The following is a 57,671-nucleotide window of genomic DNA, read 5'->3' as shown; positions in this document are numbered from 1 at the left end:
GATGTTGACCAGCGTCGGGACGATCGCCACCTGGCGCTCGGCGAACTGCGGGATCAACTCCTCGGTCAGGCCGGTGGCGTGCTCGACGCAGTCGATCCCGGCCGCCAGCAGGTCGGGCAGCGACTCGGCCGCGAAGCAGTGCGCCGTCACCCGCGCGCCCTCGGCGTGCGCCGCGGCGATCGCCTCCTTCAGCGCGTCCCCGGGCCAGCAGGCCGCCAGGTCACCGCGGTCGCGGTCGATCCAGTCGCCGACCAGCTTCACCCAGCCGTCACCGCGCCGGGCCTCCCGGCGGACGTACGCGGTCAGGTCGCCGGGCTCGATCTCGTGCGCGTAGTTGCGGATGTAGCGGCGGGTGCGGGCGATGTGCCGGCCGGCCCGGATGATCCGGGGCAGGTCCTCGCGGTCGTCGATCCAGCGGGTGTCGGCGGCCGAACCGGCGTCCCGGATCAGCAGGGTGCCGGCGTCACGGTCGGTGAGCGCCTGCTTCTCGCTGGTCGCGGCGTCCACGGCGCCGTGCGCGTCCAGGCCGACGTGGCAGTGCGCGTCCACCAGGCCGGGCAGCACCCAGCCGGTCACCGTCCGGACGTCGGCCGCGTGCGCGGGCCGGTCGAAGGTCACCCGCCCGTCGACCACCCACAGCTCGTCCCGGACCTCCTCGGGGCCGACCAGCACCCGGCCCCCGATGTGCAGCACCACGCCGTCGCTCATGGGCCGCACTCTACCGAGGCCGCTCCGCCCGCCGGCAGACCGCGATGCGGCGGACTTGCCCCCGCATCCGTCCGGGTTCACACCACTACAGCAGGTGAGCGATGGTGCATGCCCCGGCGTCGCGCCCGACCTGCTCGCCGCCTGGCGCAGCCCGCCTCCGGCACCCGGAGGGTTATCGCGCGCACGGTCCGCTGTTCGCTCGCCGGACATCTGCTGGACGGGTCGCCATCACCGTGCTTCGGCAGGGTCGGGGTGCAGAAAAGTTGTCTGTACAACTGACGCACCGTGAGGAGTCGAGAGACGATGACCCTGTCCCCGTACTGGCTGCGCGACAACTGCCCGTGCACCGAGTGCCGTGACCCGCGCAACGGGCAGAAGCTGTTCCAGATCGGCGAGTTGCCCGACGGTCTGGCCGCCGTCGAGGAGGTCGAGCGGGACGGGCGGCTGGAGGTGCGCTGGTCCGACGGCCACCGCTCCGCGTACCCGCTCGGCTGGCTGGACGAGGCGGGTGAGGTCGACGGGCGCACCGAACAGGGCAAGCGGCTGTGGGCGGCGGCGGACTTCACCCGCGGCCTGCCGGAGGCGGACTGGACGGCGTACCTGGCCGATCCGGCCGAGCGGGCGGCGGTGCTGGGCGCCGTCCGGCACCTGGGCTTCGCGGTGCTGCGCGGGGTGCCGGGCGAGGACCGGCAGGTGCTGGAGGTGGCCCGCACCTTCGGGTACGTCCGGAGGACCAACTACGGGGAGCTGTTCGACGTCCGGATCGAGCCGGACCCCAACAACCTGGCCTTCACCAGCGCCGCCATCGCCCCGCACACCGACAACCCGTACCGCGACCCGGTGCCGACCCTCCAGCTGCTGCACTGCCTGCGCAACGACGCGACCGGCGGCGACTCCGGCCTGGTGGACGGCTTCCGCGCGGCCGACCTGCTGCGCACCGAGCACCCGGCGGACTTCGCGGTCCTCACCGCGACTCCCGTCCCGTTCGTCTTCCGGGACCGCCGCACCGAGCTGTCCGCGGAGCAGCCGCTGATCGGCACCGACCCGCGCGGGCGGATCCGCGAGGTCCGGTTCAACAACCGTTCGATCGGCACCCTGCGGCTGCCCGCCGCCGAGCTGGACGCCTTCTACGCCGCGTACCGCCGGTTCGCCGCGATCACCCTGCGCCCGGAGCTCCGGCTGACCTTCCGGCTCGGGCCCGGCGACTGCCTGATCTTCGACAACACCCGGCTGCTGCACGCCCGGACGGCCTTCGAGCAGGACGGCCACCGCCACCTGCAGGGCTGCTACGCCGACCTGGACTCGCTGGCGAGCACCCTGGCCGTGCTGCACCGGAGGTCGGCCGCGCTGGACACCCTTGAGCAGCTGTTCGAGGGCGAGGGCGCCGCCGAGTACCTGGGCGAGGAGGTGACCATGGCCCAGCACATGCTGCAGGCCGGCGCACTGGCCGAGGCGGCCGGCGCGCCGCCGCACCTGGTCGCGGCCGCACTGCTGCACGACGTCGGCCACTTCAACGGCTCGGGGCTGGAGTTGATGCAGGGCCGGGACAACCGGCACAGCCACACCGGCGCCGACTGGCTGGGCCGGTGGTTCGGCCCCGAGGTGACGGAGCCGGTCCGGCTGCACGTGGCCGCCAAGCGCTATCTCTGCGCGGTGGAGCCGGGGTACCGGGAGCGACTGTCGGAGGCCTCGGAGTACACCCTGCGGGTGCAGGGCGGGCCGATGGACGAGCGCGAGGCGGCCGGGTTCGCCGCGCTGCCGGGGGCCGCGGACGCGGTGGCCGTCCGCCGCTGGGACGAGCAGGCCAAGGACGCCGGCGCCCGGATCCCGGGCTTCGCGCACTTCCGGCCGCTGCTCGCCGCGCTGATGTGCTGAGGCGCTGAGGCGGCTCGCCGTCGGGCCGCGCACCGCCGCGGTGCGGGCCCGACGGTCCGCAGGCCTACTTCTTGCGGGCGACGGCGCCCCAGTAGTACGCGGCGGTCGGGTCCGCCGGCGGTTCGCCGTCGGGGCGCCAGGCCATCACCGGGGAGACGCCGGGCTCCAGCAGCTCCCAGCCGTCGAAGAACCGGGTGACCTCGTCCCGGGTGCGCGGCACCAGCGTCATCCCGCCCTGCTGCGCGGCGGCGGCGACGGTGGCCACGGTCTCGGGGTCGAAGTCCTGGGTGGGATGGGTCAGCGCGATGCAGCTGCCGGACGGGAGCGCGTCGCGCAGTTCGGCGACCTTGCCCCACGGGTCGTCCTCGTCGGCGATCAGCATCAGGACGGCGATCAGCAGCAGGCCCACCGGCCGGTCGAGGTCCAGGGTGGCGGTGAGCTCGGGGTCGGCCAGCAGCTCGGCGGGCTTGCGCAGGTCCGCGTGGAGGTAGGTGGTGCGGGCGCCCGCAGTGCTCACCATCAGCGCACGGGCGTGGGCCAGCACGATCGGATCGTTGTCGACGTAGACCACCCGGGTGCCGGGGCTGACGGCCTCGGCGATGTCGTGGGTGTTGGGGGAGGTCGGGATGCCGGTGCCGAGGTCGAGGAACTGGCGGATGCCGTGCTCCCGGGCCAGGTGGCGGACGGCCCGGCCCTGGAAGGCGCGGTTCTCCTTGGCCATCGCGCGGATGCTGGGGATGGCCTCCTCGAAGGCCTGGCCCATCGCGCGGTCGGGGGCGAAGTTGGTCTTGCCGCCGAGCCAGTAGTCGTAGACCCGCGCCGAGTGCGGCGCGCTGGTGTCGACTCCCAGGCGTTCCCATTCCCCCTGCTCGGCGGGGTCGGGCTCGGGCAGGGTCGAGATTTCCTGACGTGACGTCACAGCACCATCCCCTAAAGGCAGATCATCACACTGGCCGTCAGGGTAGCGCCCTGAGGGTCCCATCCTCCTGGGATGCGCACGGATACCCCGCACGACCGGCCGCCCGCGCACCCCCGTCCACCCGAAGGGCCGCCGGGCGCACCGGGCGCGGTCAGTCGTCGGCGCGGGTGTGGCGCGAGAGCGCCGAGGCCGCCAGGGAGTTGTGGACGCTGAAGGCCACCGTGCCGGGCAGGTAACGGTCCTGGGACCACTCGACCGGGGTTCCCGTGGGGTCGGTGGTGCGGCGGCGCTCCCGCAGCAGCGGGCTGCCCCGGCGGCAGCCGAGCAGCCGGGCGTCGTCGGCGTTGGCCGCGACCACGTCGATGGTGTGGTCGGCGTCGGTGAACAGGATGCCGTGCTCGCGCAGGGGCTCGGTGTGCGAGACCACGTCGGCGGGCAGTCTGGCGACCACCTCGCCGACCCGGGGCGGATAGACGGTGCGCTCGACCATCACCGGGGTACCGGACAGGGTGCGCAGCCGCAGGGTCACGTAGACCTCGGTGCCGGGTTCGAGCCGCAGGTGCTCGCGTTCGGCGGCGTCCGCGGGGCGGCGGATCAGGGACTCCAGCCGGCCGCCGGGCTCCTCCCCCATGGAGCGGGCCCAGTGGGTGAAGCTGAGGAGTTCGGAGAAGCTCTGCACCCGGGCGGTGCCGAGGACGACCCGGCGGGTGCCGCGACGCGAGGTGACCAGTCCGTCGGCCCTGAGCATCGCGAGGGCCTGCCGCACGGTGCCCCGGGACACCCCGTACTGCTCGGCGAGCGCGCCTTCGGCGGGGAGCCGGCCGGCCTCGCCGTAGCTGCCTGAGGTGATCGCTTCGCGCAGGTCGGCGGCCACCCGGCGGTAGAGCGAGCCGGCGGCGCGGTCCTGGTCGAGTGCCACGTCGGTCAAGGGTCCCTCCTGGGGTGGCGGCCCGGGCAGTGGTGTCGCGCGGGACGCCACCGACTGTAGCCGCTGCGGATGTCCGTGAACGGACGGGATTCGACCGTTCCGGCAGCCGACCCCTGTTCCGGGTCGGCCGTTCACCTTCCCGTCACCGGACTCGGGCGTACTTACCCCCGTCAGCACAAGTTGGCCAGCCAACTTGGCTCAGCGTCAGCTGACCCACCTTCGCGAACTCTCCCCGCCTGTTCACCTCATTCAGGAGAACCACCCGTGACCGTGTACCGCCCTCGTGCCGCCGCCCTCGCGGCCGTGCTGACCGCCGCCGCGCTCTCCCTCTCCGCCTGCGGCTCGGCGGGGACCTCCGCCAAGTCCGGTGACACCGCCGTCGGCGCGAAGAAGGAGGCCAAGGACGCCACCTCGGCCGCCGACTTCGGCGGGATGGACGCCCTGGTCGCCGCCGCCAAGAAGGAGGGCAAGCTGCACGTCATCACGCTGCCCAAGGACTGGGCGAACTACGGCAAGATCATGGACTCGTTCAAGGCCAAGTACGGCATCGAGATCGAGGACGAGAACCCGGACGGCTCCAGCCAGGACGAGATCAACGCGATCACCTCCCGCAAGGGCCAGGACCGCGCCCCCGACGTCGTCGACCTGGGCAGCGCCTTCGCCGTCTCGGCCGCCAAGGACGGCCTGCTCGCCCCCTACAAGGTGGCGAACTTCGACAAGGTCCCGGCCACCATGAAGGAGGCCACCGGCCTCACCGTCAACGACTACGGCGGCTACATCTCGATCGGCTGCGACGCCAAGGCCATCCCGGTCTGCCCGAAGACCTTCGCGGACCTGCTGAAGCCCGAGTACAAGGGCAAGGTCGCCCTGAACGGCAACCCGACCAAGTCCGGCTCGGCCTTCGGCGGCGTGTACGCGGCGGCCCTCGCCAACGGCGGCTCGCTGGACAACATCCAGCCCGGCATCGACTTCTTCGCCAAGCTCAAGCAGAGCGGCAACTTCGTGCCGGTCGAGTCCACCCCGGCCACCGTCGAGAAGGGTGAGACCCCGATCTCGATCGACTGGTCCTACCTGAACGCCGGCTACACCGACGAGTTCAAGGGCAAGGGCATCGACTGGCAGGTCGCCGTCCCGTCCGACGGCTCGTACGCCCAGTACTACAACCAGGGCATCAACAAGTGGGCCCCGCACCCGGCCGCCGCGCGGCTGTGGCAGGAGTACCTGTTCAGCGCCGAGGGCCAGAACCTCTTCCTCGGCGGCTACGCCACCCCGTCCCTCTTCGACGCCCTGAAGAAGGACGGCACCCTCGACGCCGCGGCCGCCGCCAAGCTGCCGACCGTCGAGAAGCCCTTCACCACCTTCCCGACCCAGGACCAGATCACGGCCGCGAAGAAGGTCGTGACCGAGAACTGGACCAAGGCGATCGCAGGCTGATCACAGACATGACCACGGCTCCCACCCCGGTGCCGACCCCGGCCGCCACTGACAACCTCAGTGGCGGCCCCGGGGCGTCCGGCACCGCAACCCCCGCCCCCTCCCGTTCGCACGCCAGGAAGCGCCGCGGCCCCCGCGGCGGCTCCTGGACGGCCACCCTCCCGCTGTTCGCGTTCTTCGCGATCGCCTTCGGCCTCCCGGCCGTCGCCATCGTGATCGGCGCCTTCACCCTCTCCAGTGACGCGGAGACCGGCGCCGGCGGCTTCACCACCGCCAACATCACCGACTCGGTCTCCGGTGCGTACTGGACCGCCCTGGTCAGCAGCGTCAAGCTGTCCGCGCTGACCGCGCTGATCGGCACCCTGGTCGGCCTGCCGATCGCCCAGGCCGTGGTCGGCTCCCGGTTCCGGATGCTGCGCGAGGCGGTACTGACCGCCTCCGGCGTGCTCGCCAACTTCGGCGGCCTGCCGCTCGCCTTCGCCTTCGTGGCGACCCTGGGCAACGCCGGCGAGCTGACCAAGCTGTTCCACCTGACCGACCACGGCTGGACGCTCTACAGCTTCACCGGCCTGACGGTGGCCTACCTGTACTTCCTGATCCCGCTGATGGTGCTCACCATCACCCCGGCCCTGGACGGCCTGCGGGTCCAGTGGCGCGAGGCGGCCCAGAACAACCGGGCCACCGGCCTGCAGTACTGGCGGTACGTCGCCCTGCCGATCCTGCTGCCCTCGCTGCTCGGCGGCTTCGTGCTGCTGTTCGGCAGCGCCTTCGCGGCGTACGCGACGGCCGCCGCGATGGTCGGCGCGACCGTGCCCCTGATCAGCCGCCAGATCGCCGACGCGCTCTCCGGCAACGTGCTGGTCGGCCAGGGCAACCTCGCGCTCGCCCTCAGCCTCGACATGATCATCGTCGCCGTCCTGGTGATGGCGATCTACCTGCCCCTCCAGCGCCGGAGCGCCCGATGGCTCAGCTGACCTCCCGCTCCCGGCTCGGCCGGATCCAGCCCGGCCGCGGCCTCGTGCTGCTGGTGGCGGCGCTGTACTTCCTGATCCCGATGGGCGCCTCCGTCTGGTTCTCCATCAGCGACAAGAACGGCATCGGCTTCCAGGCCTACACCGGCCTGCTCGGCGCCGAGGGCTTCACCGACAGCCTCTGGCTGACCCTGAAGCTGGCCCTGGCCACCGTGGTCCTGCTCCTGCTGCTGCTGGTGCCCGCGATGATCGCCGCCCGGCTGGGCTCGCCCCGGCTGCGCACGGTGCTCGAAGTGCTCTGCACCCTGCCGCTGGTGGTGCCCCCGGTGGCACTCACCGCCGGCATGATCGGCGTCCTGCGCTGGGGCCCGGACTACCTGATGGACACGCCGTTCTTCCAGACCTTCGTGTTCATCCAGCAGCCCGAGTTCCCGATCGTGCTGGTGCTCGCGTACGTGCTGATGGCGCTGCCGCTCGCCTACCGCGCCCTGGACGCCGGACTGCGCTCGGTGGACGTCCGCACCCTGGTCGAGGCCGCCCGCAACTGCGGTGCGAGCTGGCCGCGTTCGGTCTTCACGGTGATTCTGCCCAACCTGCGCGGCGCCCTGCTGAACGCCTCCTTCCTGACCCTCGCCCTGGTGCTCGGCGAGTTCACCGCCGCCTCGATCCTCGGCTACCAGCCGTTCCCGGTCTGGATCTACGCGGTCGGCAACAGCCAGGGCCAGATGTCCGTCGCGGTCTCGGTGCTCAGCCTCCTGATCACCTGGGTCCTGCTGCTCCTGCTGGCCGCGGCCGGCCGCGAGCGCCGCCACAAGCCCGCCCACTCCTGAACCACCAGCGGAGACATCCCCCATGACCACGGTTACCGCCCCCGTCGCCGGTGTGCCGCTCGCACCCGGCAGCGCGACCGTCGAATTCCGTTCGCTGCGCCGCTCGTTCGGCGCCACCACCGCGCTGGACGGGCTGGACCTGACCGTCCACCCCGGCGAGCTGCTCGCCCTGCTCGGCCCGTCCGGCTGCGGGAAGACCACCGCGCTGCGAATCCTGGCCGGCTTCGAGCAGCACGACTCGGGCCAGGTCCTGGTCGACGGCGAGGACATCACCAGGATCCCGGCGCACCGCCGTGACGCGGGCATGGTGTTCCAGTCGTACAGCCTCTTCCCGCACCTGACCGCCGCCGACAACGTCGCCTTCGGGCTGCGGATGCGGGGCGTCGGCAAGGCCGAGCGCCGCAAGCGCGCCAAGGAGCTGCTGGAGCTGGTCGGCCTGCCGCAGCACGCCGACCGCTACCCGCACCAGATGTCGGGCGGCCAGCAGCAGCGCATCGCGCTGGCCCGGGCACTGGCCCTGCAGCCCCGGGTGCTGCTGCTCGACGAGCCGCTCTCCGCCCTGGACGCCAAGGTCCGGCTCAACCTCCGCGAGGAGATCCGCCGCCTCCAGCAGGAACTCGGCATCACCACCCTGTTCGTGACCCACGACCAGGAGGAGGCACTGTCGATGGCCGACCGTGTCGCGGTGCTGCGCAGCGGCCGCCTGGAGCAGTGCGCCGCCCCGTCCGAGCTGTACGCCCGCCCGGCCACCGCGTTCGTCGCCGAGTTCGTCGGCACCATGAGCCGGATACCCGCCGTCCGGGCGGCCGACGGGGTCGAGGTGCTCGGCCGCCGCCACGCGGTGGACGGCACGATCCCCGCCGACGGTCCGCTGGACGTCCTGGTCCGGCCGGAGAACGTCACCCTGCGGCCCGCCGCGGGCGGCCACGCACAGGTGGTCGGGGCGTCGTTCCTGGGCGCCGTGACCCGGCTGACCGTCCGGCTGGCGGACGGGACCTCGGTCAAGGCCGACCTGGCGACCGAGCTCGCCGCGGCGCTGCCGATAGGCTCCCGTGCCGACCTCGCCCTGCCGGAGCGGCCGGTGCTGGTCGACCGCCGCGTCTCCTGAGCGGCCGCGTCGCCCGGACCACCGCTCCCCACCGATCTCCACCGAAGGTACCGCCATGCCTGCCAGCCCGATTCCGCGCCCCGCCGCCGTCCTGTTCGACATGGACGGCACCCTGGTCGACACCGAACACCTCTGGTGGCAGTCCGCCGCCGAGCTGGCCGAGGAACTCGACCTCACCCTCACCGACCGGGACCTGCCCGAGGTGCTCGGCCGGGCGGTCGAGCACACCGCCGCCCACCTGCACCGCGTGAGCGGTACCGGGCGTGCCGAGCAGGAGCTGGTCGAGCGGCTGAACGAGTCGTTCAGCCGCAAGGTCGCCGCCGAGGTGGTGCCCCGGCCCGGCGCGCTCGCCCTGCTGGCCGCACTTCAGGCGGCCGAGGTGCCCACCGCCCTGGTCTCGGCCTCCCCGCGCCGGGTGGTGGAGCTGGTGCTCGGCAGCATCGGCCGCCAGTGGTTCACCGTGACGCTGGCCGCCGAGGACACCGAGCGCACCAAGCCCGACCCGGCACCGTACCTGGCCGCAGCCGAGCGCCTCGGCCTCGACCCGGCCGCCTGCGTGGCCGTCGAGGACACCCCGACCGGCGTCGCCTCCGCGCACGCGGCCGGCTGCGCGGTGCTGGCGGTGCCCTCGACCGTACCGATCCCGGCCGCCGAGCGGATCACCCTGCTGGAGAGCCTGGAACTGGCCGACCTCGGCCTGCTGGCGGGGCTCACCGCGGCCCGAGCGGTCTGATGCCGTACCTGCTGCTCGCCCTGGCGATCGTGAGCGAGGTCTGTGCCACCAGCTGCCTCAAGCTGACCGAGGGCTTCACCCGGCTGTGGCCGAGCCTCGGGGTGGGTCTCGGCTACGCGCTGTCCTTCGTGCTGCTCGGCAGGGCGCTCAGGCACATCCCGGTCTCGGTCGCCTACGCGGTCTGGTCCGGTGCGGGGACGGCCGCGGTGGCCGGCATCGGCGTGGTCGCGTTCGGCGAGTCCCTGGTCCGGGCCCAGTGGTTGGGCGTCGCGCTGATCATCGTCGGGGTGGTGGTGCTCAACCTGCGCGGCGGCCACTGACGAGTCCGGCGGCCGGCCGGTAGGCCCGCCGCCGGTCGAGCACGATCCGGCCGATCAGGACGCCTGCGACGCGAGTTACCGCAACTCCCGACGGCCGGTCACACCCTGTTCATCCGAAGTCCGCTGCGTCTAGAGTGAATTGAGTCAGTTGTACAGCCAACTCGACTCAGCCGCACCGGACTTGGCGCGGCGGACAGGACCCCCGTGGCGACAGGATCCTCCCTCGTCCTCTCCACACCCCCCAGCCCCACCGAAGGCGACAAGCTCACCTTCCACTGGACCACCGACGCGCCCGACGCGAAGAACTGGGTGGGCGTCTACGACGGCACCCGGCAGCCCGGCACCGGCTCCTCGCTGCTGTGGAAGTACACCCCCGGCGGATCCGGCGACGTCCAGCTGGACACCTCCGCGCTGACCGGCGGCCCGTACACCGCGTACCTGCTGGCCAAGGACGGGTACGGGATCCTGGCGCAGACCGCGCCGTTCAGCTTCCGGCCCAAGCCGGTCGTCCCCCGCCCGCACGCCGCGGTGGACGCCCTGACGGCCACCCAGGTCGCACCCGGCGCGGCGGTGAGCGTCAAGCTGGGCGGCCTGTGGATGCGCTCCTCGGGCGCCCCCGTCTTCCGGAAGATCGCGGGCGACGCGTGGCTGTCCGTCGCCGCCGACGGCACGGTCACCGGCACCGCGCCCGCCACCGCCCCCGCCGACCCGTCCGTGCTCACCGTCGGGGTGAAGGACGCCGCGGGCAACACCGACACCGTCACCGTGCAGATCCCGGTCCGCGCCCCGGCCGGCCCGCTGCGGCTCAAGACGGCCGCGTGGAACCTCTGGGACGCCGGCACCCACGTCGACGACGGCCTGGAGAAGCAGCTCCGGGTGATCCTCACCCAGGGCCTCGACGTGGTGGCCCTCCAGGAGACCGCGGGCACCGCCGCCACCGCGCTCGCGGGCGCCCTCGGCTGGTACGCCCACCAGTCCACCGGCAGCGTCGGGATCGTCAGCCGCTACCCGCTCACCGCGGTCACCGGCACCACCGCCGCACTGCCCGCCGCCGGCGTCACCCTCCAGCTGCCGGGCAGCCGGAGCGTGCGCTTCTGGGCCGCGCACCTGAACGAGACCGACTACGGCCCGTACGCCGTGCAGGACGGCCGCACGGCGGCCGCGACGGTCGCGAGCGAGACCGCCTCCACCCGCGGCCGACAGGCCACCGCGCTGGCCGCCGCCGTGCAGGCCGACATCACCGCGGGCCGGGCCGTGGTGCTGGCCGCGGGCCTGGCCTCGCCGTCGCACCTGGACTGGACACCCGCCACCGCCGCCGCGCACGGCGGCGTCACCGCGCTCGCCTGGCCGGTCACCGTGGCGCTGCAGAACGCCGGCCTGACGGATGCCTACCGGCTCGCCCACCCGGACCCGGCCGCCTCCCCCGGAAACACCTGGTCGCCGACGCGCAAGGTGCGCGGTGCCAAGGCCGAGCCGCAGGACCGGATCGACCAGGTCCAGTTCGCCGGCCCGCTCGGCCTCCTGGAGGCGCACACCCTGGCCACCGGCTGGCCGCAGCCCGACCCGAGCACCGCCGCCAACGAGTGGCCCTCGGACACCGCCGCCGCCGTCGCCACCTTCACCCTCTGAGAGGCCGACCGATGACTCCCCAGCTCAGCCGCCGCACCTTCGTCTCGGCGACCGCCGCCGCCGGCGCGGCCGCCGTGGTCGGCCTGCCGGGCACCGCCCGGGCCGCCACCACCTCGGGCACCGTGGCCGATGTGAAGCACGTGGTGATCCTGATGCAGGAGAACCGCTCCTTCGACCACTACTTCGGCACCCTGAACGGCGTCCGCGGCTTCGGCGACAAGCAGGCCCTCCAGTTCCCCGACGGCGGCAACGTGTTCCGCCAGCCCGACGCCGGACGCAGCGACGGCGGCGTCATGCTCCCGTACCGGATGGACACCACCAAGTACAACGCCCAGAACGCGGCCGGCCTCGCCCACGACTGGGCCACCGGCCACCAGGCCGTCAACAACGGCGCCATGAACAAGTGGATAGCCGCCAAGGGCGAGCGCACCATGGGGTACTTCACCCGTGCCGACATCCCCTACCAGTACGCGCTGGCCGACGCGTTCACCCTCTGCGACGCGTACTTCTGTTCGCTGGCCGGCCCGACCGACCCCAACCGCCTCTACCTGTGGACCGGCACCTGCGGCCCGGGGCGGGACGGCACCACCGGCCCGTGGATCGACAACACCCCGGTCACCGACAACCCGGTCGCCGACTGGACCACCTACGCGGAGCGGCTCCAGTCCGCAGGCGTCAGCTGGCGGGTCTACCACAACCCGAGCAAGGACGACCGGACCGGCGACTACGACGACAACGCCCTGTCGTACTTCAAGCAGTTCCACAACTTCCCCGCCACGGACCCGCGGTACGTCAACGCGATGACCAAGTTCGACCCGGCCGCCTTCGACGCCCACTGCAAGGACGGCACCCTCCCCACCGTCTCCTGGCTGGTCGCCCCCTACCTCTTCTCGGAACACCCCAACGCCGGACCGGCCTACGGCGCCCACTGGGTCAACACCGCACTCCAATCCCTGATGTCCAACCCCGACGTCTGGAACCACACCGTCTTCCTCGTCATGTACGACGAGAACGACGGCTACTTCGACCACATGGTGCCGCCCACCCCCGAGCCCGGCACCCCCGAGGAGTACACCCAGGGCCGGGCGATCGGCCTCGGCAACCGGGTGCCGCTGTGGGTCGCGTCGCCCTGGTCGCGCGGCGGGTACGTCAACTCCCAGGTCTTCGACCACACTTCGGTGCTGCGCTTCCTGGAGGTGGTGACCGGCGTCCAGGAGCCGAACATCTCCGCCTGGCGCCGGGCCGTCTGCGGCGACCTGACCAGCTGCTTCGACTTCACCGCGCCCGACTACTCGCTCCCGGCGCTGCCCGACACGGTCGCCCTGATGGCCAAGGCCGACGCGAACGCGAGCCTGCCCGCCGTCAAGCTGCCCGCCGTCGGAGCCCAGGCGCTGCCGCCCCAGGAGCCCGGCGAGCGCCCGCACCGCCGGCTGCCGTACCGCCCGGGCGCCGGCGTCACCGTCGACCGGGCGACCGGCGCCGTGACCTGCACGCTGGCCAACTCCGGCTCGGTGGCCTTCCCGTACACCGTGTACCCGAACATCGTGTACGCCTTCGCGGGTACGCCGTTCACGGTGGCCCCGGGCGCCTCGAAGACGTACACCTGGGACGCCTCGGCGACCGACGGCCGGTACGACTTCACCGTGCACGGCCCCGACGGGTTCGTCCGCCGGTTCGCCGGGTCGGTCGTGCGGGCCGGCCAGGACGACATCGCGGTACCCGCCGTCACGGCGACCGTCCAGACCGGCAAGGTCTGCCTGCGGCTGTCCAACGGCGGCGGGACGGCGGTGTCCTTCACCGTCGCCCCGAACGACTTCGGCGGGCAGCCGAAGACCGTCTGGGTCGCCGCGAACTCCTCCGCCGTCGTCGACTGGCCGCTGAACCAGGGCCGCTACGACGTCACCGTCACGGCCGCCACCGGCACCCGCTTCACCCGCCGCTACGCGGGCACCGTGCACTGACCGCGGCGCCCGCAGGGCCCCCGCCGCCACCCCGCGGCGGGGGCCCGACCCGTTGGAATGCAACTGTCGGACCGTCAGACACCGGCGACCAGCGCGTACCGCTCGTCCGTCACCGGGCCGCCCCACAGGTCGTCGACACCACCGAGCGGTTCGATCCGCAGCTCCCGCACCAACGGCCGCACGGCGGCGGTCAGATCCGCGGCGGTCACCCCGCCGTTCCACGGCAGCGACTCGGCCCCCGCCACGTACGGGACCCCGGCCTGCCCGGACTCGCGCCAGCGGCCCTCGACCAGCACCAGCCGGCCGCCCGGCCGCAGCCGTGCGACCCACGCACGCAGCGCGCCGGCCGGATCCGGCAGCGTCCACACCAGGTGGCGGCAGAGCACCAGGTCGAACAGCTCCCCGCCGGTCGGCGGCGCGGCCGCGTCGCCCGCCAGGAACCGCCCCGGCAGCCCGGCGGCCGCCAGCTTGGCGCGGGCCTGCTCCAGCATCCGCGGGGCCAGGTCCACCCCGGTCACCCGGTGCCCGGCGGCGGCCAGCAGCAGCGACAGCGAGCCGGTACCGCAGCCCACGTCGAGGACGTCGGCCGGTGGCCCGGCCGGCGCCCAGGCGTCGAGCAGCCGGGCCCAGGCGGCGCGGGTCGGAGCGGCTCGCAGGCCATGGTCCGGCTCGTCGTCGAAGGCGGGCGCGGCCGCATCCCAGTACGCGGCGACGGCGGGGGTGGGGTCGGTCATCGGACCATCGTCGCAGCCGCCACCGACACCGGATATCTCCTGGCGGCGCACCGCCCACCGGCCGTAGTCTCGGCCGATCGGAACACCAGAGGTGGGGAAACATGCTGTCGGACTACGCAGTACGGGCCGTCAACACGCTGACGGCCCGTTGGGCCCGGAGCGCCGACACCGCCAGCGGCACGGTCTTCTCGGCCGCCGGCCTGTGGCCGCTGCTCGCCGCGCTCGCGGACGGCGCCGAGGGTCCGGCCCGCCGGGAGTTGGCCGACGCCGTCGGGGTGCCCGCCGAGAACGCCGCTCGGCACGCCCACGAGCTGCTCACCGCCCTGGACCGGCTGCCCGGCACGGCCGCCGCGATCGGCCTGTGGACCCACCGCGATCTGGCGGTCTCCCCCACCTGGACGGCCCGGCTCCCCGCCCACGTCCACCAGCGGCTCGCCCAGGTCGACACCCAGCAGCATCTGGACGCCTGGGCGGCCCGGCACACCGACGGGCAGATCGACCGCTTCCCGGTCACCGTCGACGACGAGACCGCGCTGGTACTGGCCGGCGCCCTCGCCGTCCGCACCGAATGGATCCGGCGCTTCTCCCCGAGATCGCTGTGGCCCGAGAGCGGCCCGTGGGCCGACCGCGAGATCGCGGCGCTGGTCCGCACCACCCGGCTGCTCGACCGCCTCGCCGTCGCCGAGACGCCGGCGGGCCCGGTGTCCGAGCTGCGCGTCCTCGGCACCGGCGGCATCGACGTCCACCTCCTGCTCGGCGAGGAGTCGGCCCGCCCGGGGGACGTCCTCTTGGCCGGGATCGACGTCCTGGCCCGTCGGTACCCCCGCGTCTCCGGCGAGGCACTGCCGTACGGCACCCCGGGCCCCGGCGTCCGGGTGGTCCGGCAGCGGAGCTTCGGGACCAAGTCCACCCTGACCGCTCGGGCCCCCCGTTTCACCGTCGGGGCCCACCACAACCTGCTGGAGGACGCCGCCTGCTTCGGTCTCGCGACGGCCTCCGACGACAGCCGCGGGCACTTCCCGGGCATCACCCCGGGCTTCCCGCTGGCCGTGCAGTCGGCGGCCCAGTCCGCCACGGCCACGTTCAGCGCCGCAGGGTTCCGCGCGGCGGCCGTCTCGGCGGTCGCCGCGGCGGTAGGTTGCGCGGCCGTGCCGCCGCCGTACCTGGTCCGCGCGGTGGAGTTCACCGTCGACCGGCCGTTCGGCTTCCTCGCCGTGCACCGCACCTCCCGCCTGGTCCTCACGGCCGGCTGGGTGGCACAGCCGGAGGAACCGGACGACCGGTGGTGATGATCGCCGGTGGTGACGTGGCTGACCCGGCAGGACTCGAACCTGCGACACGCCGCTTTGGAGACGGCTGCTCTACCGACTGAGCTACGGACCATTGCGTGGCCGAGGAAGCGAACCTCGCCATCCCTGAGGGAGCGGGGTTTACAGTCCCGCTTGCGTCCCGGCGCTCAACGCTTGGTGATGCCTCGATCGTAGGAAACGGCGGGCGCCGGGCGCGAACGAATATCGCGCGCCGTCAGTGCAGGCTCGCCCGCAGGGCGGTGACCCGGTCGGCGGCGGCGGTGAAGGCGGCCCGGTCGAGGCTCCCGGCGTCCAGGGCCTGGGCGAGAGCGGCGGCGGCCTGGTCGCCCTGGGCGACGCTGCGGGCCGAGCAGAGCAGCAGGTCCATCCCGGCGCCGGCCGCGGCGACCGAACGCTGACCGGCGTTGCCGTAGGCGTTCAGCGCGCCGGCCTCGATCGCGTCGGTGATGGTGACGCCCTGGTAGCCGAGGCGTCCGCGCAGTTCCTGCTGGACGACGGTCGGCGACAGCCCGGCCGGGCGGGTGGGGTCCAACGCGGGGTAGACCGCCCAGGACAGCATGATCAGCTTGACCCCGGCGGCGATCGCGGGCGGGTACGGCACCTCGTCCACGTCGCGGAGCATCTTCAGCGAGATCGGCAGGGTGACCGGGCCGAGGTCAGTGTTCTGGCCCGCAGGCGCCGAGCCGAGGCCCGGGAAGTGCTTGGCGGTGGCCGCCACCCCGGCCTTCTGCTGGGCGTTGATGAACGCCGTGCCGAGGGTGGCGACCGTCCTCGGGTTGCTGCTGTACGAACGGCCCGTCGCGTCGATGAAGTTGCCCGGCTTGTCGTAGACGTCGAGGACGGGAGCCAGGTTGACGTTCAGGCCGAGACCGGCGAGGTTCTTGCCCGCGCCGGTGCCCGAGGTGGCCGCCGCGGCGGCCGGGTCCGCCGAGTGGCCGATCTCCTTGGCCGACGGCACCGGCGCCCCGGGCAGCCGCTTGATCTTGCCGCCCTCCTGATCGGTCATCAGCAGCAGCGGCTCCTTCACCGGGCTCTGCCGCTGGGCGGCCCGCAGCTGCTCGACGACGGCCTTCAGCTGGGTCGTGCCGGCCACGTTCTCCCCGAAGAACACGACCCCCGCGGCCCGCCCCTCGCGGATCGTCTGGAGCAGCGCGGTGGGCGGGGTCAGCCCGGGGTACGAGTAGACGACGCGGCGCCCGGCGAGCTGGGCGGCGGTCAGCTCGGCGGACGGGCTCGGGCTGGGGCTCGGCGTCGGGGTGGGGCTCGGGGTGGCGCTCGGGCTGGGCGTCGGGCTCACGGTCGGCTCCTGGGAGGTGGCCGAGGGCGTTTGGGTGCCGGCCGTCGGCGACTGCTGGGCCGCCTTGGGCGGAGTCGAGGAACAGGCCGACAGCATCAGCAGACCCACGGCCACCGCAAGCAGGCGCGAAGACACGGCCGCTCCCCTCTGTTCCGTCCGAACCGGGCTTTTTGTAGGTTAAGCACGATTCGAACGTCCGAGGCAGACGCCGCGCAGGGGCAAACGGGGACGGCCGCGCCGGGTCAGACCCCGCCGAAGTCGCCGCGCCCGGCAGCCGTCACGAACCGCTGCCACGCCTCAGCCGGAAAGACCAGCGCCGGACCGTCCGGGTCCTTGCTGTCACGCACGGGCACCACCGCCGGAAAGCCGTCGGCCACCTCGACGCACTCTCCGCCCTCCTGATTGCTGTAGCTGGACTTGCGCCAAGCGGCGACGCGCAGATCGGGAAGCACTGTAGGTCCCCTCCATCACGGATCGGATCATGCTGAGCGACAGGCTGGGCGGCAGGGCGTGCGCCCTGAGGCGATCGTAGGTCACCGAGTAGGGCTCGACCTCGGCCGGATCCTCGATCAGTCGACCGTAGTCGGCGCCCTCGGTGTAGGCGACTTCCGCTCCATCGGGAAGCACCAGGACAGTGAGCGAACCGCCCATCGCCCGGTGCTCGCCCTGGTCGAACGGCAGCACCTGAAGTGTGACCAGCGGGCTGCGGGCGACGTCCAGCAGATGCGCCAGTTGCTCACGCATGACCTCCCCGCCGCCGACCGGCCGCATCAGGACCGCCTCGTCCAGGACGACCCACAGCTCCGGCGCCCCCGGCCCGCGCAGCCGGTCCTGTCGGCTCATCCGCGCGTTCAGCCGCTCGGCCAACTGCTCCTCGGTCTTCAGGGATTTGCCGATGCTGAGAATCGCGCGCGCGTACGCCCCGGTCTGGAGCAGTCCGTGCACGGTCTGCGCCATGTAGGTGCGGATCTCCGTCGCTCGTGCCTCGCGGTCCATGAACGCCCGCGACCAGTCCGGGAAGCTCTCGCGGTTCACGTGCTGCCACAGGTCCGTGAACAGGCCGTCCGCCCCGAGCGCGGTGTCGAGCGCCCTGGCCAGGTCGAGGGTCGGCCGGTGGCCGGTGGTGCGTTCGATCTGGTTGATGCGGGTGCTGTGGGTGAAGGTCCGCTCGCCCAGCTCGGCCTGGGTCAGCCCGGCGGCGAGCCGCAGTCTGCGGACGCGGGCGCCGAAGAGCGCGGCCATGGACGACGAGGGGTCAACTTCGCTGCCCAAAAGATCACTTCTCCTTACGGAGCCAGGCGTAAGCCCCGACCTGCTGTGCATGGTAGCTCCGTTGGGCAACGCTTGGGGTACGGAAAGTAAGGACCGCGCAAGCGGTCCGACGGAAGGACGGCGGCACGATGCACGACACCGACGAGCCGGGCATTCCCTGCGCACCGGAGATCGGCCTGCTCCTGGTCGACACGAGGACGGGCCGGGTGGGCGAGTTCCGGGACGTCCAGGACGGCAGGTGGTGGCTGCGGCCGCGCGGCGGCGGGTACGAGTGGGACGTCGACCCGGGGGCCGTCCGGCTCGCACAGCAGGGGGACGCCGGATGAGCCCGGCCTGCCGCTCCGTGGCCGTGCACGGGTTCGGCTGCCTGGGCGAGCTGGCGGACGGCACGCCCTGCGGCGCCGAGTCGGGGATGCGCGAGACCGAGGCGGCAGCGGTGCGCTGGGTGCTCGTCCATCTGCGCGAGCACCCGCACGGGCGGGGGTTCGTCCACCGGTGCAGGCGGTGGTGGCTTCCCGCCGACCCGGGCCCGGGGTGACCGGGCCCGGGGGTCAGGGGCTGGTCTCGTACCAGCCCAGCTGGCCCCCCGCGGTCTCGTCCTCGAACACTCCGTCGGCCCAGTCGGCGGCCAGGTAGAGCATGACGGCGGTGACCCCGAACGCCCACCACGCCCAGCGCGGTATCCGTTGCCTCATGCGGGCGAGCCTACGGCACCGCTTTCGATGGACCGTCAGATTCGCTCTGATTGAGAGCAGTTGAACGTCAGGAGGAGGGCGCGCGCTCCGGGATGAGCCACCCGGTGAAACCGTCCTCGACCAGCCGCCGGTACGCCGCCCGGACCGGCCCCGGTACGTACTGCTCGACGGCGAATCCGCGCGCCGGGTACTCGACGACCCGCTGCAGGGTGCCGACCAGTTTCTCCACCACCAGCCGGTGGTCGCCGATGGCCCGCGCGTACGCGTCCGGCGGGGTCGCCTCCGACGCGCAGAGCGGCTCGGCCTCCGGCCAGAGCCGGCGGCAGGTGCCGTACGCGCGCCGTTCCATGTAGGGCATCGAGACCAGCAGCACCGAGCGGACGGCCCGGCCCCCGGCGTCGGCCAGGGCCTGGCGGGAGAGGGTGATGTTCTCGCCGGTGTTCCGCGCGGTGGGTTCCAGCAGGATCGCCTCGTCGGGGACGCCGAGCTCGCGGGCCCGCTCGGCGAACCGGACGGCCTCGCCCCGGGGGAACAGGTCCGGCCTGGTGCGGTTGGCGCCGCCGCTGAACACCAGGACCGGGGCGAGGCCCTGCCGGTACAGCTCGGCGGCCCGGACGGGCACCCCGAGGTCGTGGCTGCCGAGCACGATCGCCGCGTCGCAGGGCCGCGGCGGGTGCCCGAGCCGGAGGTAGTCCCAGAGCAGCCGGGCGTCGCCGCACTGTCGTTCGGTGATCGCGAGCCGCAGGCCGTCCGCCACGTCGCCCCCTCCAGCCTCCGGGCCGGAGCGGCCGCCGCGGGCGCCGTCCGACGGTTCGTCAGGTCACGGGCAGCATAGAGCGGTCGACCCGCCCCGGCCCGCACCCACGAGGGGCACCGGCCGGGACGGGGTTCCGCAGCACCGGGGGGCCTGGACACCGAGAAGGCACCGGTTCGCCCCGACCTGCGGAGACTCCAGTATGCCGGGTCGGCCGACCGGCTCCCCGATTCCGCATACGTCGAGTCACCGCACTACCCCGCCGCGCACACCTCCGACAGATCCGCTTCCACAACCTTCGGCGCTCGACCGCGACTCACCTGGAACAGGGCATCAAACTCGTCGTCATCAAGGAGCTGTTGGGTCACGCCCACATCGGCGTCACCGCCACGGTGTACGCCCACGTCCGCCTCCGCCTCCAGCGCGACGCCATCGACCTCCTCGGCCGCGCGCTGCGCAACCCCTCGGAGGTCACCTCCGGGCCCGACGACGGCGACGACCCACCGCTTTGTGCAGCACCCGTCCGCTGACGTTGCCGTCAACTACTGGCGCCAGACCCTCCCAGCACACAGAAAGCGGCCCCACCGGCAGCAAAACCGGTGGGGCCGCCAATTTGCTCGTCTCAGGAACATCACTTTGCTGCTAGCACCCACAGGTGGCAGCAATAGGAAATCCAACCAAAGAGACTGCGAACTTCCGATAAATCTTGGGCTACATCCCCAAAAATCGGGGATGATATTCAGGTCGCCCGCAAGTCAGAATCCTGCGGAGTTCACGCAGAATCTCCGCCATATCGACTTCTTTGCTCGCAATCTGAAACTCATATTCAGAGTCTCCCAAGCGAAGGTCACGAACAGCCCCCCCGGTGAAAACAACCCTAATTGCGTTGCCCTTTGACTCAATCTCGCTCACGCAGCCAAATCGAGTAAAACCACCCTCGTTCGACACGCAGTAGCTTTCACCCTCAGGCCAGTTGCTGCCTTCCTCGTACTCGTTCCTCCGGAGATCACACTGGAAGTGAAAGGCTCGTCCGCCTCCGTCCTCCGCCTCCGCGATCCCCACCAGGAGCAGGGGCAGCTCCTCCTCGACACCGGCCGCTCGGGCAACGATCGAGATCACTTAACTCTCCTAAAAGCCATTTGGTCCACGCCACCAGAATTGTCGAGCTCCGCTGTCGTCAAGCCAGGTATAGACCCAGTTCGTCCCAGTGTTGGCGGCCGCCTCTTCCATAGCTACTTGGCACCAGCTACACGGGGCCAACTGTCCTTCAACGTAGTAGGTATCGCCTTCGGTGGCCGGAGCGCGACCCAGCAGCGGATCGTCGCCAGCCTTCCAGTAGGGCCAAGGAGATCCGGCGATGCGAGTTGCACGCGCCTCCGTGTGGGTCGCCATGCCACCCTTCCATGAGCCCTGCGCCCTCTCTGCTGGTATCCCACGGCCCGCGTAGTAGGTGGCCGGACCCTCTTCGCCAGGATTTGCCCCGCGCGCAACTCCCTTTGAATCGTAAACCGTCACATCTGCGAGGTGGTTCGGGCAGGCGTTGTGCACCAGGACCGGCGTACTACCCGCGAGCACATAGTACGTGTGATGGGCGGCCCCCTTCTGGCTGCGTTTTCGCAGGTGGGCGGCAATCTACCGGTCCATCAACGTGCGTGGAAGTGCGTTGTTGTCCGGGCCCTTTGCCGTCAGAGGTCTACACCACTGGGGGTTTTGCGGTGGGTGGCAGCGAGGGCGGTGGAGCGGGCTTTGGCCGGTGTCCTGCTCGGGTTGGGGGCGGGCATGGTCAGGGGGCCGTAAGCTTGCCCGCGATCTCGGGCAGGCTTTGGGCCTGCCCGCAATTTGGCCGAGTGGCCCCCTGGTCTTGCCCGACGCGGGCCCCGGACCGGGTAGGTGGGTAGAGCACGCGTCGCCGCCCGCCCCGCGCCCGAGCGCCGCCATGGCGCGTCAGCGTTGGGCCGCCCTGCCGACGGCGAGCCCGTCGGCCCTCCGGTCAGCACCAACCCGGAGACGCGGCTCGGATGCTGGCTGGTCCCGCCTTCCCCGGCTGGCCCCGTCGTTGGCCTGCTGCCGAGCGATCACCGGGCCCTGCCCGGCCCTTCCTCCGCCTCTGCGCGCGCAGGTGGCCGGGCCGTCGCGCGGTGGGGCGTAGACAGGAAGCGCGGGGCGGCTCGGCCTGCGGGCCCGCGCAAGCGGGCCGCCTTGAACTCGTAAGGAAAGCTTTGACGCACTCCACCACCGGGGTCGTCACCACCGGGGCCGCGTCTCGAAGAACTGCTGAACCGGCCTGCCCGCCACCGCTGTTCACTGGACTGGCCATGTCCGCACTGGACGGTGGCACAGCCGATGGCCGAGAGGCCCGCTTCCTGCGCCCTGAGGCGGCACCATTGCGTGCGGCGAAACCGGGCTCAGCCGTCGGACCCTCACCTCGCTTGGACACGATGATCCGGCCGCCGGCCCTCCGCACGGACTGGCTGACTCCGGCCTTCTCGTCGGGCAGGACGGAGAGCATCTCGCCGGTGGGGACGATGATTGTGTCGGCGTCGCCGTCGAGCTCGCTACCCTCACCCGGCACTTCACTGGCCAGCCCCGCCGCACCCACCTGCGCTAAAGCCGCTTCCACAACCTCTCGGAGGTCGCCGCTGAGCCTCACGACGGCGACTGCCCGCGCTTTGCGCAGCGCCTGTCCGCTGACGTTGCCGTCAGCTACTGCCGTCAGACGGCCCAGAGGCCCCACCGGATACGGTCCGGCGGGGCCTCTGTCCATTTATTCGGCGCGTTCCAGATGCACTAGCAAACGCCACCACTGATCGTCTTCTGGAGCCCCCGACAGGAGTCGATACCCGGGGCCGAACGCATGCCCTACGAGAAAGTCATCCAGGCTGCCCGAGAGGCGCTCGAACACATTGCTCTGCCACCAGATGACGCCCATATCAGGAAAACCCCAGATCGACCCATCATTGCGATCAATGAAGAGTGGGTCATCATTCACCTTCCCAAAGCAGAACCATGACTCACGCCCAAGCCGGACAGGGACGCCTTCAATAACATCCGCATAGAACTGCATCTTGCCTGCCGTCTTGACATCAAAGACGACAATTCTTCCGAAGATTCCACCGTTAGCAACGCGAAGTAGTTCCAGATACTCAGGCGGAGCCTCCATTCCAGAGGGGGCAGGAACCCCCTTCGGGACGGAGTTCATCATGGACCACCCCCGCTCTCGCTGGACGGCTGCCCGCGCAGCCACCACGGCTTGCTCAAGTTCAGGTGAGATCACGGAGGCCCCAGGATGTTAATTCGAATTGGCGTGTAGTCTGGAAGAGTGCGAATCTGCTGCCATATCTGGCTGCCGATATTCTGATTGGTAAATGCCTCTAGAAGATGAAGATTGCTCGCGGCATCGGGCCCACCCAACTGCAATTCCCACACATGATCCGGGTTCATCTGCGTCAAAATGCGAGTCCTCAGACTTGCCGCAAATTCCGGATTTGTAGCACCGAATTGGTCGAATACGCGAGCAATGAGATTCGCTTTGTAGTTATTAGTGATCGAGGTGTTGCGCGCGACCGGGTTCGGCGCCTTGAAGAGAACTCCACTATCGCTAAGGTCCTGCAATGCAGCTGCCTTGAGATTGAACTGGCCCTTCGGCATTCCTGGCTGCCAGCTAACGTTAACGTCAACTGGCTCGCCGCACGTGTTATGCACGAGGACCGGCGTCGTCCCGGCGAGTACATAGTACGTGTGATAGCGGGCAACGGTAAGGTTATACATCGCCTTGGCGCCAGGGACCATGCGCACCGAGGCGATTTCCACCGCTGTGCCATCATCGCTCTTCAGATGGTGGCCCGCGACGAGCTCCACTGCGGGCGTCCACCTACCGGTGGTTTCGTCCCAGAACGGGTGCCGTGCCGTTGTGTGGATAGTCGATTCCTGGCCCGAGCTGTTCTTGCTCGCGACATCGACGAGGTCCTCGTCCGTGTGGACGAGCTTCGCCGACACGGCCTGGGCACCCTGGGTGTCGGTGTCGTCCTGGGCAGCTGCCTGGACCTGATCACCGACGGAGATGTCACCGATGGGTTTTCCAGTGCCGTCTGCCATGAGCACCAGAGTGTCGGGGGTGAAGCTGCAGGTGGTTGACTCCGGTTCGCGCCCTCCTCGGCTCGCGCCGCTGGACGGGCTCGAGGGCTGGGCAGGAGGGTCGGCTGGAGCTGAGGGGTCGGAGGCTGAGTGAGGGTCATCGCCTCTAGGCGTGGCGGGCTTATCCGACTTTCCGAGGCGAAGGCTGTCATCGAAAACCCTCTCGGCTGCACCACCCCCGTCCTCTGCCCCCTTGCTCAGAAGCCCCTTGAGCTTGGATCCAATCTTTCCGGCGAACCGTCGAGCGATAGCGCTGAGCCCGCCTTCGACCTCGAGCTCCGGGCCTACAGCGAGTGTCGCTGCCTCGGCCAGGATCTGCCCAGCCTCGTACTGCGCGGTGTTCTTCCTGACCTTGAATCGTTTCTCAACGGCACCCGAAACTCGGGAGTTAATCCTCTTCTTGATAGGAGCCAGTGGTGGAACCAGAAGTTCGGTCAGCCCATTGTCGATCGCGGCGAGGCGGTCGACGAGACCTCCGAGGGTGTCCCGCCAGTTTCCTTGCGGCGGCGGCGCGTCACCTCCGCTCATGTCGAATCGATTGGAGATGAGGCCAGTCGGGTCACTGCTGCTGATGGGGTTGTCGCCCGAGTAGGTGTATCCGCCCATCTGGTTGGGGTCGCCGGCTTCGAAGACGGGGTCGACGGTGAGGAAGCGGCCGATGGACGGGTCGTAGTTCCGGGCACCGAGAAGGTTGAGACCGGTGGTGCTGTCGGTGGGCCGGCCAAGGTAGCCGCGATTGTCGGCCCAGGCACTGGGCTGGCTTCCTCGTGGGTTTCCGTACGGGTCGACGGATCGCCGGGTGATGGCCAGCGTGCCGGCGTCGACCTGAAGATTGGCGGTGCCCTGCCCGGTGGTGGGCTGGTAGCTGATCGTTCCGTTGCCGGAGCGGACGATCACGGTGCCGTCGGGCGCATGGTAGTAGCGCTGACCCGTGACCGCCTTCGTGGTGTTGTCGAGCGTGAGTTGCTCGGCGCCCCCGAACAGGTAGAGGACGTTGGTGGCGGGTCCGCGCTGGATGAGCAGGCCGCCGTCGGCGTCGTAGAGGTAGCTGGTGGGGGTTCCGTCGGTGGTGACGGTTTCGGTGCGGCCCTCCTCGTTGTAGGTGAAGGACTGGTTGGCGGTCTTGCTTCCGGTGGTGCCACGGCTGGTGGTGTAGCCGGCCGGGTCGTAGTGCGGGGTCAGTGTTGTGGTGCCGGTGGTGGGATTCGCGGTGCTGATGGTGGTGGCGGTGTTGGGCTGCGCGGCGACGGCGGTGCCGGCGCCGGGGTAGGTGCTGGTCTGGGTGGTGTTCTTGGCCGGGTTGCCGGTGATGTCGTGCTGGACCTGCTGGGTGCGGTCACCGAGCTGGTTGTACTGCCAGTCCAGCCAGTAGGGAGCCGGGCCACCGATGGTGGCCGGCGCCGGCCGGTTGCTGACGCACTTGGCGAGTTGGCCTGCGGCAACGGCCGTTATGCCCTTGGTGTCCGTCCAGGCGGTGGTCAGGCGGTTCTGTGCGTCGTAGCTGAAGCACTGGGTGTCCGTGATGCGGTCGGCGCCGCCGCTGGACTGGGTGTCGGAGATGGTGGTGGGGTTACCGGCCTGGTCGTAGCCGTAGGTGGTGTTGGAGATCGGGTTGGCGGTGTTGGTCTGCAGGGTGACCCTGCTGGTGGCCGGCCTGCCGGTGGCCTGGTCATAGGTCCGCGCGGTGCGCAGTTGCTTACCGGGCATACCGATGGTGGTCTGGAGGACCTGGCCGAGAGGGCTGTAGGACACCGGGCCGACGTACTTGGTGTCGTCGGATCCCAGTCCTGCGGGAAGGCCCTGCGCGTTGTAGCCGTAGCCGACCGTTTCGGCGGGCAGGCCGCCCTCGGTGCCGAACGTGGTCGAGGCGAGCCAGCCGACGTCGTAGGTGTGGTCAGCCTTTCGGGTGTAGGTACCGGCCAGCTTTCCTTCCACCGGCGGGATGACGGTGGTGGTGCTGGTCACCTGGTAGTTGGTGTTGTAGCTGTCGATCTTCTGGGTGTACGCGCTGCCGGCCTTGCCACCCTTGTAGCGGGTCGAAGCGTCGGGCAGGCCCTTGTACTTCTGGTCGTACGTCCAGTCGGCGAGCAGCTTGGCCTGGTCGTCCGTGCTGGTGCCGGAGTACTCGCCGATCCGGCGACCGGCGAGGTCGTAGCTGTAGGCCAGGCTCTGGCCGCGGCCGTCGGTCGTGGTGGCGGTCCGGCCGTACTGGTCGTACGTGGTGTTGGACGTGCCGCTGTCGGGGTCCGTCTTGGAAGTGAGCTGCCCCTGCACGTTGTAGGTGTAGGACCAGGTGTTACCGACGTTGTCCTTGACCGTGGCGAGTTGGCCACCAAGGGCGTAGGTGTAGCTGGTCGTGATGTCCGCCGGGGTGGCCCTGTCGGCGGTCCCGGTGGACCACAGCTGGCCGTTGGCCGCGTCGTAGAGGGCGAGGTTGGCGTCGCTCTGGACCTTCACGTAGGCGCCTGGGTGGCTGCCCGCGCCGGTGGACCAGAGCTGGGTGGTGCCGTTCACATCGAGGACTACGAGGTTGCCGTCAGGCGTGACGCTCGCGCCGGCGCCGGGGTGGCCGGCCGTGTCGGACGACCAGAGCACCTGGTTGCCGGCGATCCCGGTCAGGACGAGGTTGCCGTCGGCCTGCATGGACAGACGGGTGCTCCTGGAGACGACGGAGGTTCCGGACGCCAGCGCCGTTCCGCCGGCCAGTTGCCGGTCGGGGGTGGTGTCGCGGGCCACGGTCGATGTGGTGCGACCGAGTGCGTCGGTGTAGGTGGTCGTTGCCTGGCCACCGGTGGGCGGGGTGGTGTCGACCCGGTCCACGCCCTTGTAGGTGGTGGCCGACTGCCAGAGCGTGTCGGCGAACGACCGGAGGATGCCGGTCACGGGTCGGCCCTGTCCGTCGTAGACGATGTCACTGACGGAGGGTCCGGTCCGGTTGGTCTCGGCCCACAGGGTGGTGCCAGGCCCCGTCGTGGTGTCGACGTAGGGGGCGATGCTGCGGACGTTCCAGCCGTGGGAGTCGTAGAAGGTGGAGGAGATCAGACGCCCGGAGCCGTTGTCGGCCCGGGTCGACTGTCCCTGACGAGCCTGCAGGAAGCCGTCGTAGATCGTGACTGTGGTGTTGTAGAGCCCGCCCTCGAGGAGTGACTGCGTGGTGACCGCGGTCGGGTCGGGATTGTCGCCCGCACCGTGCACGCTGTAGGCGAACTTCCGATCCGGAGTCTGGGTGGCCTTGTCACGGCCGGGGGTCCAGATCGCCGTGCGGCGACCGAGCGGGTCGTAGGTGGACTCGGTGACCTTTCCGTTGGCGTCGACGGCCTTGGTCACCAGCCCCCGGGCCGGCGCGATGGTGCTGCTACCGGTCCATCCGAGCGGGTTCGTGGTGGAGAACGAGGTCGGCAGCGTCCCCGCCGCCGGGGTGTAGGCGGTGGTGGTGGCCAGGCCACCGAGGTCCAGACTTCTGACGACTCGGCCGTAGCCGTCGTAGGTCACCGCACCGATGGTCTGGAACTGCGGCGCCCCGGCGGGGTCGTAGTCCGTGACGATCTGGTTGGAGGTCACCAGGCCGAGTGACGTGCCGTTCTGGCCCAGCGTCCCGATCGTCCCGGGATTGCTGATCGTACCGTCGCCGTCGTAGAAGACGCGGTTGTGACTGATCGTCGTCGCCTTGCCCGGCGCGGTGCCACACGGCCCGGCAACCGTGACGGTCTCACTCGGATACGTGAGCATCATCGGATTGCCCGCCGGAACCGCGGCATAGGACGTGGTGGTACAGGTCTCCTGCGAGGGGACGCTGACATCGCCCTTGCTGTCGACCTGGGACAGGCGACCGAGGCTGTCGAACGTGGTTCGACTCTGCGCGGTACGCCAGGTCGTCCCGTCCGACAGCAGTCCGAGTGAGCGGGACGAGCCGGCCTGGGTCCGACGCGCAGTCAGGTCCGGCAGGGTCGACAGATGCGCCGGCGCCGGATCCTGGGACGTCCAGGCCGTCCGTGGGGTGCTCACCGTCGTCGCGACCGTGGGCTCGTCGATCAGGGACTTGCCGATGACGCTGCCGCCGGCCTGGGTGTAGGACAGGCTCTCCTGTGCGGCACCCGTGAGCCAGGCGCTGTCGGTGATCTGCTCCCCGAGCGAGTTCGCGAGTCTGACGCTGCGCTGGGTCCCGTCGGCCTTGAAGTCCCCGTCCATGCCTTGCAGGTAGGAGACCGCGCTCTGGGAGATCGGGTCCGGTGCGGCGCCCGTGGTGGTGGTGACGGTGCGGTATCCGCGGAAATCGTTCCAGGTGCGGTACCGGTCGTCGGTGAGTGGGGAGTCGTCGCGGTGCCAGGCGGCGCCACCGCTGTAGTCGTACTTGACGAGCTGAGCGGGGGAGCCGGCCTTGGTGCGGTCGCTGCTGGTGATCTGTGTGACGAGGGTCTTGTTGAACCAGTCCGCGATCGGGTCCTTGGCCCCCGGGGTGTTCCAGTACACCGGGTAGCAGGCCATGGTGTTGCTGTCGGCCGAAGCCGGCATGGTGCCCTTGGTCCGAGAGCACTCGGGGTCGCGATAGGTGACCGCGATCGAGGCACCGGTCTCGGTCTGCACGCTGGAGATTCGCGGGTGGAACAACGGCGGCGCGGCCGGGCTGAGGCCGTCGACGCGGTTGTCCATCTCGATGCCCGTGAAGGTGACCGGGTCGAGTGTGACGTTGCCGCTGCCGCCCGCGGAGGTGTCCTTTCCGGTGTGCTGGATCGACTGGAGCCACATCACGGCCTGCAGGGCACCGACGTTCTTCGGATCCTGGGTCTTGCCGGTGACAGGGTCCATCGTGCCGCCGGCGTCGGAGAACACATGGGTCAGCGAATAGGAGTCGACGTCCTGCCAACCCGCCTCGGTACGGACCTTGGTGTCGATCGACTTCAGGCGGTGGGTCGTCCAGAACGTCGGCGCTGCGACCTGACAGACGTCGTCTCCGGTGCCGGAGGTCTTGAATGTCGCCGGGCAGTTCAGGTCGTACGGGGAGTCCGGCCAGTTGGTGGCGGTGCTCTTGGACAGGTTGGAGTACTGGCAGACCGTGTCCGAGGTGGTGCAGCGCTCCGTCGTGTTGAAGACCACCTTGGCGGACGGCTCCCGACCGGCGACGGCATCGGCGAGCTGGTAGCCGTAGGAGACCTGCGTCAGGTATCCGCCGCGGGTGTATGCCGTCAGGGCACCGCCCGCGCCGCTCGCGGCGACCTGGCCGTAGCCCATGTTGTAGTAGTTGGCCTCGTTGGCCCAGTCGAAGCGCTGGACGCTGCCGTTCGGGTCGACGACGAAGTCGAGGTTGAACCGGTAGCCGGGCTGCTTGTCGCACTGCGAGGCCTTGCCCTTGGCGGCGGTGTAGCACGGGTCCCCGCTGTTGGGGTGGTAGACCGGTGCTCCCCAGGCGCTGTTCGTCGCCGCGTCCGTGGTTGTGCCCGGGGCGTGGTTCAGGCCCAGGTAGTAGGCGGTGCCGTCGGTCGTGGTGACCTTGAAGTACTCACCGTCCCAGAGACCGTTGGCCGCACCGGTGAGACGCTCGACCTTCGTCCCGTCATCAGCCTGCATATGGTAGATGCCGCCGCTGTCCCGGACGAGTTGACCTGAGTGCGACCCCAGCGAGAGGGTCGCGTTCCACCCGGCCCAGCACTGGTCCGAGGAGTCCTTGATGCCGGAGTTCGCGCAGGACCTGTACGACCGCTCGATGAAGCCCGGGCTGTACGACCAGCCGTCGCCGATCCAGGACGACTGTGCATTGCGGGCCGAGGTCTCGCCGTCGATGGACTGGGAGTCGTACGACAGCCCGATCGCCGGCCCGTCGCCGTTGAGCGACGGGGGCACCGTCACCGGGTAGCTGTACGTGAACGACCCGGCTGCGGAAGCCGACCACGCGCCCGCAGCGGACAGCGAGGTGGCGGTGTAGTCGCCCTGCGAGCCGCCCGTACCGGCCACCGCTGCCAGGGCAGTACCGGACGAGGAAGTCTGCATCGGCGCGGCGAAGGCCGACTTCGTCTGCGCAGAGGCCCCGGAAAGCGGCACGGTACCGGAGATCTTCCGGGACTGAGGATCGTTGGTGAATTCGACCGGCTTCTGAGCCCGGCAAGCCGCGATCTGCGGAGTCGTCAGCGCACAGCCGGGCATCGAGACGAGCCGCAGACGGGACGCCCAACCACCACCGTAGGCCTGCTCGATCGAGCTGTAGTCGAGGGAGACCGAGACGCTGCCGGAGCCCTGTTCGCCGTCGGCACGGGTCAGGCCGACGAGCAGGCCGTCCACGTTCGCCGACCGGGCCTGGGTACGGTCCGCAACCTGGACGTCGACGGAGGAGACCGGAGCTGACTTCGCGGCCGGGGAGCCGTCTTGCTTCCCTGCCGTCGGAGCGGCCGGACGGATGCTGGCCACCGGGCTGCCTCCGACGGCGCTGCCGCCCTCGGCGAGGCTCCTGGCAGATGTTCCGGCCGGGATGTCGACCTTGACCGTTGTTGCCTTCGGCCATGAGACCGCGGCAGCCGCATGCTGCCTGAGCTCACGCGCGCCCGCCGGCACACGCGTCTCGGAGTTGGCCCCCCGACCGTCTGCCGGGTGGCCCGGCACCTTCGGCTGCTCAGGCAGCGGATCGGCCGCCCAGCTGTAGTCGATGTTCTTGAACGGTCCGACGATGACCTCGGCGGCCTCGGCCACCGGGGTCGTCAGGGAGAACGCTGTGACCACCGCGACCGTGGCTGTTGCTCGTCTGCTCCAAGAGCGGCCTCGGACTTGTCGATACCTGCGTAGCCTTGCAAACATGCTGACCCTCACTCAAATTGGCACTGGGGCCAGGTGATCAGCCGTTGGCGACCACCCACGGCCATGGTCAGCCAGAACCGTATTGCCACGTTTCTGCGGGCGGCAATAGCCTTTCCCGTAAGCCTCCGTATTCGCACGGCCAAGCCGCTTTGACCTGCGCGACTCCTGCAGGATGAACGCGAACAAATGGGGGCCAATTCAGACAGTCCACGGCCGCCGGGAGGTTATGTGACCTCCGTCACGCGGCTGTTGACTGTCACTTTCTCTTGGAGGGAAGTCCTGTGGGGGTAAACACGCGTGTCGGCAGCAGCCGTCGGCGGCGCAGATTTCGAGGTCCAGGGCTGACGGTGCCTCTTGCACTGACCTGTCTTCTACTCGGTTCCTTCGCACCGGCTCTGGCTGACAGTCAGGTATCGGCCGCCACATCCGCTGAGGCCCTCGGGCCCATGCAGGCTGCACGGGCAAGTGCGTCCAAGTCCGGGAAGCCCGTCACGGTGGATGCACTGACGAGCGAGACCTCGCAGACCGTCGCCAACCCGGACGGCACGTTCACCCTGACCACGCACATCCAGCCGGCCCGGGTGAAGAAGAGCGGCTCCTGGACAGCCGTGGACGCCACCCTTTCGAGGAACGGCAACGGCACCATCTCGCCCGCGGCAACCCCGTCCAACCTGGCCCTTTCCGGGGGTGGCACCGGGCCGCTGGCGACGCTGACGGATGCCAGGGGCCGTCAGCTGTCTCTGAGCTTCCCGCTGGCTCTGCCAACGCCGACGGTTTCCGGAGAGAGCGCCACCTACGACGGCGTGCTTCCCGGAGTCGACCTCAAGGTCACCGCAACGGACCAGGGCGGCGTGCGTGAGGTGCTGATCGTCCACAGCGCCCAAGCCGCTGCCAATCCGGCGCTCAAGTCGCTTCGCCTGGCAACAACCACGAGTGCCGGTCTCGTTGTGAAGGCCGACCAGAGTGGGGCAATCGGCGTCACCGGTGCGGACGGTGCGGCCGCGTTCACCGCGCCGAGCCCCATCATGTGGGACTCCGCCGCCCCGACGGCTGCCACGCAGGCCCCGAAGCAGGCCAAGTCCGACCGCAACGTGGCCGCCGGCACGGATGTTCCGCCCCCGCCCACATCGGGACCGGTTCCGAGCGACCGCGAGCCCGGCACCGGCTCCAAGGTCAAGCGCATCGCCGTCCAGGCCGAGCCCGGCGCGCTGACCCTGACCCCCGACGCCGGCCTGCTGACCGGCCCGGACACCGTCTGGCCGCTGTACATCGACCCGTCGGTCAGCCCCGTCACCAACGGCACCAGCCACTACGCCACCGTCAAGGAGGGCTGCCCGGGCCAGAGTGCCTACGACGTCCCCCAGGACAACGGCGAAGGCATCGGCTACCAGCACTGGAACGACTGCAACGGCCTGTACCGGTCGTTCTACGAGATCGACACCGGCAACCTGACCGCCGACATGGTGGTCCTCGACTCCAAGTTCCACCTCACCGAGACCTACGGCGCGGTCTTCGACTGCAATCACCAGGCTCCGGTCTCCCTCGCCTCCACCAGCCGGATCTACCCCACCACCAAGTGGAGCGACCAGCCCTGGATCGGGGGTGACGGCTGGCTCGGTGGCACCCAGTGGCCCAAGAGCTCCAACATCTCCAACAGGTGCGGCAATCACGAGGCCGTGTTCGACGTGACCGGCCAGATGCAGAAGATCCCCGGCAGGATCAGCCCATGGACGGTCGGCATCTTCGGCAACGAGACCAAGTCGTCCGGCAACAACGACTTCATGCGATTCAACACCAACCCGTACGTGGTCACAGTGTTCGACATCGCCCCGAACGCCCCGGACACCATCAGCCTCACCCCCGCCCCGCACAACCCCGAGGGCAACGGCTGCGACGGCAACCCGGGCTGGATCGGCAACACCGGCACCACCGGCGGCGCCTCCAACATCACTCTCAATGCCCACCTCACCACCAGGATGAGCGGCGTCAACCTGCGCGCCGGCTACCACGTGTGGGACAACATGGCCAACGACGGCAGTAACGGCCCCGCCACAGCGGCGTGGCTGTGGAGCTCCTGGCTCGCCAACGGCGACACGGCGTACACCAACATCGGAGGTGCCGTCAGCGACGGTCACCAGTACGGCTGGAACGTCTGGGTCAACGACGGCACCCTCAGTAGCCCCAGCGGTCCCTACTGCTACTTCAACGTCGACCTCACCGCTCCCAGCGTCCCCACCATCGCCGACAACGCCGCCTTCCCCCCGCTCGGCGGCGACAAGGCGCCCACCGGCCACGCAGGCGACACCGGCGCCAAGGTCAAGGTCACCGCCAACGACCCTACCCCCGGAGGCTGCAACCGCGACGCCTGCATCAGCAGCGGCATCGACCGCTTCGAATACTCCCTCGACACCAACATCCCCGCCGTCGGCGCCCGGTCCGCACCCGCGACGGACGCCGGTGCGGGCAATGCGACCGCCGACATCCCGATCGATGTCACGCGTGACCTCTGGGGCACTCACACCCTGTTCGTCCGCGCCGTCGACAAGGCCGGGAACTCCCGCGGCACCGTCGCCCAGTACTCCTTCTTCGCCCCCTGGAACCCGACCGCCACCACCGCCCCCGGAGACCTCGACGGGGACGGCGTGCCCGACCTGGCCGCCACCACCACCGACGGCAACCTCGTCCTCATCCCTGGTGGCACCAACCCGGCCGCCGCACCGGTGATCGTCTCGACACCGGCACAGAGCCCCGGCGAAGCCCGCTGGTCCGACTTCCTCATCACCCACCGCGGTTCGGTCGGCTCAACCGTCGACGACCTCTTCGCCTTCAACAAGAACTCCCACGAACTCTGGCTCTATCCGAACGACAGCGGCGCAGAGATCGACGGCGTCCCCGGAACGCCCGGACACTTCACGAGCCGGGATTTCAAGAACATCAGGAACTCGGACAGCTGCCCTGCGAAGGGCTCCGACGGCACCTGGAGCAAGGTCACCCAGATTCTCGCAACCGGATCCCTGGCACAGGCCGGCAAGCCCGGCGACCTCATCACCGTTGACAACAAGGAACTCTGGTACTACCCGGGAAGCTTCCGCGACAACTGCTTCCTCAACGCCGGTGTGAAGATCGGCTCCGGCGACTGGTCGAACACCACCCTCATCGCCCCGGGCCCCGTGGCCGGTACCCCCACCCTGTGGGCCCGTGACAACAGCACCGGCGCCATCACCAGCTACCCGCTGACCTTCAACGCCGGCGGCGTCCCCACCACCGGCATCACCGCTCCCACCACCTCGACGCTGATCTCCGGCGTCCGCGACGCCGCCAACCAGACCATGTGCCTGGACGTCGCCACCGCGGGAACCGCCAACGGCACCCCCGTCCAGCTGTGGAACTGCAACGGCACCAGCGCCCAGAAGATCACCTTCGGCACCGACCGGACCGTCCACCTCAACGGCAAGTGCCTTGACGTCAACGGCGCCGGCACGGCAGACGGTACGGCAGTCCAGATCTGGGACTGCAACGGCAGCGTCTCCCAACAGTGGGAGGCCGGCCCGAACCCCGGCAGCCTGCAGAACCCCCACTCGCAGCGCTGCATCGACGACCCCTGGGCCTCCAACACGCCCGGCAACAAGCTTGTCATCTGGACCTGCAGCCCGGGCAGCAACCAGAAGTGGACCACTACCGCCGACGGCACCGACCTGCCCGCCCCGCAGAACATCCTGGCCCTCGGCGGCGGCAACCAGACCACCGTCATCGCGTCCCCCGGCGACCTCGACGCGGACTCCTACCCCGACCTCTACACCATCACCGGAGGCGAGATCACCCGATACCCCGGCGCCCAGCCAACCGGCGGCCTCGCCCGCTTCGGCAACCCCGTGCTTCTCGGCGCCGTCCACCAGTCGACCGACCGCTGGTCCCTCGCCGACACCACCGACTCCGTCCGACCTGCCAACAACCTCACCCTCACCGGGACAGCGGCGATCACCGACGCGACCGGGCGACCCGGCAAGGCACTGAGCCTCAACGGCTCAAGCCCGTCCACCGCCACGACCTCCGGCCCTGTGCTGAACACCGGCCAGAGCTACTCCGTCTCCGCCTGGGCCTACCTCAACAACACCAACGGCTACGCCACCGTCGTCAGCCAGTCCGGTAGCAACGTCGGCGCCTTCTACCTGCAGTACTCACTGGCGTTCAACGCCTGGACCTTCATCTGCCCCGATTCCGACGTCGCCAGCCCCGGCTGGTCTGCCGTCGCGGCCGCTCCCACCCCGCCGGCGCTCAACAGGTGGACCCACCTGGTCGCCACGTACGACGCGGCCAGCAAGGTCATGAACCTGTACGTGGACGGCAAGCTCGTCGCCGCCGGCACCAACAGCCAGCCGCTGGCCTCCAGCGGCGTACTCACCATCGGCAGTGCCAGGGGCGGCGACTTCTTCCCCGGCCAGATCAGCGACGTCCAGACCTGGGACACCGCACTCACCCCCGCCGGCGTCGCCAGCCTTGAGACAGAGCGGCCCACCCTGACCCAGCTCAGCTGAGCAAAACCGAACACGATTCTGAGCAGTGAGGCCCTCACACCCACGGACGTGGTTGTGAGGGCCCCACTGTTCATGGTCCGGCTCGGTTCCGCAGACCGGCCCTCCTCAACGGCATCCGGCCGCCCCCTTCAATGCCGGTTCAGTCCGCGAGCAGGGCCGGCAGCTCCGCGATCGAGGCCAGGACGTGGGTGGCGCCGTCGGCCCGCAGGCGCTCCTCGCCGTGGGCGCCGGTCAGGACGCCGGCGACCACCGAGGCGCCGGCGCGGGTGCCGGTGAGCATGTCGTAGCCGGTGTCGCCGGCCACCGCGATCTGCCGCACCGAGTCGGTCCCGGTGCGCAGCAGGGCGGCGAGCGCGAGGTCGGGGTAGGGGCGGCCGCGGCCGGCCTCGGCGGGGCAGAGGGTGAGGTCGGCGATGTCCTGCCAGTCGAGGGCCTTGAGGATGCGGTCCTGGGTGGCGCGGGAGAAGCCGGTGGTCAGGACGACCTTGCGGCCGGCGCTGCGGAGCTGCTGGATGGCGTCGGCGGCGCCGGGCAGGGCGGCGCAGTGTCCGGCGTCGACGAGGTCGTGGTAGGCGGCCTCGAAGGCGAGGTTGGCCTGCTGGGCCTTGGCCTCGTCGCCGAACAGGTGGCGGAAGACGGAGATCTTGGACTCGCCCATGGTGACCCGGACGTGCTCCAGCATGCGCGCGTGCTCGTCGGTGCCGGCGTGGACGCCGAGTGCGGAGGCGGCGGCGTCGAAGGCGCGCTCGACCAGGCCGTCGTCGGCGACGGTGGTGCCGGCCATGTCCAGGACGACCAGGCGGATGTCGTTGCTCATGTTCAACAGCCCTTACAGGTTGGCGAGGTTGGCGGTGGTTTCGGCGATCGCCGGGGAGCAGGTCATGCCGCGGCCGCCGGGGCCGGTGACCAGCCAGGCGGAGTCGCCGAGCCGTTCGCGGTGGACGACCCGGGTGGTGTCGGTGCACTGGGCGTAGACGCCGGCCCAGCGGCGGCGGATCCGGGGCAGCGGGCGGCCGAGCAGCTGTTCGGCGACGGCCGTGAGGTGTTCGTACGGTTCCTCGTCGACGTCGAAGCCGAAGGGCTGGTCGTACTCGTGGGTGTCGCCGATGGTGAGGCCGCCGTGCTGCCGCTGGACCATCAGCAGCTGCATCTTGTGCGCCGCGGCGACGGGCGGCTGCGGCTGGGCGGCCTTGAGGGCCTCCAGGGCGGGGCCGGCGAAGGCCGGGTAGTAGCGGAAGCTGTCGCCGTCGGCGACGGAGGTGGTGAGCGGCTCGTCCAGCGGGTCGGTCTGCATCATCTGCAGCCGTACGCGGCGGACGGGGAGTTCGGGGGCGAGTTCGCGGACGAGGCCGCCGAGCCAGGCGCCGGTGCAGAGGATCACCAGGTCGCCCTCGTGCAGCTGTCCGTGGTCGTCGCGGACGGCGCGGTCGCCGACCAGCTCCCGGACCTCGCGGCCGGGGACGAAGGTGTAGCGGCCGGTGGCCTCCAGGGCCGCTCGCAGGGCGGGCTGGGCGAGGCGGGGTTCGACGGCGGCGTCGCGCTCGCACCACAGGCCGCCGAGGAGGTCGCCGCGCAGGGCGGGGTTGGCGGCCCGTACCTCGTCGGCGTCGAGCAGCCGGTATCCGCGTGCGGCGGCGTCGGGGAGCTTCACCGCCTGTTCGGCGACGGCGAGTTCGGCGTCGGTGCGGACCACGGTGAGGGAGCCGTTGGGCCGGAAGTGCAGCCCGGGGACGCGCTCGCCGATCGTCTCCCACAGTTCGCGGGCGCGCAGCGCGGTGGCGAGTTCCTCGCCGCCGGCCCGGCCGCTGACCCAGACCAGGCCGAAGTTGCGGACCGAGGCGCCGCGCGCCTCGGTCTCGCGCTCGATGTGGACCACCTCATGGCCGCGCTCGACGGCCTGCCAGGCGTGCATGGTGCCGAGTACGCCCGCTCCTACCACGATGACTCTCATGCGGCCAGGCTCGGGCGCACAGGTGACGGGAGTTCGTCCGCCCGGGGTCGGGGACATGAACCGCCTGGCAAAAGTTGTACAGACAACCCGACCACCGGCCGGGCGACACTCAGCGCACGACCTTCGCCCGCAGATAGTTGCGGCGCCCGAACTGCGGCTCGTCGACGGCGGTCAGCTCGTCCACCTGGAAGCGGTACAGGGCCGCCGCACCCCGGCCCGCCAGAAGCCGGTCGCGGACCTCCGGGTCCTGCCCGAACGAGGGGAAGCGCGCCCGGTACGCCGCGAAGGCGGCCTCGGCCTGCCGGCCCCAGGCCTCCCCCGCACTGCCTGCCAGCTGGACACCGCGCAGGTGCTCGCCGAAGGCCGGCGGCGGCAGGAACACCGTCGCGGCGGCCCGGGCGTCCTCGGTCAGGTGCAGACTGTGCCGCGTGGCGCGCTCGCTCACGAAGTAGAGGACCAGGTCGTCGTCGTACGCGAAGAAGGCCAGGTTGGCGTTCGGGCCCAGCTCGTGACCGGCCGTCGCCAGGGTGAGCACGGTGCTCTCCGCGAGGATGCCCTCCACCCCCTTCCCGAGCTCGGCCGCGGGCCAGTCGCCCTGGGTGACATCGAGCCGGTACGGCATGGCGCGTCCCTCCGCACTGCTGTGACCTGAGAACACCGGTGAGCCCGGGCGGCGCCTCGGCCCGCCCTGCTCACATGCTCCCGCCGTCTGACGGGCAGACACAAGTGGCGGCCCGCCGCCGCGGCACGGCTCGACGGAGTGTCCGAACACACCGGGTGAACCGACCAGTGTCCCCCGGGACCCCCCACCGGGACGAGGATTACGCCTCACCCGGCATGTCCCGGCCAGTCGGTCGTACCCTGTGTGGCAATGACTGCGGCACGACCAGGGGGACCGAAGTGCACCGGAGCCATCGGCCCACCCGTGGCCACCGCGCGCAAGGCGGTACCGCAGCGCTCGTCCGGGCGTACGACCGCGCCATGGGCGGCGAGGACACCGGCGCCGAACCGCCCGGCGGCAGAACGCCCTTCGACGACCAGCGGCCCGAGATCGGCGACTCCTGGGCCCGGCTGCGGCGCCTGGGCCTCGACCCGGACCGGGGCCGCAACGCCCGCCGGATCACCACCGCCGAGCTGGAGCACCGGCGCCGCGACAACGGGCTGGACCAGGTGCTCCCGGTGCTGCGGGACTCCCTGATAGGCCCGGGCGGCGACACCCCGCTGCTGCTCGCCATCGCCGACGCCGAGGGCCATGTGCTCTGGCTGGAGGGCAGCCGCCCGCTGCTGCGCAGCGCCGACTCGATCGGCTTCGACCACGGCGCGCGCTGGGCCGAGGACGAGGTGGGCACCAACGGCATCGGCCTCGCCGTCCGGACGGGCCGGGCCACCCAGGTGCACTCCGCCGAGCACTACCTGCGCAGCCACCACGCCTGGACCTGCGTCGCCGCCCCCGTGCGCGACCCGCGCACCGGCGCCCTCGCCGGGGTGATCGACCTCAGCGGTCCGGCCCACACCGGCGCCCCCTACCTGCTCCAACTCACCGTCACCGCCGCCCGGCTGGCCGAGACCGAGCTACGTGCCCGGCACCTGGAGTCGCTGCACCGGCTGCGCACGGTCGCGGCGCCGCTGCTCGCGGGGTTCACCGGCCCGGCCCTGGTGGTGGACGACGCGGGCTGGACGGCCGCGGCCAGCGGCATGGCGAACATGCCGCGGCTGCACCTGCCCGCCGACGGCTGGGGCAGCACCGCCGTGCACCGGCTGCCCGGCCTCGGCGAGTGCCGGGTCGAGCCGCTGGCCGGGGGCTGGCTGGTGCGCCCGGTGGGCGGCCCGCCCGCCGACCCCGCCGAGCAGGCCGAGGGCGCCCGGGTGCGGCTGGACCTCACCAGTCCCGACCGGCCCGAACTGTGGGTGTCCGGGGCGGCCGGCAGCTGGTCGTACGGGCCGAGCCCGCGGCACGCCGAACTCCTGCTGCTGCTGGCCGTCCACCGGGACGGTCTGAGCGCCGCCGACCTCGCCGGGGCACTGTTCGGCGACCGGGCCAGGACCGTCACGGTGCGGGCCGAGCTCTCCCGGCTCCGGCGCCACCTGGGCGGGCTGCTGGAACACCGCCCGTACCGGCTGGCCGGGTCGGCGGAGGTGTCGGTGCGGGCCCCGGCCGAGCCGTACGACCTGCTGCCGGGCTCCAACGCCCCGGCGGTGCGGGAGATCCGGGCCGCGCTGGCGGCCGGCACCCTGAGCCTGCCCACTTGACCGGCCCACCCGACCGGCCGTCCGCGGAGGTCGAGCCGGCCGGACCGGCCTGTCGGCTCCCGGCCTGTCGGCTCCCGGTCCGTCAGCTCCCGGCCAGCAGCGCGGCGAGCTGTTCGTCGGTCGGGCCGGAGACCGCCTCGGCCTCGGCCGAGACGCAGGCGTAGGTGCGCTCCAGCCAGGCCTTGACGTGCGGCCGGGAGGCCTCCAGCAGGGCGCTGCCGTGCGGGGAGTCCAGCGCGAGGTGCAGCGTGGAGCCGTGACAGGGGCAGTAGGCGGGCCACAGCTTGATGTCGCCCTGACCGCTGAGCGACGCCAGCCCGTCGCGCAGCAGCTCACGCGAGAAAACCCAGTCCGCCTCGTCGGGACGTCCCAGGTGGAAGGTGAGCCGCACCTCGAACGGGCGCTCGGCCTCGTATCGGAACCTGGTGCGCACCTCACCCACCAGGTCCTGGTCCAACGCGATCCGCAGCGTCAGTACCTCCTCGACCACCGGCGGAACGGCGGCGACCCGGCCGGCTTCGCCGCCCGTGGGGGTGGCGGCGAGTGGCTGGTTCGAGGGAGCGGACAGCGGGTCGCGCGGCATAGACGTTCTCTCCGGGGCGGCTGGGTTAGAGGCCAGCGTGCGGCACCGGCGGGCCGACGGCAAGGGTTGCAACGGGGTTGCAGGCCCCGGCCCGGGACACTGCCGGACACTCCGTCAACTTCCGCGCACCGTAGGTCACTAGGATGGTGGCAATGGTGCGGTTCCGGGACTGGCGATGGGTGTACCCGCCGCTGGTACTCTCGAGGACCCGCCGCAGCGTCCGGCGCCCGTGCGAGGCGGAGAGGGAGGGGAGCCCGGTGGTGCTCCGCGAGGACAGCAGGACGATCCGGCCGGTCGGCCGGCACGGCCGGCCGAAACCGGTGGGCGGACGGTTCCGACTGCCCACCCTGAGGTTCTCCGGCGCCGCGATGGCGATGTCGACCGTGGTCGGGATCAGCCTGCTCACCACCTGGCTGCTGAACGAACAGCAGCAGGTCGGCCGCCAGCCCCGGATGTCGGTCGGCGCCAGCCCGCCGCTGCCCAGCCCGGAGCCCGAGACCACCGCCCCCGCGGTCGAGCCCGTCGGCGTGCCGGCCTCGGCCGTTCCCGCGCCCACCGCCACCGCGGACCAGGCCGTCACCGCGCTGCCCGGCGCCCGGCCCGGCAGCACCGCCCGCCCGGTGACCCTACGGCCCGGCGGCACCCCGTCGCGGCCCCCGGCCTCCCCCTCGCCGTCCGGCCCCGATTCCGCCCCGGCCGCGAAGACCGGCGGATCGCCCTCGCCCGAGCCGAGCGGCACCGCCTCGCCCGTCGGCGAGCCCACCCGGCCGAACCCGGCCGCGCCGACCGAACGGCCGGACACCGCGCTCACCGGCACCGCCGAGCTGACGCCGCTGGGCCGCTCCGGCACCCGGCACACCGTGACGCTGACGGTCGGCGAACCGCTGACCGCCGTCCAGGTCGAGCTCCGGCTGCGCCGGCCGGACGTCCTGCCCGGCACCGTCCCCTGGACCGACCTGCCGGGCGCGGTGCCCACCGTCTCGCTGGAGTACGACAGCCTGGTCTACCGCTTCACCCTGCCGCCGGGCCTGGACGTCGCCCCGGGCGTGTACGGCTTCACGGTGACCGGCGCCGCCCTCCCGGCCGCCGCCCTCCCGACCGGCACCCTTCCGGCCGGCACCCTTCCGACCGGCACCCGCGCCTCGGTGGCGGTGCCGGCCTCGGAGAGCTGGAGCGCCTCGGCCTTCGCGCTGCACCGGCCCCGCGCGGTCGCGGCCCGAGGTGTCTTCGAGCCGTTCTGACCGCCGGGCCGAGCGCCGGCGCAACCGCCGGTCCGGGCGCCGGTCAGCCTTCCGACCGCCCGTCCCGGGCCTGCAGGTCGCGCACCCGTACCGTCCGCCGCAGGTCGTCCAGCTCGTCGGCGAGCGAACGGCGCAGCGCAGGCGTCGGTTCGGGCCGGCGCAGGCACGCCTCGGTGGCGGCGACCACCTCGGCGGTGGCCCGGTCGCGCGGGAACAGCGAGTGGCCCAGCACCGCGGCCACCCGGTCACCGCGTCCGCCTCCGGCCGGGACGGCCTCGAAGTAGCGCCGGACGTACTCGGCCGTGAGTTCCTCCGTCCCGGACCGCCAGAAGCCGTCGGCGGTGGCCGCCAGCACCCGGTTGGACGTCCCCTCGTCGAACAGCGCCGCCCAGGCCCGTTCCTTGGCCGCCGGCTCCGGCAGCGCGGCCCGGGCCCTGGCCGCGCCCTGCTCCGCGGCGTCGCTGCGGTCCCGGGCGAGTTCGGCGTCGATCGCGGCCTCGTCGGTGGCGCCCCGGGCCGCCAGCACCGCCAGCGCGGACCAGCGCAGGTCCGGGCTGAGGTCGAGGCCGTCCGGCAGCCCCGCACCGGCCAGCCAGCCGCGCAGGCGGTCGAGGTCGGCGGCGGAGTCGGCGCTCTGCACGGCGCCGCGCAGGGCGGCCAGCCGCAGGCTGTGGCCGGCGCCCGGGCGGGCGAGCAGCGCGTCCGCCGTGCGGGCGAGCAGCGCGAGGGCGGCGGGCCGGTCGGCGGGGGCGAGGTAGCGGCCGATCGCCTCGGTGCGGGCGAAGGCGAGCACCGCCTCGACGGCGGCGACGGCGCTCTCGGCCGGCAGGTGGGCGGCCACCAGGTCGAGGTAGTCGGCGGGCGGCAGTTCCCCGTCCCGGACCAGGTCCCGGGCGTGCTCCCAGAGCACGGCCCGGGTCAGCTCGTCGTCGATCGCGGACAGGGATCGGGTGACGGTCCGCCAGGAGTCCCGGTCCAGCCTGATCTTGGCCCAGGTGAGGTCGCCGTCGTTGGGCACCAGCAGGGCCGCCCGGTCGGCGCCGGCCAGCTCCGGCACCTCGACCCGGGCGCCGGGGCCGAGCTCGACGGGGACGGCCGCGCGCCGCTCCACGGACTCACCCGGTCCGCCGCTCCGCAGGTCGTGGACGCCGAGCTGGATCCGGTGCGGCCGGGTGCCGTCGTTGACGACCTCGACGGCGGCGATGGTGTCGTCCTCGTACCGGACCTCCAGGCGCAGCGTGTCGACGCCGCTGGTGCCGAGCCAGGCGTCGGCCCAGGCCCGGACGTCCCGGCCGCTGGCCTCGGCGAGGGCGGCGAGGAAGTCGGCGAGCTCGGCGTTCCCGAAGGCGTGCCGCTCGAAGTAGCGGTTGACTCCCGCGAAGAAGGCCTCGTCGCCGAGCCAGGCGACCAGCTGGCGCAGGGCCGAGGCGCCCTTGGCGTACGAGATGCCGTCGAAGTTGCCCATCGCCTCGGCGACGCTCTGCGTGCCGTTGCCCGCGACCGGGTGGGTGGAGGCGCGCTGGTCGGCGTCGTAGCCCCAGCCCTTGCGGCGGGCCGCGAAGCCCGTCCAGGCGCCGGTGAAACGGGTGGACTCGGCGGCGACGCGGTAGCCGAGCATCTCGGCGAAGGACTCGTTCAGCCAGAGGTCGTCCCACCAGCGCATGGTGACCAGGTCGCCGAACCACATGTGGGCCATCTCGTGGCACACGATCATGGCGCGCTGCTCGCGGTCGGCGTCGGTGGGCGCCGAGCGGAACAGCAGCTCGTCGCGGTAGACCACGCAGCCGGGGTTCTCCATCGCGCCCCAGTTGAACTCCGGGACGAAGGCCTGGTGGTACTCGCCGAAGGGGTAGCGCCGGTCGAACAGCCGGTGCAGGCGGTCCAGCGAGTCGCGGGTGACCTCGAAGATCTCCGGTGCCTCGCGGTCCAGCTCGGCGGCGAGCGAGCGGCGGGCGTGCAGGGCGAGCGGGATGCCGTCGTGCTCGGCGCGTACGGAGTGCAGCGGCCCGGCGACGACGGTGACCAGGTAGGTGCTGATCGCCTCGGTCGGGTGGAAGGCCCAGCGGCCGTCGCGGCTCTCGGCGGGCGCGCCGTTGGCGACCACCGTCCAGTCGGCGGGGGCGGTCACGGTGAGCGTGAACGGCGCCTTGAGGTCGGGCTGGTCGAAGCAGGCGAACAGCCGGGGCGCGAGGTCCGGGCCGAGGGAGGCGTAGACGTACCCGGCGCCGTCGGCGGGGTCGGTGAACCGGTGCAGGCCCTCCCCGGTGTTGGAGTAGGGCAGCTCGGCCTCGACCAGCAGCTCGTTCTCGGCGGCCAGGCCGCCCAGGGCGAGCCGGTGGCCGGCGAGCGCGGTCGGGTCGAGCGGGCGGCCGTTCAGTTCGGCCCGGCGGAACTGCGCGGCCGCCAGCTCCACGAAGGTGTCCGCGCCGGGCTCGGCGCAGTCGAACCGGATCACGGTCGTACTGCCGAAGACCTCCTCCCCCCGGTCCAGGTCGAGGTCGACGGTGTAGGAGCGGACGTCCAGCAGACGGGCACGCCGGATCGCCTCGGGGCGTTGGAGAGCTGACATACCCGCATGCTTTCCCGGCCCGGCGGGGTGGGACAAGTGGTTCCGCTTCCAGCCGAGTCGTGGCCGGTCAGGGTGTCCGTGTGGTTAGGGTGGGGGCGGCCCGCCGCCGCGCCATGTCCGAGCTGTCGAGGAGGATCACTGTGAGCACGGTCCTGACCCAGGGCGGCAACGCCCCGCTCCCCGTCACCCGGGTGACGGTCGAGGTGACGGCGCCCAAGGCGCTCGACGTCTCCGGGCTGCTGCTGACCGAGGCCGGCAAGGTCCGGTCGGACGCCGATTTCGTCTTCTTCAACGCCCCGACCGGCCCCGGCGTCACCCACCGGCCGGCCGGCGCCGGCCGGCCGGACGCGATCACGGTGGACACCGCCGCGGTGCCGGCCGGGATCGCCCGGGTGGTGGTCACGGCCAGCCTGGACGAGACCGGTGCCACCTTCGCCGGCACCGAGCCGACGGCGACCCTCCGGGACGCCGAATCCGGCCGGGTGCTGCTCACCTTCACCCCGCCCCGGCTCGGCCGGGAGACGGCGCTGGTGGTGGTCGAGGTCTACCGGCGCGGCAGTGAGTGGAAGGTCCGGGCGGTCGGTCAGGGGTACGCCGACGGGCTGGCGGGGATCGCCACCGACTTCGGGGTCTCGGTCGAGGACAGCCCGGCGCCCGCGGCCGCACCGGCCGCCACGGCCAAGGGTCAGGACCGCTCGTCCGCCCCGCCGCGGCCCAGCGGCCCGCCGTCGGTCGGCAAGGTCACGCTCGACAAGGGCAAGGTCGACCTGGTCAAGGGCGGTTCGGTCTCGTTGGAGAAGGGCGGCAAGCCGTTCCTCTCCTCGGTCCGGATGGGTCTGGGCTGGGAGCCGGCCGGCGCCGGCCGGAACATCGACCTGGACGCGTCCTGCATCGCCTTCGACGCCCAGCGCAAGAAGATCGAGACGGCCTGGTTCATGAAGCTGTCGATCTTCAACGGCGCGATCGCGCACTCCGGCGACAACCTGACCGGCGAGGGCGCCGGCGACGACGAGGCGATCACCGTGCACCTGGACGGCCTGCCGGCCGAGGTCTGCGGCCTGGTCTTCGTGGTCAACTCCTTCTCCGGCCAGAAGTTCACCGACATCAAGAACGCGTACTGCCGGCTGGTCGACGCGGGCAGCGGCCAGGAGCTGGTCCGCTTCGAGCTGGCCCAGTCCGAGCCGCACACCGGCGTCGCCATGTGCAAGCTGGTCCGCCAGTTCTCCGGCGAGTGGGTGATGACCGCGCTCGGCGAGTACGTGGACGCCAAGACCGCCCGCAGCATGGTGAAGCCCGCGGCGGCGATGCTGTAGCCCGCGTCCCCTCCCCCGCGGTTCACCCGTCGGCCCCGCCAGGCTCCGAGCCCGGCGGGGCTTTCGCCGTTCCGGCCGCCGGCTCCGGCCCCGGACGGTCGGCGGGCGAACCGATCGGTACGCGCCCGAACCGGAACCACCTCGGCCCAACTCGCCACAATCGGAGCCCTGTTGCGCGCAATTCGACGCAGCCAACGCTTCCGATTTTCACGCCAACAGCCGCTCCACCAGCGGGAATTCGATGATCTGATGATCAATCAGTTCCGCTCCGCCGAAACGCTACGCCGACGATACATCCCATCACAAGTATGGGCCTGCGAACGGAACTTGGGGATCTCGCAAGGCCGTTCCGCAGGCACCACACAGGGGGAGAAACCCTCCCTGTGACGGGCGCCGGAGATTCCGGCGCCATGGGAAGGAAGGGCATCACATGCTCGTCAAGAAGCTTCTCGCGGCAGGTGCGGTCGCCGGCAGCCTCCTGGCCGCGGGGCTGGCCACGGCGGCCCCCGCCTCGGCGGCCCCCGCCTACGACTGCACCTCCGGCCAGGTCTGCCTGTACTACAACTCGGCCGCCTACGGGTACGGCGCGGTCTACGTCCAGACCGGCCCGGTGTCGGACTACGCGGGCAAGACGTTCCACGCCGGCCGCAACGGCAGCAGTGGCGCCGGCGTCTCGGTGAAGAACCACGCCGCGTCGGTCGACAGCTGGGTCAACAGCACCTTCACGGTGTACTACAACAGCGGCTACGACTGCAGCGTCGCGTGCCAGAGCTTCACCCCGTTCGCGACCGGCGACCTGAACGCCTCCGTCAAGAACAACAACGCGTCCGGCAAGTGGTAACCCTGCCCTGACACCGTCGGGCGACTGAACGCGGTCTCCGGCCATTCGCACTGGCCGGAGACCGCTGCGCCGAAGCCTACTTGATCACCTGGCCGCCGCCCGGCCGACCGCCGGCCCCGCCCCACGCCCCCGGTCCCGCCCCGCTCACCGATCCGGAAGAGATCACGCCTGTGTTCAGCCGCTCGCGTCGCACCGCCGTCCTCCTGATCGCCCTGCCGCTTCTCCTGGCAGGCTGCACCGACGCCGCCGACCCGACGTCCGACGGCGAGCAGCAGCAGACCCGGCAGACGGCCCCGGTCGCTCCACCGCCGGTGACGGCCATCCCCACGTTCGACTCGGCGAACGACAGGCCGCTGCCTCTCGACGCCTACCTGCTGAACCCGGACCAGCTGTCGACGGTGACCAAGGGGCGCGAGGTCCTGCTCACCCGCTGTATGAAGCGCTTCGGCTTCACCTCCTACTCGCCGCCGGAGTCGCCCCCGCTGCCGCGCGACAGCGACGCGCCCACCCTCCGGACGGACGGCCGGTACGGCCACCAGAACGCCGCGTTGATGGCGAAGTGGGGCTACCACCCCGAGGGCGGGATCCACCCGGACCCGGCATCGCAGGGAGCCCCCACCCCGGAGACGACACCGCAGACGGCCCTCGTCGAGCGGGGCACCGACGACCCGAGGACGAGGTTCGGCCCCGGCGGGCAGACCGTCAACGGCGAGAAGGTGCCGGACCACGGCTGCGTCGGGGAGGCCGCCAGGCAGCTCACCGGCGCCGCCGACGGCACGGTGGGCGACCCGAAGACCTCCACCGACGCCAAGTTCGCGACCCTGCGGCAGTCCCAGGACGACGAGCGCACCAAGGCGGTGTTCGCCCGGTGGTCGCAGTGCATGAAGGAGAGCGGCTACGACTATCCGGACCCGCTGGCGGCGATCGGCGACCTGGAGTGGCGCAAGTCCCCCCAGCCCTCGCAGCGCGAGCTGCAGGTGGCGACGGCGGACGCGGCCTGCCGGACCAGGTTCAACGTGGTCGGCGTCTGGTACGCGGTCGACTTCGCCTACCAGGAGCTGGCGATCAAGGGCGACGCCGAGAACATGGCCAGGGCCAAGGCCTCGGTCGAGGCCCAGGTCAGGGCCGCCACCCAGGCGCTGACCGGCTGATCCGGGCGGGCCGGGCCGGCATCCGGCACGTCGTCACCCCGAGGCCGTGACCACCAGGGCCACCCGCTCGCGCCAGCCGATCCGCACCCCGGGGATCCGCACACCGCCCTCGTCCGGCCGGGCGGGGGCGGCCGGACGTTCCCGCCGGCAGTCGCCGCACCGCGCCTCGCCGCTGACGGACCGGAAGGCGCGGTCGCAGTCCGTACAGGGCGCCAACTCCGGGACGGAGGCAGGGACCGGCGGGAGCTTGTCCCGCAGGCGGGTGCGCAGCAGCCCGGCGGGGCTCTTGACCGACTGCGGGAGCCCGGCCGTCAGCGCGTGCCGCAGACCCTCCGCGTCGACGCCCCTGGCCAGCCACTCGGCCGCCATGGGCACGAGCCGCCGCACCTCGGCCGCGCCGAGCAGCAGGCGCGGGTCGGTGCGGCGCAGCGACAGCAGGACGCGCTCGGCGGCCGCGGCGTGCGGGGTGGTGTGCGGGGTGGCGTGCGGGGTGCTCTCCGGAGGCGGTGGCGCGGTCGGCGCCGGGACCGGGAGGGGGGAAGTCTCTTCCTCCCCCGGTGTTTCACCCCTGGGGTGGGCGGTGCCGGACCGCCGCGCGGCGGCCTCGCCGCAGTCTCGCTCTCCGGCACCCGGCCGGCCGGTGCCGGAGCCGAGGTGTTCGGTGAACAGCCGCTCGGCCTCGGCCTCGCTCAGCCTGACGTTGGAGACCAGGGACTCGGTCCGGACCTGGCCGGTGGCGTTGCGCCAGCGGACGCTGTGCAGCAGCCCGGCCCGGGACAGCTGGCGACGCGCCCGGTCGACGGTGATCCTTCCGCCGGAGAGTCCGGCCGCCAGGTGGGTGACCGTGGTCGACCGGACCCGTGCGGGCGGCAGGGCGAGCGAGCGGACCAGCAGTCGGAAGGCGGCGTCCGACAGACTGTCGTCCCACACCTGGTCGTTGGCGATCTGCGTGAAGTCCCGCGACGGCGCGGTAACATGCCTGAGCATCCCTAGTGGCTCTTTCCCACTCGCGGGTGAAGAGCCCGGCGATGGTGCGTCAACACCTGCCGGGCTCGCCCCTTTTCCGGCGGGGGCGACCCGATACGGCGGCCACGGTACACGGAAACTCGACCCGGTACGCACGGTCCGGAATCATATGATGACCTTCCGTAACCGCCGTCGGGGCGGGAGGCTCGACCGACCGTCAGGCCGCGTACGGGTGAACGGTCTTGGCCTCGCGCAGCGCGGTCGCCCACCAGGCCAGCTGGTCGAGCATGGCCGTGGCGGCCACCTCACTGCCCGGGTCGACCGCCCGGCCGTCCGCGTCGAACTTGTCGCCGTAGTTGTGGAAGCTGACGGTGTTGCGGATGGTCACCGCGTGCAGCTCGGCCAGCACGACCCGCAGCTGCTCGACCGCGCGCAGGCCGCCGGAGATCCCGCCGTACGAGACGAAGGCGACCGGCTTGGCGTGCCACTGGTGGTGGTGCCAGTCCAGGGCGTTCTTCAGCGGCGCCGGGAAACTGTGGTTGTACTCCGGCGTCACGATGACGAAGGCGTCGGCGGCCGCCAGCCTCGGCGTCACCGCCGCGAGCAGCTCCACGTCCTCCTCGGCCGGCGGTTCGCCGTAGGCCGGGAGGACCGTCGGCAGCGGCGTCGCGGCCAGGTCGACGAGGTCGACGTCCATGTCGCCCCGCAGGCCGATCCGGCCGAGCAGCCAGCCGGCCACCACCGGGCCGAACCGCCCACCCCTGGTGCTGCCGACGACGACCGCGACCTTCAGCCGGTTTCCGCCCGTTCCGTCCATCTCGGACCCCCTTGATGTGTACGTCGTATCGCTTGAGATACAACGTACACATCGATGTGTACGTTGTCCACTGCTGATACGGTGTACACAGATCGCCCACCGGAAGGAGCCCCCGCCTCGTGGCCAGCCAGCAGAAGCCGGAGAAGAGCACCTCCCTGTGGGAGCGCCTCGACCGCCCGGCAAGCGCCCCCCGCTCGACCCTGACCCCGCAGCGGATCGCCGCCGCCGCCGTCGGGATCGCGGACACCGAGGGCCTCGACGCCGTCACCATGCGGCGCCTGGCCGCCGAGCTGGGCGTCGCCCCGATGGCCGCCTACCGGTACGTCTCCGGCAAGGACGAACTCCTCGAACTGATGGTGGACTTCGCCTACGGCGAGCTCGCCCTCCCCGACGACGGCACCGGCTGGCGCGACACCATGCTCGCCCTCGCCACCCGCACCCGCGCCGTCACCCTCCAGCACACCTGGATGGCCCGCACCGCGGCCTTCACCCTCACCCCCAACCAGCTCGCCGTCCCCGAACGCATCCTCGCCGCCCTCGACGGCCTCGGCCTGGACGCCGACACGATGATGGCGGTCCTCCGCACCGTCACCGCCTACGTGAACGGCGCCCTCGACGCCGAGATCTCCCTGCTCCGCCTGATGGCCGACCACGGATGGTCCAACGGCGACGAGACCCGCACCGCCCTCGCCCCCCGGATGACCTGGCTCCTGAACACCGGCCGCTACCCCACCTACAGCCGCTACGCCTGCGAGGCCACCCGCACGGACGACCCCGACTGGCAGTTCCGGACCGGTCTGGAATGCGTCCTCGACGGCATCGCCGCCCGCCTGGGCATCTGAGCCGGGCGGGATGCGGACCCCGGCCACCGCCGGCCCCCACTCGATCGGATGAACGTCGACCGGGTACGGAATGAGGCGCCGGCGCCGTCGATAGCGTGCTCCCGACTCACCGAAGGGGGCATCATGAGTGCCATGGCACACGAGTACCCGACGCAGGAAGACACCCTCCTGGAGGGCTTCCTCAGTCTCGCCACCCCCGAGGGCTTCCGAGCCGAACTCATCGACGGGGAAATCATCGTGACGCCACCCGCCGACGGCGACCACGAGGACTTCGTCGGTCTCCTGATCGATCAGGTGGGCCGACAGTCGTCCGTCAGGATGCAGGTGTCCGGCAACAAGGGCCTGCGGCTCGCCGGCGGGGGGCGGTGTCCCAAGGACCACGCCATCCCGGACGCCACGTTCGCACCGCTCGACCTGCGGCTCTTTCGGGGCGCTCCCCCCTGGATGGACCCGAGCGGCGTAGCGATGGTCGCCGAGATCACCTCGACGAAGCCCCTCCAGGACAGGATCGCGAAGCGCCACTGCTATGCACGCGCCGCGATTCCGCTGTACCTCCTGATCGACCGCGAGGAGGGCCGCGCGACGATCTTCAGCAGGCCCGAGGGTGACGAGTACACCGAGGTGCACCTCGCCCCGTTCGGCAAGCCGCTCGCCCTGCCGGAGCCCTTCGGGTTCGAGCTCGACACGCAGCCGCTGATCTGACCGGCGGGGCCGTGGGAAATGCGTGCCGGCCTTCCCCGGGCCTCTGCTAGCGTGGAAGGCATGAAGCGCGCTGCTGTTGTGACGACGACGCCGGAGAGTGTCCCGGCGCGCTGACAGTTGTCTTTGTCCGAAGCCCCGGGGCGAGTGCCCCGGGGCTTCGCCGCGTTCGCACTCGCCTCCACCCCCGCGAGGAGACCGCGATGCACGACCACCGCAAGCTCGGCCGCGAGCTGGACCTGTTCGACACCGACCCGCTGATCGGCGCCGGACTGCCGTACTGGCTGCCCGACGGCGCGGCCGTGCGGCACGCCCTGGAGGAGTACGTCCGAGGCCTCGAACGGCGGGCCGGGTACCGGCACGTGTACTCCCCCGCGCTCGGAAAACGGGAGTTGTACGAGATCTCCGGGCACTGGTCGCACTACAGCGAGGACATGTTCCCGCCGATGGACCTCGGCGGCGAGCAGGTCGTCCTGCGGCCGAGTCTGTGCCCGCACCACGCGCTGATCTACCGCTCCCGCTCCCACAGCTACCGGGAACTCCCCCTGCGCATGGCCGAGTTGGGCGGCATGTTCCGCGAGGAGCGGTCGGGCGTGCTCGGCGGCCTGTCCAGGGTCCGGGCGATCCAGCTCAACGACGCCCACATCTTCTGCACCCTCGACCAGGCCGCCGACGAGGCCAGGGCCGCGCTGGAGCTGATCCGGCAGGCGTACGCCGCGCTGGGCATCCGGGCGGTCCGCCACCGGCTCTCCCTGCCGGGCCCCGGCGGGAAGTACGTCGCCGACCCCGCGATGTGGGAGCGGGCGTCCGCGCTGCTCGCCGAAGTCCTGGAATCCGCCGGGATCGCCTACGAGGCGGTCGAGGGCGAAGCCGCCTTCTACGGACCCAAGATCGACGTTCAGATCGCCGACGGTGCGGGCCGCGAGGCCACCCTGTCGACCGTCCAGATCGACTTCCACCAGCCCGAGCAGTTCGACCTGCACTACATCGGCCCGGACGGCGGCAGGCACCGGCCGGTCATGGTCCATCGCAGCATCATCGGCAGCGTCGAGCGGGCCGTCGCCCACCTCATCGAGCTGTACGGCGGAGCGTTCCCGGCCTGGCTGGCCCCCACCCAGGTGGCCGTCCTGCCGGTCTCCGACGCCGAACTCCCGCAGGCCGAACGGCTCGTCCGGCACTGCCTCGACCTGGGCCTGCGCGCCGAGCTCGCCGGGCCGGAACGCGGCACCCTCGGAGCCCGCGTCCGCGGGGCCCGCCTGGTGCCGTACCAGGCGGTGATCGGCCCCAAGGAGGCCGTCGACGGCCACGTCGCCCTGCGGCTGCGGGACGGCCGCCGCCCGGACCCGATGCCCGCCGCCGAGGCCCTCACCCGCATCGGCGCACTCGTCGACGCACGCGGCACCGACCTGTGGGAGGCCGCCGAGGGGGGCTGACCGACCGGACACCGCCGGGGCCGCGGATCGGCATGTTGTCCGCGGCCCCGGTCCGGTGCGAGAGTTGGTCGGCGCCAAAGACTCCAACTCCCTTGGCCGCCAGGCGATCCGGCGGACGACCGCGACCGGTGAGGAGCTCCACGAGTGACAGCCGAGGACAGCAGGCCGCACGTCCACCCCGCCGAGCCGGACACCGCCGGGCTGCCCGACGGATCGATCGATGCCCTCACCCGGGCCGCCGCGGCCCACCGGGAGGCCGGGGACCCGATCGCCGAGGCCGACGCGCTGGAGAGCCTCGGCACCGCGCTGCAGGACGCGGAACGGTTCGACGAGGCGATCGAGCTCCTCACCCGGGCGGTCGAGCTGTTCCGCGAGCACGGCGAGGACACCGACGAGGCCGGCGCGCTGGAGACCCTCGCCTTCGCCCTGCGGGACGTCGGCCGGCACGACGACGCGATCGCGGCCCTCACCCGGGCGGTCGCGCTCTGCCGCGAGTCCGGCGACGGCCTCGACGAGGCCGGCGCACTGGAGTCCCTCTCGTCCGCGCTCCGGGAGCTCGGCCTGCTCGACGAGGCCGTCGCCCACGACACCCGCGCCGCCGCCCTCTACCGCGAGACCCGCGACGACGCGGCCGAAGCCGACGCGCCGAACCGCACCCGGCTCGCCCGACAGGAGCAGGCCCGAGCCGCCACAGACCCATCACCGACCGCCGCGCGCCGCCACCACGAGACGGCGACCGAGGCCGAGCCTCCGGCCGCACCCGCACCCGCACCCGCACCCGCGCGGACCGGATGGCCGAGCAGACTCGCCCGCCGCCTGCGAGGAGCACGCGGGCAGGTCTGAACAGGGCTACTGCTCCAGTGCGGCGGCCGGCTCCGGCTCCGTCGCACTCTTCCCCGCGGGCCCGTCGAGGCGCTTGCCGAGCAGCACGAACAGCAGGATGAGCCCGACCGTGAGGACGATGTGGCCGAGGCCCGCGATCCACGACACGGCCTCGGGCACCTGGTTGCCGAGCACCGTCTGAGTGCCCCTCAGGAGCATCATCAGGACGGTGATCGCGATGCCCGCGTTGTAGCACCAGAAGAAGGCCGTGAACTGCCTCGTCCCGGACAGCCCGAACTGCTTGTCGAGGGCCAGGACGATGAGGAAGCCCAGCATGCCCAGAGCCAGCAGATGGGTGTGGACGACGGCGAGTTGGGTGTCGCCCTCGAAGTGGTGGGCCTTGGTGAGTTCCCGGTAGTACAGCCCCGAGACGACTCCCAGGATCATGTAGGTGTGTGCCGCGTAGTAGGACTTCCGCATCGCCGCGCCCGCTTCCCCGTTGGTCAACTGCCGTGCCGAAAGCAGCTATTGAAGCATCCGGGCGGGCTGCCGCGCGCCTCTTTCCCCCACCTGCGGTCGCCTTTTCGGTCCGGCTTCAGTAGGCTGCGCGCCGCACTGTCGTTCGTGTGCGCAAGTTGCACCGACTGATGCCTATCAGAGCAGTTTTGGGGGATTCACACCGTGCAGGTTTCTCGTGTCCTCGCTGCCTCCGCAGCATCGTTCCTGACCTTCTGCCTGGGCGCCGGCACCGCGGCCGCCGCCCCCACCGGCGGCCTGCCGGACCGGCCCTGCCACAGTGGCAGGACGGGTGTCCTCCTGCCGACCACCTGGACCGGGCTGGACCAGGCCAAGCTGGTCCGCGGGGGTGCGCCGGTCGAGACCACTCTGACGATCCGGAACACCTCCGGCCACACCGTCCGGAACCTCGACTCCCTGGTGTTCATCCAGCCGTCGGTGGACGAGGGCGACGCCGTCCTGCTCGAGTCGAAGACGGCGGGCGGCGACTGGACGCCGGTGCCGTGGGACGTCGTCCACCTCAACTTCCACTACACGCCCGGCAAGTACCAGCTCGCCAAAGATGAGACGCTGACGCTGAAGTTCCGGGCCTCCGCCAAGCGCGACGCGACGGCCGTGGACTACACCTTCTCCTGGAACGCGAAGTCGGACGTGCTCGACGACGACACCGACAGGTTCATCACGATCGACGACCTCGTCAACGGCACGGCCGTGCCGGGCGGAAAGGGCACCTGCACCGAGTACTACTCGCAGGTCGGCCAGTCCTTCAGCGTCGTCGAAGCCCCCGCGCCCACCCCGACCCCGACTCCCACTCCGGCCCCGACGCCCACCCCGACGCCCACCGCGGCTCCCACCGCGGCTCCCACCGCGACGCCGACGACGCCCGCCGCCACCCTCGCGGCCCGCGCCGTCCCCGCCCTGGCCGAGACCGAACTGGCCGAGACCGGCGGTGGCGCCGGCGCCCGTCCCCTCGCCGTCACCGGCGCAGCCGCCGTCACCCTCGGCGCCGGCATCCTGGTCGCCCTGCGCCGCCGCAACGGCTCGCACGGCTGAGCCTTCCCCCTCCTGGCGCGAAGCGCGGCCGACCGCGCCGGGAGGGGGGTGGCCGCCGTCGGCCCGGGCCGCGCCGGATCCACGACCGGGCGTGGCGCAGCCGTACGCGGCGCCCGTTCTAGGCGGGTGCACCGTCCGCAGGCGGTGGGGCGGCGGGAACCGCGAGCAGTACGGCGGTGATGTTGTCCTGGCCGCCGGCGTCCAGGGCGTGCGCGACGAGCGCCCGGGCCTCCGGCAGCAGGCCGCCGCCCCGGCCGAGTGCGGCGCGGAGTCCGTCGGGGTCGGGGAGGTGACGCCACAGGCCGTCGGTGCAGAGCAGCAGACGGCCCGGCCCGGACGGGCGGTAGCTTCGGACGCGCGGCGCGGGGTCGTCGGCGTCGGCTCCCAACCAGGCCGCGAGGGCGTCGAGTTCGCCGGTGTCGTCCTCGGTCAGCGCCATTCCCGGGCCCTCGTCCGGGAGCCAGTAGGCCCGGCTGTCGCCGATCCAGGCGCTCCAGATCCCCTGCGGTCCGGCGATGCCCGCCACGTACGTACAGGCCGGCGCGGCGGCCACGGACGCGGCCAGTGCACCGACCGCGCGGCCGGCCCGGACGGCGGCATCGGTCAACGCGTACTCCGGCAGCATCCCTTCCTCCAGCCGCGCCGCCAGCGCGGCCGCGCCGACCTCGGCGGCGACCCGGGCGGCCCGCTCCGACCGGGGCGACATGGACACCCCGTCGCAGACGACGCCGATCGTCCACCCGCCGTCCGCCGTGGCCAGTGCCATGGCATCGGCGTTGACCCCCCGATGCTTCCCCCGGTCACTGACCCCGGCCGCGCGGTCCTCCGTCGTGCGGCCCTCCGTCTCGCCGGCTCCCGCCGCGGTCCCCCCGGCCGTGATCTCCACCCGCGAGCGGAAGCCCGGTTGAGCCTTCCCGCAGTCCCAGCAGTGCCCGTCGGGGGCGACCGTCCCGCCGCACCGAACACAGTTCGCGATCTCTGTCATCAGCGTGCATCCTGCCAGATCGCCGCCGCGGAAACTCCCGGCGGCACCGCTCCCCGGGTTGATCGACTCCCACAAGGACCTCGTGCCGGAATCAGTGCGATCCGCTACCTGATGCGCAATCAATCCCCTGGCAGAGTGACTGATGAGCGGCCTGTCCCGCGGCCCGGCCCGGGCGAGGGATTGTGAGTTCACTACAAAGGAGCTGCGGGATGAGTGAGCGGATCGACGACGTGCTGGTCACCGGGCTCGGGGCCACCACGCCTCTCGGTGGGGACACCGCCTCGACCTGGGCGGGGATGCTGGCCGGGCGGTCCGGGATCGCCGCGATCGAGGAGGAGTGGGCGGCCGGTCTGCCGGTCCGGATCGCGGGCCGCCTCGCGGTGGAACCGACCACCGTCCTGGACCGCGTACAGGCCCGCCGGATGGACCGCTGCGAGCAGGTCGCCCTCGTGGCCGCCCGTGAGGCGTGGGCCGACGCGGGCTCTCCGGAGGTCGACCCGGAGCGGCTGGCCGTGGTGATCGGCACGGGCACCGGGGGCGCGCTCACCATGCTCGGGCAGGACGACGTCCTGGAGGCCTCGGGGGTGCGGCGGGTCTCCCCGCACACCGTCCCGATGCTGATGGCGAACGGTCCGGCGGCCTGGGTGAGCATCGAACTGGGAGCGCGCGGCGGCGCCCACACGCCGGTCAGCGCCTGTGCGTCCGGGGCCGAGGCGATCGCCACGGCGCTGGACCTGATCCGCCTCGGCCGGGCCGACGTGGTGGTGGCCGGCGGCACCGAGGCCTGCGTCCATCCGCTGCCGCTGGCCGGGTTCGCCCAGGCCAGGGCGCACTCGACCCGCAACGACGAACCCGGGCGGGCGTCCCGGCCCTTCGACCTCGACCGGGACGGTTTCGTGATCGGGGAGGGCGCCGCCGTGGTCGTCCTGGAGCGCGCCGGGTTCGCGGCCGGCCGGGCGGCCCGCGCCCACGCCACCCTCGCCGGGGCGGGCGTCACCTCGGACGCCCACCACATCACCGCCGCCCACCCCGAGGGCCAGGTCCGGGCGATGCGGCTGGCCCTGCGCGCCGCCGGGCTCCCGCCGCAGGCGGTCGACCTCGTTCATGCCCATGCGACCTCCACCCCGCTGGGCGACCTGGTCGAGGCCGGGTCGATCACCGAGGCGATCGGCGCCCATCCGGCCGTCACCGCCACCAAGTCGATGACCGGCCACCTGTTCGGCGCGGCGGGCGCGCTCGGTGCGCTGGTCGCGATCCTCGCGGTCCGCGACGGCGTCGTCCCCGCCACCCGCAACCTCGACACCCTCGACCCGGCCGTGAAGCTGGACGTCGTCGCGGGCCGCCCCCGGGTCGGCGCCTTGGGCGCGGCGCTGACCAACTCCTTCGGGTTCGGCGGCCACAACGCCTCCCTGGTGTTCACCCCGGCCACCTGAGCCGGGAACGCCTGAGGGGGCACGGTGCACCCCGGTGCACCGCACCCCCTCCCGGCGGCCTGGTGAGGCGTCAGCCCCGGGTGGCCATCGCCCGCAGGAAGAAGGTCAGGTTGGCCGGGCGCTCCGCGAGGCGCCGCATGAAGTAGCCGTACCACTCCTGCCCGTACGGCAGGTACACCCGCATGGTGTTGGCCTCGGCCAGCCGCAGCTGCTCCTCCGGGCGGATGCCGAAGAGCATCTGGTACTCGAAACTGTCGCGCGAGCGCCCGTTCCACTCGGCCAGCTGGCCGGCGATCTTGATCATGTCGGGGTCGTGCGAGGCGATCATCGGGTAGCCGTCACCGGCCATCAGCACCTTCAGCGCCCGGACGTACGCCAGGTCGACCTCGCGCTTGCCCTGGAACGCGACCGACTCCGGCTCCTTGTAGGCGCCCTTGCACAGCCGCACCCGGGAACCGGCCGCGGCGAACTCGCGGCAGTCCGCCTCGGTGCGCCGCAGGTAGGCCTGGAGTACGACGCCCAGCCACGGGAAGTCCGCGCGCAGCTCGCGGGCGATGGCGAGGGTGGAGTCGGTGGTGGTGTGGTCCTCCATGTCCAGGGTGACCGTGGTGCCGGCGGCGGCCGCCGCCTCGCAGATCCGCCGGGCGTTCTCCAGCGCGATCTTCTCGCCGTCCACCGGCAGGAACTGGCCGACCGCCGAGAGCTTGACCGAGACCTCGGCGTCGGCCGCGAGGCCGGTCTCCTCGAGCGCCGCGAGCAGGTGCTCGTACGCCTCGGCGGTGCCGGCGGCCTGGGCGGCGTCCTTGGTGTCCTCGCCGAGGTGGTCGAGCGTCACCTTGCGGCCGGTGGCGACCAGCTCGTCGGTGGCGGAGATGCCCTGGTCGAGCAGCTCGCCGGCGACGAACCGCTCGACGATGGCGTGGGTGGGCGGGAACTTCTCGACCAGGGTGCGCACCTGTGGGGAACGGGACGCGGCGAGGAGGGCGGAACGGAGCATCGGTACTCCTGAAGATGGTTCAGCAGGGAGAAGTAGGGGGCGGGGCGGCGGTGTGAGGGTGGGTCACCGCCGCCCCTGGAGGCACCGGGGCCGGTCAGCCCATGTGCGGGTAGCGGTAGTCCGTCGGCGGGACGAACGTCTCCTTGATGGACCGGGTCGAGGTCCACCGCATCAGGTTCTGCTTGGCGCCGGCCTTGTCGTTGGTGCCGGAGGCCCGGCCGCCGCCGAAGGGCTGCTGGCCGACGACGGCGCCGGTCGGCTTGTCGTTGATGTAGAAGT

48 protein-coding genes, 1 tRNA gene and 1 pseudogene (2 of these 50 cut by a window edge) are annotated in these 57,671 nt (G+C 71.7%); 25 read left to right on the top strand and 25 right to left on the bottom strand.

Annotated features, from left to right (window positions below):
• Window positions 1–708, bottom strand: partial view of an amidohydrolase family protein gene (locus OG871_RS26600; protein WP_371499968.1) — the 5' portion only. Its footprint begins 384 nt before the window's first position; only the first 708 of its 1,092 coding nucleotides appear in the window; the start codon lies at window positions 706–708; its stop codon lies off the left edge, out of view.
• A gap of 303 nt (window positions 709–1,011) precedes the next feature.
• On the opposite strand from OG871_RS26600, the gene OG871_RS26595 reads away from it, so the two are divergent.
• Entirely contained in the window at window positions 1,012–2,583 is a 1,572-nt protein-coding gene (locus OG871_RS26595; RefSeq protein WP_371499966.1) for a TauD/TfdA family dioxygenase, read from the top strand.
• Window positions 2,584–2,647: 64 nt separating this feature from the next.
• On the opposite strand, the gene OG871_RS26590 is transcribed toward OG871_RS26595, so the two are convergent.
• Entirely contained in the window at window positions 2,648–3,502 is an 855-nt protein-coding gene (locus tag OG871_RS26590) for an SAM-dependent methyltransferase (protein WP_371499964.1), read from the bottom strand.
• Between the two features lie 151 nt (window positions 3,503–3,653).
• Complete coding sequence (locus tag OG871_RS26585; RefSeq protein ID WP_371503437.1) at window positions 3,654–4,421, bottom strand: GntR family transcriptional regulator; 768 nt, start codon at window positions 4,419–4,421, stop codon at window positions 3,654–3,656.
• Between the two features lie 273 nt (window positions 4,422–4,694).
• Between OG871_RS26585 and OG871_RS26580 the strand changes: the two genes are divergently transcribed.
• The 8 genes from OG871_RS26580 (at window position 4,695) to OG871_RS26545 (ending at window position 13,416) form a co-directional block, all read left to right on the top strand.
• Window positions 4,695–5,864, top strand: coding sequence for an ABC transporter substrate-binding protein (locus OG871_RS26580; RefSeq protein WP_371499962.1), 1,170 nt, complete (start codon window positions 4,695–4,697; stop codon window positions 5,862–5,864).
• 8 nt (window positions 5,865–5,872) lie between these two features.
• The gene (locus OG871_RS26575) at window positions 5,873–6,838 is read left to right on the top strand and encodes an ABC transporter permease (RefSeq protein ID WP_371499960.1); all 966 of its coding nucleotides are present in this window, start codon (window positions 5,873–5,875) and stop codon (window positions 6,836–6,838) included.
• Window positions 6,826–7,665: an ABC transporter permease gene (locus OG871_RS26570; RefSeq protein WP_371499958.1), complete on the top strand. Its 840-nt coding sequence runs from the start codon at window positions 6,826–6,828 to the stop codon at window positions 7,663–7,665. Before OG871_RS26575 ends, OG871_RS26570 begins: the two co-directional genes overlap by 13 nt.
• Window positions 7,666–7,687: 22 nt before the next feature.
• The gene (locus OG871_RS26565) at window positions 7,688–8,773 is read left to right on the top strand and encodes an ABC transporter ATP-binding protein (RefSeq protein WP_371499956.1); all 1,086 of its coding nucleotides are present in this window, start codon (window positions 7,688–7,690) and stop codon (window positions 8,771–8,773) included.
• A 55-nt stretch (window positions 8,774–8,828) separates the two neighbouring features.
• On the top strand, window positions 8,829–9,506 hold the full coding sequence (locus OG871_RS26560; protein WP_371499954.1) for an HAD family hydrolase: 678 nt from the start codon (window positions 8,829–8,831) through the stop codon (window positions 9,504–9,506).
• Window positions 9,506–9,826 (top strand): multidrug efflux SMR transporter, encoded by a 321-nt coding sequence (locus tag OG871_RS26555; protein ID WP_371499952.1) that lies wholly within the window; start codon window positions 9,506–9,508, stop codon window positions 9,824–9,826. Before OG871_RS26560 ends, OG871_RS26555 begins: the two co-directional genes overlap by 1 nt.
• Before the next feature lie 204 nt (window positions 9,827–10,030).
• Window positions 10,031–11,455, top strand: coding sequence for a hypothetical protein (locus OG871_RS26550; protein ID WP_371499950.1), 1,425 nt, complete (start codon window positions 10,031–10,033; stop codon window positions 11,453–11,455).
• An 11-nt stretch (window positions 11,456–11,466) separates the two neighbouring features.
• Window positions 11,467–13,416, top strand: coding sequence for a phosphocholine-specific phospholipase C (locus OG871_RS26545; protein WP_371499948.1), 1,950 nt, complete (start codon window positions 11,467–11,469; stop codon window positions 13,414–13,416).
• A gap of 74 nt (window positions 13,417–13,490) precedes the next feature.
• Here OG871_RS26545 and OG871_RS26540 read toward each other — a convergent pair whose 3' ends face one another.
• A complete protein-coding gene (locus OG871_RS26540; protein WP_371499947.1) occupies window positions 13,491–14,150 on the bottom strand; it encodes a class I SAM-dependent methyltransferase in 660 nt (219 codons plus the stop codon).
• Between the two features lie 101 nt (window positions 14,151–14,251).
• Here OG871_RS26540 and OG871_RS26535 point away from each other — a divergent pair, with 101 nt between their 5' ends.
• Complete coding sequence (locus OG871_RS26535; RefSeq protein ID WP_371499945.1) at window positions 14,252–15,439, top strand: serpin family protein; 1,188 nt, start codon at window positions 14,252–14,254, stop codon at window positions 15,437–15,439.
• An 18-nt stretch (window positions 15,440–15,457) separates the two neighbouring features.
• On the opposite strand, the gene OG871_RS26530 is transcribed toward OG871_RS26535, so the two are convergent.
• The 4 genes from OG871_RS26530 to OG871_RS26515 all read right to left on the bottom strand — a co-directional run bounded on the left by OG871_RS26530 (window position 15,458) and on the right by OG871_RS26515 (window position 17,999).
• A tRNA-Trp gene (locus OG871_RS26530) sits at window positions 15,458–15,533 on the bottom strand.
• 141 nt (window positions 15,534–15,674) lie between these two features.
• Complete coding sequence (locus tag OG871_RS26525; RefSeq protein ID WP_371499944.1) at window positions 15,675–16,892, bottom strand: glycoside hydrolase family 3 N-terminal domain-containing protein; 1,218 nt, start codon at window positions 16,890–16,892, stop codon at window positions 15,675–15,677.
• Between the two features lie 107 nt (window positions 16,893–16,999).
• Window positions 17,000–17,134, bottom strand: a complete 135-nt coding sequence (locus OG871_RS26520; protein WP_371499942.1) for a DUF397 domain-containing protein — start codon at window positions 17,132–17,134, stop codon at window positions 17,000–17,002.
• The gene (locus tag OG871_RS26515) at window positions 17,097–17,999 is read right to left on the bottom strand and encodes a Scr1 family TA system antitoxin-like transcriptional regulator (protein ID WP_371503436.1); all 903 of its coding nucleotides are present in this window, start codon (window positions 17,997–17,999) and stop codon (window positions 17,097–17,099) included. The genes OG871_RS26520 and OG871_RS26515 overlap by 38 nt, the downstream gene beginning before the upstream one ends.
• Before the next feature lie 158 nt (window positions 18,000–18,157).
• On the opposite strand from OG871_RS26515, the gene OG871_RS26510 reads away from it, so the two are divergent.
• Complete coding sequence (locus OG871_RS26510) at window positions 18,158–18,355, top strand: hypothetical protein (protein WP_371499940.1); 198 nt, start codon at window positions 18,158–18,160, stop codon at window positions 18,353–18,355.
• Window positions 18,352–18,567 carry a hypothetical protein gene (locus OG871_RS26505; protein WP_371499938.1) on the top strand — a complete coding sequence of 72 codons (216 nt, stop codon included), beginning with the start codon at window positions 18,352–18,354 and terminating at the stop codon, window positions 18,565–18,567. Before OG871_RS26510 ends, OG871_RS26505 begins: the two co-directional genes overlap by 4 nt.
• Window positions 18,568–18,580: 13 nt before the next feature.
• Here OG871_RS26505 and OG871_RS26500 read toward each other — a convergent pair whose 3' ends face one another.
• Both OG871_RS26500 and OG871_RS26495 read right to left on the bottom strand, forming a co-directional pair.
• Complete coding sequence (locus OG871_RS26500; RefSeq protein WP_371499937.1) at window positions 18,581–18,724, bottom strand: hypothetical protein; 144 nt, start codon at window positions 18,722–18,724, stop codon at window positions 18,581–18,583.
• 67 nt (window positions 18,725–18,791) lie between these two features.
• Window positions 18,792–19,481 (bottom strand): YdcF family protein, encoded by a 690-nt coding sequence (locus OG871_RS26495; protein ID WP_371499935.1) that lies wholly within the window; start codon window positions 19,479–19,481, stop codon window positions 18,792–18,794.
• A gap of 236 nt (window positions 19,482–19,717) precedes the next feature.
• On the opposite strand from OG871_RS26495, the pseudogene OG871_RS26490 reads away from it, so the two are divergent.
• Window positions 19,718–20,008: pseudogene (locus tag OG871_RS26490) on the top strand (tyrosine-type recombinase/integrase); the annotation flags it as partial.
• Between the two features lie 181 nt (window positions 20,009–20,189).
• Here OG871_RS26490 and OG871_RS26485 read toward each other — a convergent pair.
• From OG871_RS26485 to OG871_RS26470, 4 genes are all read right to left on the bottom strand, one after another.
• Complete coding sequence (locus OG871_RS26485) at window positions 20,190–20,597, bottom strand: hypothetical protein (RefSeq protein WP_371499933.1); 408 nt, start codon at window positions 20,595–20,597, stop codon at window positions 20,190–20,192.
• A 9-nt stretch (window positions 20,598–20,606) separates the two neighbouring features.
• Window positions 20,607–20,870 carry a hypothetical protein gene (locus OG871_RS26480; RefSeq protein ID WP_371499931.1) on the bottom strand — a complete coding sequence of 88 codons (264 nt, stop codon included), beginning with the start codon at window positions 20,868–20,870 and terminating at the stop codon, window positions 20,607–20,609.
• A 1,372-nt stretch (window positions 20,871–22,242) separates the two neighbouring features.
• A complete protein-coding gene (locus OG871_RS26475; RefSeq protein ID WP_371499929.1) occupies window positions 22,243–22,752 on the bottom strand; it encodes a hypothetical protein in 510 nt (169 codons plus the stop codon).
• Window positions 22,749–30,320: a polymorphic toxin-type HINT domain-containing protein gene (locus OG871_RS26470; protein ID WP_371499927.1), complete on the bottom strand. Its 7,572-nt coding sequence runs from the start codon at window positions 30,318–30,320 to the stop codon at window positions 22,749–22,751. The genes OG871_RS26475 and OG871_RS26470 overlap by 4 nt, the downstream gene beginning before the upstream one ends.
• A gap of 569 nt (window positions 30,321–30,889) precedes the next feature.
• Between OG871_RS26470 and OG871_RS26465 the strand changes: the two genes are divergently transcribed.
• A complete protein-coding gene (locus OG871_RS26465) occupies window positions 30,890–34,930 on the top strand; it encodes a LamG-like jellyroll fold domain-containing protein (protein WP_371499925.1) in 4,041 nt (1,346 codons plus the stop codon).
• 139 nt (window positions 34,931–35,069) lie between these two features.
• Here the strand turns inward: OG871_RS26465 and OG871_RS26460 are convergent, their stop codons facing one another.
• The 3 genes from OG871_RS26460 to OG871_RS26450 all read right to left on the bottom strand — a co-directional run bounded on the left by OG871_RS26460 (window position 35,070) and on the right by OG871_RS26450 (window position 37,503).
• Window positions 35,070–35,747 carry a phosphonatase-like hydrolase gene (locus OG871_RS26460; RefSeq protein WP_371499924.1) on the bottom strand — a complete coding sequence of 226 codons (678 nt, stop codon included), beginning with the start codon at window positions 35,745–35,747 and terminating at the stop codon, window positions 35,070–35,072.
• Between the two features lie 12 nt (window positions 35,748–35,759).
• On the bottom strand, window positions 35,760–36,881 hold the full coding sequence (locus tag OG871_RS26455) for a TIGR03364 family FAD-dependent oxidoreductase (RefSeq protein WP_371499923.1): 1,122 nt from the start codon (window positions 36,879–36,881) through the stop codon (window positions 35,760–35,762).
• Window positions 36,882–36,990: 109 nt separating this feature from the next.
• Window positions 36,991–37,503, bottom strand: a complete 513-nt coding sequence (locus OG871_RS26450) for a pyridoxamine 5'-phosphate oxidase family protein (RefSeq protein WP_371499921.1) — start codon at window positions 37,501–37,503, stop codon at window positions 36,991–36,993.
• 359 nt (window positions 37,504–37,862) lie between these two features.
• Between OG871_RS26450 and OG871_RS26445 the strand changes: the two genes are divergently transcribed.
• A complete protein-coding gene (locus OG871_RS26445; protein WP_371499919.1) occupies window positions 37,863–39,131 on the top strand; it encodes a GAF domain-containing protein in 1,269 nt (422 codons plus the stop codon).
• An 82-nt stretch (window positions 39,132–39,213) separates the two neighbouring features.
• Here OG871_RS26445 and OG871_RS26440 read toward each other — a convergent pair whose 3' ends face one another.
• A complete protein-coding gene (locus OG871_RS26440; RefSeq protein ID WP_371499917.1) occupies window positions 39,214–39,714 on the bottom strand; it encodes an SsgA family sporulation/cell division regulator in 501 nt (166 codons plus the stop codon).
• A gap of 257 nt (window positions 39,715–39,971) precedes the next feature.
• Between OG871_RS26440 and OG871_RS26435 the strand changes: the two genes are divergently transcribed.
• On the top strand, window positions 39,972–40,955 hold the full coding sequence (locus OG871_RS26435) for a hypothetical protein (protein ID WP_371499916.1): 984 nt from the start codon (window positions 39,972–39,974) through the stop codon (window positions 40,953–40,955).
• A 43-nt stretch (window positions 40,956–40,998) separates the two neighbouring features.
• On the opposite strand, the gene pepN is transcribed toward OG871_RS26435, so the two are convergent.
• On the bottom strand, window positions 40,999–43,524 hold the full coding sequence (gene pepN, locus OG871_RS26430; RefSeq protein ID WP_371499914.1) for an aminopeptidase N: 2,526 nt from the start codon (window positions 43,522–43,524) through the stop codon (window positions 40,999–41,001).
• Window positions 43,525–43,676: 152 nt separating this feature from the next.
• Between pepN and OG871_RS26425 the strand changes: the two genes are divergently transcribed.
• From OG871_RS26425 to OG871_RS26415, 3 genes are all read left to right on the top strand, one after another.
• Entirely contained in the window at window positions 43,677–44,837 is a 1,161-nt protein-coding gene (locus tag OG871_RS26425) for a TerD family protein (protein WP_371503435.1), read from the top strand.
• Between the two features lie 430 nt (window positions 44,838–45,267).
• Window positions 45,268–45,678: a hypothetical protein gene (locus OG871_RS26420; protein ID WP_371499912.1), complete on the top strand. Its 411-nt coding sequence runs from the start codon at window positions 45,268–45,270 to the stop codon at window positions 45,676–45,678.
• A gap of 170 nt (window positions 45,679–45,848) precedes the next feature.
• The gene (locus OG871_RS26415) at window positions 45,849–46,829 is read left to right on the top strand and encodes a hypothetical protein (RefSeq protein WP_371499911.1); all 981 of its coding nucleotides are present in this window, start codon (window positions 45,849–45,851) and stop codon (window positions 46,827–46,829) included.
• A 33-nt stretch (window positions 46,830–46,862) separates the two neighbouring features.
• On the opposite strand, the gene OG871_RS26410 is transcribed toward OG871_RS26415, so the two are convergent.
• Complete coding sequence (locus OG871_RS26410; protein ID WP_371499909.1) at window positions 46,863–47,816, bottom strand: hypothetical protein; 954 nt, start codon at window positions 47,814–47,816, stop codon at window positions 46,863–46,865.
• 196 nt (window positions 47,817–48,012) lie between these two features.
• Window positions 48,013–48,612, bottom strand: coding sequence for an NADPH-dependent FMN reductase (locus OG871_RS26405; protein ID WP_371499907.1), 600 nt, complete (start codon window positions 48,610–48,612; stop codon window positions 48,013–48,015).
• A 119-nt stretch (window positions 48,613–48,731) separates the two neighbouring features.
• Here OG871_RS26405 and OG871_RS26400 point away from each other — a divergent pair, with 119 nt between their 5' ends.
• The 4 genes from OG871_RS26400 to OG871_RS26385 all read left to right on the top strand — a co-directional run bounded on the left by OG871_RS26400 (window position 48,732) and on the right by OG871_RS26385 (window position 52,429).
• The gene (locus OG871_RS26400; RefSeq protein WP_371499905.1) at window positions 48,732–49,454 is read left to right on the top strand and encodes a TetR/AcrR family transcriptional regulator; all 723 of its coding nucleotides are present in this window, start codon (window positions 48,732–48,734) and stop codon (window positions 49,452–49,454) included.
• A gap of 132 nt (window positions 49,455–49,586) precedes the next feature.
• A complete protein-coding gene (locus tag OG871_RS26395) occupies window positions 49,587–50,156 on the top strand; it encodes a Uma2 family endonuclease (protein ID WP_371503434.1) in 570 nt (189 codons plus the stop codon).
• Window positions 50,157–50,266: 110 nt separating this feature from the next.
• Entirely contained in the window at window positions 50,267–51,586 is a 1,320-nt protein-coding gene (gene thrS, locus OG871_RS26390; RefSeq protein ID WP_371503433.1) for a threonine--tRNA ligase, read from the top strand.
• A 144-nt stretch (window positions 51,587–51,730) separates the two neighbouring features.
• Entirely contained in the window at window positions 51,731–52,429 is a 699-nt protein-coding gene (locus OG871_RS26385) for a tetratricopeptide repeat protein (protein WP_371499903.1), read from the top strand.
• A 6-nt stretch (window positions 52,430–52,435) separates the two neighbouring features.
• Here the strand turns inward: OG871_RS26385 and OG871_RS26380 are convergent, their stop codons facing one another.
• On the bottom strand, window positions 52,436–52,915 hold the full coding sequence (locus OG871_RS26380) for a DUF2871 domain-containing protein (RefSeq protein ID WP_371499902.1): 480 nt from the start codon (window positions 52,913–52,915) through the stop codon (window positions 52,436–52,438).
• Window positions 52,916–53,089: 174 nt separating this feature from the next.
• Between OG871_RS26380 and OG871_RS26375 the strand changes: the two genes are divergently transcribed.
• Window positions 53,090–53,977, top strand: coding sequence for a hypothetical protein (locus tag OG871_RS26375; RefSeq protein WP_371499900.1), 888 nt, complete (start codon window positions 53,090–53,092; stop codon window positions 53,975–53,977).
• 118 nt (window positions 53,978–54,095) lie between these two features.
• Here OG871_RS26375 and OG871_RS26370 read toward each other — a convergent pair whose 3' ends face one another.
• Window positions 54,096–54,962 carry a PP2C family serine/threonine-protein phosphatase gene (locus OG871_RS26370; RefSeq protein WP_371499898.1) on the bottom strand — a complete coding sequence of 289 codons (867 nt, stop codon included), beginning with the start codon at window positions 54,960–54,962 and terminating at the stop codon, window positions 54,096–54,098.
• 209 nt (window positions 54,963–55,171) lie between these two features.
• Here OG871_RS26370 and OG871_RS26365 point away from each other — a divergent pair, with 209 nt between their 5' ends.
• Window positions 55,172–56,395, top strand: a complete 1,224-nt coding sequence (locus OG871_RS26365) for a beta-ketoacyl synthase (RefSeq protein ID WP_371499897.1) — start codon at window positions 55,172–55,174, stop codon at window positions 56,393–56,395.
• 70 nt (window positions 56,396–56,465) lie between these two features.
• Here OG871_RS26365 and OG871_RS26360 read toward each other — a convergent pair whose 3' ends face one another.
• Both OG871_RS26360 and pruA read right to left on the bottom strand, forming a co-directional pair.
• Window positions 56,466–57,392 carry a proline dehydrogenase family protein gene (locus OG871_RS26360; RefSeq protein ID WP_371499895.1) on the bottom strand — a complete coding sequence of 309 codons (927 nt, stop codon included), beginning with the start codon at window positions 57,390–57,392 and terminating at the stop codon, window positions 56,466–56,468.
• Window positions 57,393–57,486: 94 nt separating this feature from the next.
• Window positions 57,487–57,671, bottom strand: partial view of an L-glutamate gamma-semialdehyde dehydrogenase gene (gene pruA, locus OG871_RS26355; RefSeq protein WP_371499893.1) — the 3' portion only. It continues 1,444 nt past the right edge of the window; 185 of the gene's 1,629 nt are visible here — the last part of the coding sequence; its start codon lies off the right edge, out of view; the stop codon is at window positions 57,487–57,489.

The sequence above is a fragment of the Kitasatospora sp. NBC_00374 genome (assembly GCF_041434935.1).
Classification (GTDB): domain Bacteria; phylum Actinomycetota; class Actinomycetes; order Streptomycetales; family Streptomycetaceae; genus Kitasatospora.
This window is presented reverse-complemented; position numbering and strand designations above follow the sequence as displayed.

Excerpts from the sequence above, each read along its gene's own strand:
- OG871_RS26410 (WP_371499909.1), bottom strand. The coding sequence starts at position 47,816 with ATGCTCAGGCATGTTACCGCGCCGTCGCGGGACTTCACGCAGATCGCC.
- pepN (WP_371499914.1), bottom strand. The coding sequence starts at position 43,524 with ATGTCAGCTCTCCAACGCCCCGAGGCGATCCGGCGTGCCCGTCTGCTG.
- OG871_RS26370 (WP_371499898.1), bottom strand. The coding sequence starts at position 54,962 with ATGACAGAGATCGCGAACTGTGTTCGGTGCGGCGGGACGGTCGCCCCC.
- OG871_RS26505 (WP_371499938.1), top strand. The coding sequence starts at position 18,352 with ATGAGCCCGGCCTGCCGCTCCGTGGCCGTGCACGGGTTCGGCTGCCTG.
- OG871_RS26545 (WP_371499948.1), top strand. The coding sequence starts at position 11,467 with ATGACTCCCCAGCTCAGCCGCCGCACCTTCGTCTCGGCGACCGCCGCC.
- OG871_RS26365 (WP_371499897.1), top strand. The coding sequence starts at position 55,172 with ATGAGTGAGCGGATCGACGACGTGCTGGTCACCGGGCTCGGGGCCACC.
- OG871_RS26445 (WP_371499919.1), top strand. The coding sequence starts at position 37,863 with ATGGGCGGCGAGGACACCGGCGCCGAACCGCCCGGCGGCAGAACGCCC.
- OG871_RS26565 (WP_371499956.1), top strand. The coding sequence starts at position 7,688 with ATGACCACGGTTACCGCCCCCGTCGCCGGTGTGCCGCTCGCACCCGGC.
- OG871_RS26560 (WP_371499954.1), top strand. The coding sequence starts at position 8,829 with ATGCCTGCCAGCCCGATTCCGCGCCCCGCCGCCGTCCTGTTCGACATG.
- OG871_RS26510 (WP_371499940.1), top strand. The coding sequence starts at position 18,158 with ATGCACGACACCGACGAGCCGGGCATTCCCTGCGCACCGGAGATCGGC.
- OG871_RS26360 (WP_371499895.1), bottom strand. The coding sequence starts at position 57,392 with ATGCTCCGTTCCGCCCTCCTCGCCGCGTCCCGTTCCCCACAGGTGCGC.
- OG871_RS26460 (WP_371499924.1), bottom strand. The coding sequence starts at position 35,747 with ATGAGCAACGACATCCGCCTGGTCGTCCTGGACATGGCCGGCACCACC.
- OG871_RS26535 (WP_371499945.1), top strand. The coding sequence starts at position 14,252 with ATGCTGTCGGACTACGCAGTACGGGCCGTCAACACGCTGACGGCCCGT.
- OG871_RS26515 (WP_371503436.1), bottom strand. The coding sequence starts at position 17,999 with ATGGCCGCGCTCTTCGGCGCCCGCGTCCGCAGACTGCGGCTCGCCGCC.
- OG871_RS26555 (WP_371499952.1), top strand. The coding sequence starts at position 9,506 with ATGCCGTACCTGCTGCTCGCCCTGGCGATCGTGAGCGAGGTCTGTGCC.
- OG871_RS26500 (WP_371499937.1), bottom strand. The coding sequence starts at position 18,724 with ATGAGGCAACGGATACCGCGCTGGGCGTGGTGGGCGTTCGGGGTCACC.
- OG871_RS26595 (WP_371499966.1), top strand. The coding sequence starts at position 1,012 with ATGACCCTGTCCCCGTACTGGCTGCGCGACAACTGCCCGTGCACCGAG.
- OG871_RS26450 (WP_371499921.1), bottom strand. The coding sequence starts at position 37,503 with ATGCCGTACCGGCTCGATGTCACCCAGGGCGACTGGCCCGCGGCCGAG.
- OG871_RS26455 (WP_371499923.1), bottom strand. The coding sequence starts at position 36,881 with ATGAGAGTCATCGTGGTAGGAGCGGGCGTACTCGGCACCATGCACGCC.
- OG871_RS26480 (WP_371499931.1), bottom strand. The coding sequence starts at position 20,870 with ATGGCGACCCACACGGAGGCGCGTGCAACTCGCATCGCCGGATCTCCT.
- OG871_RS26420 (WP_371499912.1), top strand. The coding sequence starts at position 45,268 with ATGCTCGTCAAGAAGCTTCTCGCGGCAGGTGCGGTCGCCGGCAGCCTC.
- OG871_RS26440 (WP_371499917.1), bottom strand. The coding sequence starts at position 39,714 with ATGCCGCGCGACCCGCTGTCCGCTCCCTCGAACCAGCCACTCGCCGCC.
- OG871_RS26540 (WP_371499947.1), bottom strand. The coding sequence starts at position 14,150 with ATGACCGACCCCACCCCCGCCGTCGCCGCGTACTGGGATGCGGCCGCG.
- OG871_RS26575 (WP_371499960.1), top strand. The coding sequence starts at position 5,873 with ATGACCACGGCTCCCACCCCGGTGCCGACCCCGGCCGCCACTGACAAC.
- OG871_RS26395 (WP_371503434.1), top strand. The coding sequence starts at position 49,587 with ATGGCACACGAGTACCCGACGCAGGAAGACACCCTCCTGGAGGGCTTC.
- OG871_RS26570 (WP_371499958.1), top strand. The coding sequence starts at position 6,826 with ATGGCTCAGCTGACCTCCCGCTCCCGGCTCGGCCGGATCCAGCCCGGC.
- OG871_RS26405 (WP_371499907.1), bottom strand. The coding sequence starts at position 48,612 with ATGGACGGAACGGGCGGAAACCGGCTGAAGGTCGCGGTCGTCGTCGGC.